Genomic DNA, 57,671 nt, shown 5'->3' with positions numbered 1-57,671 from the left:
AAGGACACAGCGATCGCTTCCGCTCAAGCCAAGGTGAACTCCGCTTCCGCCGCCGTTGTTTCCGCCCAAGCAGCGTACGGCTCCGCTTCCACGGCGGCTTTTGACGCCGCTGCCAAGACTGCCGCCGCTTCCGCTAGTGCCGCTGCTACTTCTTCAGCCGTAGCAAATGCCCAAGCCGCCGCCGACTCTGCTGCCACCGCTAAGTCCACGGCCGATGCTAACCTTGCTAAGGCCCAATCCAACGCCGCCGCAACTAGCCGTGCTAAGTCCATGACTTCGGCAGCCGTTGTTAGCGCCCAATCCGCTGTTGCCTCTGCCTCCGCTAAGGCATCTGACGCTGACAGCGCGGTGGCTTCCGCTGAAGCAGGCCAAACGGTAACCGCCAACCTGATGAATTCCAGTGACCCAACCCAAGCTTCTGCCGCTCAACAATACTTTGCCACTAAGACGGCGATCGTTAAGCTCCTCCCTAGCGGCCAAGTTCAAATCACCATTCCGCTGACCAGCGGGCTGAAGTTCCTAAAAGAAGTTAGCTACAACGGGGTAGACGCCACCTTCACCAAGACTGGCAAAGACTCCGCCAACATCACCTTTACTGCCGACCCGGCCACTTCCTACACCCTGGCCATGACGATAGACATCTCGAGTGTCATGCCATTAATGCCAATCATGCACGAAAAGGCCCTCTTAGACGTTGATACCACCATCTTCAACGGCTTGTTGGCTGCTAAGTCTGACGCCGACGCTGCCCTGACCAGCGCCCAAGCTGCTTTAAGCACGGCTGAAACCAACGCCGCTTCTGCTGCCCAAGTTGCTTCTAACGCCGCTTCTGCTGCCACTGCCGCCGCTACGGTTGCTTCCGACGCCGCCGTTGTTGCCACGAGCGCTGCTACCAACCTGACCAGCGCCCAAGCTGCTAACAGCACCGCTCAAGCCGCTTTGACTAGCGCTCAAGCTGCCCAATCCGCCGCTGACGCTGTCTTGGCAACTGCTAAGGCTAACTTGGACAGTGCCAACGCCGCTTTAACCAGCGCCCAAGCTGAACTCAAGTCCGCCCAAAACATCGTGGTGGTAACGCCAGCCTCCAGCGCTGCATCTTCCGCTTCCTCTACCGCATCTAGCGCAGGTTCCGCTGCTTCTTCAGCAACTAACTCCGCTTCTAGTGCCGCCACCGCCACTTCCAACGTGGCTTCTAGCGCTTCAACGACCACGGTAACTAGCGCCGTTGTCGCAACTCCGGCTACCACTAAGAAGGCAACGTCTAGCACCCCTGCTTCTTCAACCACTGCTAAGACCCTGCCACAAACTGGTAACGAAAACCAAAGCGCCCTGGTTGCCCTTGGTTTAGCCATCTTAACGCTGGGGATCTACCCAATGATGAAGCGGAAGCACGCTTAATAAAGGAGTGCGGACCAACCTTCTCGACGGGCCGTATAGCTAAGCTAGGGCGAAGGTTGGTGCTTGGGCACCGTTCTTCGCCCGTACTTAGATACTAGGCCCGTGGTTGGGGAGCACGTTGTTGGAAGTGCGGACCAACCATTGGCAGGTCGTGGGCTAAGGATAGGGCACAGGTTAGCGCGGTACGCGGTGTTCTGTGGCCGTTCTGTGGCCGGACTTAGCCACTAGACCTACGGTTGAGGAGCACGTTATTGGAAGTGTGGACCAACCATTAAGCAGGCCGTGGGCTAAGCTAAGGCAAATGGTTGTCGCCCCCGGCGGTGTTCTTTGCCTGTACTTAGCCACTAGGCCTGCAGTTGGGGAGCACGTTATTGGAAGTGCGACCCAACCTCCCCAAATGAAAAACGCCCGTTCCGTCAGTTTTGATGGGGCGGGCGTTTTTTGCTTATTAAGTAACAGAAGGGCACGGTAACTCACCTAACAAGCCGGGCCACAAAAAATGTGGTCGGGACCGTCCCGCCAATCGAATTAGTGTGGGAGCGCTACCTTGTCGCCACCATTGCCCTCATGGCGTTTAATCTCATTAAGCACCAACCCTGGCACTGGGATAAACGAAACGGCGCCCTGATCATTTGGGCGGGCTTGATTGGCAACACCTTGTCGATCGTCACCCAAGAAACGGGGACCCTGCACGCTTCGGCTCAGGCCGCTTCCGTCATCACAGCGGCAACCCCGACTTTTATGGTCATCTTTGCCTGGCTCCTGTTAAAAGAACGGCTCACCAAGGTCAAATTACTTTCCCTAACTCTGGCCACCCTCGGCGTGCTCGCCATCGTCGGCGTTAACGTGCAGGGGAGCGGATTGGGCATGTTACTACTAGTAATTGCGGCCTTAACCTGGGCCTTAATGTCGGTGCTCGTCAAATTAATCAACCCTCACTACAGCGTGCTTCAGGTCACGACCATCGATGCGGACATCGCCGTCGGTTGCTTAACGCCTCACGTGCTTAGCCACTGGGCGACCACCTTTGGCCACTACCGGCTCATCAGCCTGTCGATCGGCGGTTCCTTTTTGTACCTCGGTTTAATTTCGACGGCCCTGGCTTTCGTGTTGTGGAACCGGGGCGTCCAAATGCTTAACGCCGCCACCTCGGGCCTGTACTTCTTATTCCAACCCGTCGTTGGCTCCCTGCTGGGCTGGCTGTGCCTGGGCGAACAAATCACCTGGTCCTTTTTGCTGGGACTGGTCTTGGTCGCCACTAGTATTTGGGTTTCGATTCGCTTTGCAGATTAAATAATTAAAATAGCAACGCCCCGCTGGAGTTCCTTTCCACGGGGCGTTGTTTTAAATTAATTTAAGCAAATGGGTCACCAGCCCCGAGTCGTAAAAGACGTAGAGCCCGACCCCAATGTAGCTCAGCTTCATCAGCCATTCGCCGTAACGGTCAATTAGCTTGGTCACCGTGGCCTGACGTTCAACGGCCTTAACTAAAAAGACCACCAAGATCGTCAGGGCGCCCAGGTATAACAAAGCTCGGCCAAAGACCGCCACTGATTCGCCGGCCACGACCGGCAAGAAAATCGATAGGTTACAGCCCGCACAAACGGCCAGGTAGGTAGCTAAGACCTGCCAGGTGCCGTGGGCGGTCGTTAGTTCGGCCTTGTCGTCATCATCCTCGTCGTGAAGGGCCATGTAGATCGGCAAGACCCCCAGTACCCCGAGCAACCACTCCGGCAAAAACTGGGCTAAGACCTTACCGGCCAAGAAGCTGGCCACCAAGAGCAAGACCACCCCGCTCAAGTAGCCGACCACCACCTGGCGGACCGAGAATTTCTTCAATAAAAACAGCAGTAACACAAAAAAGTCAAGGTTCACCGCTAAAAAGGTGACCGTCAACAGCCAAATATTCAATTCCTTCGCTCCTCTCATTCCCCTTCATTATTCCTGACCAACCGGCAAATGACAAGGGTATAATAATCAGTCAACCACCACTGACTAAAGTCAGTGGCTTGTGAGCCGAATATCATCACGGATTTCGAACCACAATTTGCGTAGATAGGGACAACTTATTTGACCAACTGAAATTGTAATCAAACAGCGGTCGTCTAATTACCAACGCCTTTTATGTCCCCAGGTTGCCATAGGGACAGATAAGCTAGGCTAGTTTAGCTATTCCCTTATCAAGAATGTTTTTAGCTGCGTTCCAGTCACGAATATGGTGAATACCACAATTAGGACAAGTCCAGTTTCTATCATCTAATGTTAGTTTGTCCGTCCCATTAGTGCCCATTACAAAGCCACAATCGCGACATGTTTGGGTAGTATTTCTTGGGTTGATTGTGATAAATTGACGCCCATAAAGCTTTGCTTTATAAGCCAACATGCCAAGAAATGTTCGCCAGCCAACGTCAGAAATACTAAGTGCCAAAGCATGATTTTTAAGCAAATTCTTGCTACGCAACTCCTCGGCTACTACTAAATCGTGGTTCTTGATTAATGCGGTAGAAATTTGTTGGAGAAAATTATGCCTTTGGTTCATTACCTTGGCATGGAGTTTAGCGACTAACAAGCGCTGTTTTTGATAATTTTTACTATCTCGTAAAGAACGATGTTCTTTTTTTGCACGTTGTTGCCGTCTAGATAAAATGCGCTGTTCTTTGGCTAATTTGCCTTTAATAGTGCGGTAATATCGTGGATTAGGAACTATGTTGCCTTCACTGTCGGTTAAGAAGTTATCAGTATTAAGATCAATTCCAACATGTCCATGAGTAGCTTTGGACACTTTAACAAAAGATTCATCTGAAGCTAACTGCATTGATAAAAAGAAGCGATCCGCTGAATCTTTAGTCAACGTCACGGTACCAATTCTAGTCTCGCATATTCTTTTCAAAAGCCGTGCTTGGGAACCGGCAACACGTAACAGTCCTATTTTAGGTACTTTGACATGACTATTATCTAGAAAACAGACTGTACCGTTAGTTAGCAACGCATTTTTTTGCCCCGGGTATTGACAATTGGTTTGATACCGCCAGTGATAACTCTTTCGATGAAATTTGGGAACGCCAGTAGCGTGAACCTTCCGAAAAGCATTCCAAGCTTTTCGATAGTTCTGAATGGCATTAGCTTTCGTCAAACTATCAATTCGTTTATCTTCTAAGAATTGATAGTGATTAGACATTTGCTTAGCGTTTTGGCGCATAGTTAGTTGCTTAATACGATCCTGAACTATGTCAATCGGTAGCTTAACTCTGCGAAGCTGCATCAGTTCCTTATTGATCGCAACCATTTCGTTATAGATAAAGCGACTAGCGTCACTGTTGATTTTAATCAACTGCTTTTTTGTTGGTCACTAGGATAGCAGCGCATTTTTAGGCCATAATGATATTTCATTTTTTGCCATTGACTTCATTTGATTTCACTTCCTTTATTGATATGATAACATTATATCATGATGTCAATGCATTAACAAAGGAGAGCATATTATGACTAAAGAAAAAATCAAAGATGCCATTTATACTCGTCGTTATATCTATAATTTCCATTATCATTTGATCTTGGTAACTAAGTATCGCAATCAGACTTTTACAACCGAGGTCTTAGCTAACGAAATAAAAGCTATCTTGCAGCAAGTTGCAGATGACAATGACATCGTAATCGAAAAGATGGAAGTCATGCCGGATCACATTAATATGCTGATCAGTTTTCCGCCAAGCAAAGCTCCGGCTAGTGCCATTAAGGCGCTCAAAGGACGTAGTGCCTATATTTTTTTACAGAATCATCCAGAAATACGATGTAGCCAATATTGGGGCGGTCATCTTTGGTCGCCGAGTTACTATATGAGTACATTGGGCAATATGAGCAAAGAAGTTGTCGAGAAATATATCAATGACCAAAAATATACAGAAACAAATAAAAAGCCCCATAAAGGGGCTCAATAGTGACCTATCCATCCCATGACTAAAGTCACGGGATTTCCGGCTAATATTAATGGCTCTACACTAAATCTTGTTGATGGATTACCATAGTGGTGATTCGTTGACAGGATTTTTTGGTTTTGAGGGCACAAAAAAAGGCCCCACCAGCCTTAAAATTCTGATCATTAACTACCACGCAAATTCCAGAAAGTAAGAGGTGTGACCTTATGACTGATTATATTAAAAATATCCTTCAAATTAAAGACCCCAATCTTCATTTCACAGACGTTGTCTTTGAAAATAATGACGGATGGGAGACGCAGGTCTTCATTGGGACGGTCTCGCTTAAATTGGATCGGTGCCCACATTGCGGCTTTGCGGATACCTTCATCAAGAATGGCCATTCTTACCAAACCATTAAGTACCTCTCAATTAACGAAAGTTGTCCCACCATGTTGCGGATCGGTAAGCAACGCCTGAGATGTAAGAATTGCCAAGATTCGTTCATGGCGAAGACCAACGTCGTTGATAAATACTGTTCCATTGCCAAAGCAGTTAAACACAAGGCACTTACGATGCTTGAAAGTAATGTCTCTCAAAAGGACGTGTCTAAGTTTACCGGTGTGTCACCTAGTACCATTGGCCGCCTCCTAGACAGTGATCAAGCGCTCCTTCGCTTTAATAGTCGCACTTTACCCACTAATATTGCCATTGATGAGTTCCGTGGTCCGCAGGGGAAGTATTGCTTCATTATCGTTGATAATGATACCTCACAAATCTACCAAATTCTCCCTGATCGGCTTAAGAGTAGTATTACGCATTACTTTGATCGATTCTCGCTAAAAGAGCGCAAACGAGTCAAATCAGTCTCGACAGACTTAAACAGTTACTATCAAGGCCTTGTACGCCGCTACTTCCCAAACGCAAAGCTGGTTGTGGATCGATTCCACATCGTTTCAATGCTTACGCGGGCGTTTAACCAAGTCCGGGTCGCAGTAATGAAGCAATTCGACCCTAATACGCGTGAGTATCGGGCATTGAAGAATTCGTGGCGACTGTACTTACTTAAAAGCACATCGCTTAACTACACTAAGGAGTACTATGATCGCCACTTACGACAAAAGGTAACGATGGCTGAACGGGTGGGAATTGGTCTGGACCTTGATCCCCAGTTAGCGGCCGGTTATGAACTCTTACAGGGCGCCATGACCGCTCTTGAAGAGCACGATGTTGACCAATTAATGGACCTCTTGTTCACCAAATGGGACGTGCCAGCGCCGTTCCAAACGGTTCTTAAGACCCTCCGTAAGAACAGCGAAGGAGTGTACAACGCAACCGTATTACCGTACTCAAACGGTCGGGTTGAGGGGATCAACCGCATGATCAAGTTAATTCAACGGACGGCATATGGCTTTACTAACTTTGGTCATTTCATCGCCCGGATCCGATTGCATCAAATGGGAACGGAAGCTGAAAAAAGGCGGCGCCAGGTGCAAGCACCGGCCGCCGCCTAAAATGACCCATCAACAGGATTTGACAAAGAGCCATATTAATTAAATTGATAGGGGAAATAACCATGGAATACGCAACAATTGGCAACACCGACATTCAAGTCTCTAAACTCTGCCTGGGCTGCATGAGCTTTGGCGACGGCTCCACCCACTCCTAGGCCTTGGATGAACAAGCGAGCGATCGCATCATCCACCACGCCTTCGACGCCGGAATTAACTTCTTTGACACCGCCAACGTCTACTCCTACGGGACCAGCGAAGAATACCTGGGCCGGGCGCTTAAAGACGTCGCCCGCGACCAAGTTGTTTTGGCCTCCAAGGTCTACTTCAACCATCCGTTATCATCAACCTAGCACCTGAAGTTAACTTGAGGTCAAGTAAATTCGGAAATAAAAAAGGCGCCGATGGGGGCGCCCAAGCCGGCTTGCTGGCTAGAAAGCACCAACGCACCGGACTTTTGCTGTATCTGGAGGTAACCCCCTATGACACACTTTTGCATCTTGATAATGCCTTCAGTGTACCACATTCAGCGTCCTTGGTTACCCCTGATTTTTAAGATTACTTATCAAATTTTTCCTTGATGTCCTTAGCGACACCTTCCGCAGTGTCCTTCACGTCTTCTGCGGCTTCTTTTACCTTGCCGACGGTTTTATCTAAGATCCCCTTGGCCTTCAGCTTCTTGTCGTCAGTAACATCGCCTGCGGTCTCTTTTACTGTGCCCTTGATTTTATCTACTTTTCCATTATCTGACATGATAAAATTCCTCCTCAGTTGTGATCCGCTACTTCTTACATCATTTATCCAATTATAACACATTAGTAATCTTCGTCCAAGGTCATGCTGGACGGCCAGCCGGAAAGCGAGAACTTCTCGTCGAGGGCTTGCACCCGGGCGAGGTCGGCTGCGGTTAGGGCAAAGTCAAAGATGTTGATGTTGGCGGCCATGTGGGCCGGATTAGTTGAGCGCGGGATCACCATGATCTGGCGCTGGGTCAAATAACGTAGCATCACCTGGGCGGTGGTGTGGTCGTACTTAGCGGCCAGGTCCTTTAGTACCGGTACCGTTTGGAAGTTGGCCATGATTTCACCTAGTTGCGCGCGGTTAAAGTTGCTAACGCCGATCGAACGGAGCTTACCGGCCTGGTAGGCTTCCTCCAGCGCCCGGTAAGTCCCCAGGTCGTCTTGCATCGGCCAGTGGATCAGCATCAAGTCAAAGTAGTCCAGCCCGGCCTCAGTGAGGGAATTGTCGATCCCAGCTTGGTGGCCCGGTAGCCGGTCGTCATCGCCTTAGTGGTGATGAATAACTCTTCGCGGGGAAGGCCGCTTTCTTTAACCGCCGCCCCGACCCCGGCTTCGTTGCGGTAGTACTGGGCGGTGTCGATGCTGCGGTAGCCCAGCTTAAGGGCCTCAGCCACGGCGGCCTTGGTTTGGCTAGGGCTAATCTGGTAGGTCCCAAAGCCCAAGATCGGCGCCGTTATCCCGTTATTTAACCTTACGTTTTCCATTTTAAACGCCCCCTTTGTTGGCCTTATGATAGCACCTGAACCTAACTTGAGGTCAAGCAACATCATGGGGGCGCCGGCCGGTTAATTAAGCCTGGTTGGTCGGGTAAATTATCACTTCGCTGATGTCGACTTCGGCGGGCTGATCGACGGCGATGTTAACCACCCGGGCGATCGCTTCCGGGCTCAGGGCGTGCTGCTTGTAAAAGGCCTTCATATTTGCGGCCGTCGTTTCAAAGCCGATGTGATCAAGAAGCTCGGTATCAATGGCGGCCGGGCACAGGGTCGTGCAGCGGATGTTGGTGCCTTCGTTGGCGCTCTCCATCCGGGTGACCTCCATGGCGTTGCGCACGCCCCACTTGGCGGCCCCGTAGACCCCGGAACCGACGTAATTCTTCACCCCGGCCACGGAGGAGGTGGCGATGATGTGGCCGTGCTTTTGGGCCTTAAAGACCGGCAAGACCGCCGCAATCCCGTTTAAGACCCCCTTTAAATCGATCTCAATCATGGCGTTCCACTCGTCAACCCAGACCTCGCTCATCGGCGAGTTCGGCATGATCCCGGCGTTATTGTAGATGACGTCGAGGCCACCAAATTCTGCTTGGGCGGCCGCCACCAAGTCCTTGACGCTTTGCAAGTCGGTGACGTCAACAGTCCGGTAGCTAGCTTGGCCCCCGGCGGCCTTGATTTCATCCACCACCGCCTGGAGCTTGGCCCACAGGAGCGTTTCTTCGCCAGCCCCCTTTAGGACTAACGGCGCCAACACCGAAATGTCGCCGGCGCTTTCAATATGGACCTTGTTGACTTGTTGGCCACTGGCCAGCACCTGCGCCGCCTGCTGGGCCATTAGCGCTTTGGTAGCGGCCTTAAGTTGCTTTTTGAGGGCCTTGTTTTTGGCCAGCAGGTCGCTAGCGGCGGCGACCACCTCTTCCGGGGTCGTGCTCAACGCCGTGGCGACCTCCTTCAGCTGCTGATGGGCGGCCTTTAAACGTGCCATGGCGGCCAGGCCGGTCGCAATTAAGACCTTGGTGCCCCCGGGTAGATAAAAGAGGGGTCGTTTTTGCCCCAAGCCGCCAGGTTTTCCGGCTGGTACTGGCGGACATAGTCTTGAAACTGCGGGTACAAGGCGACGTTGGTCTGGTAATCGAAGATCAGGTCGTCTTGGCGCTCGGCGTAACCCGGCTCCGTGGTGTGGGCGATGTCTAAGGAATAGCCATCCGGGCCGACCGTACCGGGCTTTTCGCCGGTCAAATACTGGCCCTTAATCGTCTCCGGGGCAAAGGCGCTTTCGTATTGCGCCCGCGGTTCCGGGGTTGGATTGGCCCAGTACTTAGCCCGTTCTGCCCACTTCGGCCCCAGCCCTTCTTGATAGATATTGCCGTTTTGGCTGACGATGCCCAGCACCCGCTCTGGCTGGCGCATCGCCAGGCGAAACCCGATCGGGGCTCCGTAATCAAAGACATACAAAAAGTATTGGTCGACCTTGAGCGCGGCTAAGAAGCCGGCCACGTTCTTGGTCAGGTTCTCAAAGGTATACTCAAACGATTCGCGACTGGGCGCTGCCGAGTTACCAAAACCGATCAAATCCGGCGCCAGCACGTGGAAATCACGGGCCAACAGCGGCATTAGATTGCGAAACATACTCGATGACGACGGGAAGCCGTGCAAGAGGACAAAGGCCGGCTTACTTGGGTCGCCCGCTTCACGGTAAAAGACGTCGAGGCCGTCGACGTTAACGGTTTTGTATTGGATGATAGTAATCGCCCCTATTCTGAAATTTCTAAAACATCACTGAGGTCCGGGCGCTGGGCCCGAAAGGCATTGACCTTGGCCGAGCTTTCGTAGCCGAGCTCGACCCCGACCAGGAGCCGCTCTGTTTCCGGGATCCCCAGTACTTGGCGGACCACCTGCGGGTAGCGGACGCTGTTGTAGGTTGGAATCGACCCCAACCCCTTGGCCGTCGCCGCCAGCAAGAGGCTTTGCATGAAGGCCCCGGCGTCTAGGATCGCCCAGTCCGGCGTTTGCTTAGGGATCGTGACGAAGAGAATCGCCGGGGCGTTATTCAAGGCGTCGCTGGCCCCGGTCATCACCGTGTGGGCCTCGTCAAAGTCGGTAAAGGAATGCACCAGGTCGTGACCCCAGTCCTTCATCAGTTTTTGCGGCCGGGCGTCCCAGTCGTCCCGGCTCATCGTTTTAAGGTCCGGGTTGGTTGCCACCTTTTGGGCGGCCAGGTCTAAACACCCCTGGCGAATTTGGGTCAGCGACTGGCCGGTCGCCGCGTACACCCGCCAGGGCTCGGAGTTGACCCAGGACGGCGTTTGCTGAGCTAAGCGCACGATTTCTTGGATCGTTTCTTTTGCAACGGGTTGGTCGGTAAAATCCCGTACCGCATGGCGGGATTTAAGGGCGTCTTCAACTTGCATAATCCACCTCCGAAATGCTTTACTTCTTTACGTTATCAGGTTATTCTAAGCCCAATTTGCTTTATCCATAATTGGCGAGAATACCCCCACTTCGACAAGTGGGGGATGAATCGCCTCCTTAAAGCACGATAGTGCTTTTTCTTTTGCGCTATGGTATATTTAGTATATGTTAAAGGATCGTGGTGATAACAATAGAATTAGATAGAAATCAGCACTCAGTATATCTACTCAATTATCATTTAGTAATGGTTGTTAAATATCGGCGTAAAGTCATTAACGATGAAATATCTGAGTATCTGAAACATCGTTTTGTAGTAGTTGGTCAGTCTTATGGTATTAATCTTCAAGAGTGGAACCATGATATTGACCATGTTCATGTCTTGTTCCGCGCAACACCGCATACGGAGATGGCTAAGTTCCTGAACGCTTATAAATCATCAAGTTCTCGAATGGTTAAGAAACTATTTCCAGAAATTAAGCGTCAGTTGTGGGAATCCGCTTTTTGGACCCAAAGCTATTGTTTAATTAGTACTGGTGGTGCACCGTTAGAAGTAGTAAAAAAGTACATTAAAAGTCAAGGGAGAAAGTAATGGTTCTTAAAGCCGTGAAAATGCGTATATATCCTAATTCCGAGCAACGTGACCGTTTAATGCAAACCTTCGGTTGCGCTCGTTTTGTGTGGAATCAGATGCTTAATATGCAAATTGAGCGGCGAAAGAACAATCCAGACGCCAAGTTTGTCAATGCCTTTGGCATGAACAATCTTCTAAAACGATTAAAAGAAGAATATCCCTGGTTGAAGCAAGCAGAATCAACATCCTTGCAAAGCGCTAATTGCAATCTAGCCGACGCCTTTCAGCGTTTTTTTAAAGGGCAAAATAAGTTTCCACACTTTAAGTCACGAAAGTATGCACAGAGCTATAACTCGAAATGTGTTAACCACAACATTAAAGTGATTGACAATCACCATATTAAGTTGCCTAAATTAGGGGTAGTTTACTTTCGATCAGGACGTTTGCCAGGCGAATTGTCAAACTAAGTGCAACGGTTTGTCAAAAAATACTTCATATGGGGTTTCATAGTTTAACACTTTGCGAGGACGTTGATTTAACTGCTTTTGGCAGTGTTCAACGTCCTGTTCTGTATAATTATCAATATCTGTTCGCTTGGGAAAATATTCCCGGATTAATCCATTTGTATTCTCATTTGTTCCACGCTGTTCAGGCGAATATGGATCGGGCCAATAGGCAGTAACACCTAACCTTTCGCTGATTTCATCAAGATGAAGAAATTCGATCCCATGATCTGGTGTAATAGAATGAACAAATTCTTTAGGAATGGCCCCTAACAGTTCAACTAAGCCTTTATTTATCTCCTGCGAGTCCTTTTGCACAACCTTTTTGATAAGCGTAAGCCGACTAAGCCGATCGACAACCGTTAAAAGGATGGAGTGACCCGTTCGACCAATCACAGTATCAATTTCCCAGTCACCTATACGTTGACGCTGGTTGATAAAACCAGGGCGCTCATGGATCGAGATATAGTCGGTCTGTACTTCTCGATGTCGTCTAGTATTCTTTGAATGCCGGGTCCGATGTTTATGTCTGAGATGGCGCTGAATACCGGTATCACCACGTGAGGAGTACTTTTCACCTAAATTGTGTTGATAGATATGACGGTAAATTGTGTTGTAGCTAACACACCATTGATGTTCCTTATTAAAGCGAGCGGTAATCTGCTCTGGTGACCAGTGCAGATCTAAGATGTAATGAACAATTTGAGTAATTGTGGATGGCTGTCTAATAGCCGCTTCTTGTGACAATTCTGCCGCTTTTGATGATAGTCATTATCTGCTTTGCTTGGGGAATAATTACCTGCACAACGTTTTAACTCCCGTGAAATAGTGCTTGGATTTCGCCCCAGCCGTAACGCAACAGCCCGGATAGATAACCCCTTAGCTCGTAAAAACATAAGTATTTCACGTTCTTTTATAGTAAGATGTTTATAGCTCATACCGGATACCTCAAATTGTTTGATTTGGTCGTTAAACATATTCTACCCGGTATGGGTTTATTTTTTTACTTTGTGTTGCATTTCAATTGTAAATTCGCCCCACTTAAATGTTCAACTTAAATTTTACAATCTGCCAGAATTAAAAAGGGCTGGGGGATTCCCTCAGCCCTTTTATTTCACACTCTACAATTATTTACTAAATTTATTTTCCCGTCAGTTTACTAAATCGGCCTGTAACCTATGCTAAGATGAATGGAAATATGTCAGAGGAGGTGGCGAAATGGTCGCCATTAAAGACATTGCCAAGGCAGCCGGGTATTCCCAGTCAACGGTTTCCCGCCTGCTATCGGATGACACAAGTTTATCGATTTCGACCGAGGCCAAGGATAAGATCCTCCAGGTCGCAAATGAAATGGGCTACTGGAAGAATAACCCCAACGTCCGGATCTCCGCTAAGATTGCCCTCCTGATCCTGATTAACCCCACCGAGCACCTCCACGACCGCTACTATGAGCAACTGGTGGACCTGATTGGGAAGGCCTTAGACGAGTCCGACTTCCACGTTTCAACCTTCCACAACCTTACCGATCTGTTAGCGGACCGGTCGACTTACCAGGGCTTCATCGCGGTCGGCTACGAAAAATCAACGGATGCCCAACTGGAAAAGCTACACCAAAAGATTCCGGCCGGCGTCTTCATTGACGTCAACCCGGCCCCGCAATCCTTTGATTCCGTCCAGCCCAACCTCCGCTTAGCAATCGATGACGCCTATCAGCGTTTACGGGAGCGGGGCTATTACCGAATCGCCTTCGTCGGGGCAATCGGGTCGAAGGGTCAGCCGGACCCGCGCCAGTTAGAATACGAGCTGCTGGTTAACCGGGATCACCTGGAGAAGCTGAGCTACGTGGGCGAAAACTTCACGATTCAAACTGGCCATCAGCTAGGTCAGGCGGTTTTGCAGGAAGAAAAGTTGCCGATTGCCTTCATTGTTGCTTCTGACACCCTCAGTGTGGGTCTCCTCCAAGCCTTTAATGAGGCCCGGGTTAACGTCCCCGCCGACACGGTCTTAATTTCAATCAACGACTCCGACATCGCTTCCTACCTGTCGCCACCGTTGACCACTTACCGGATCGACCAGGCGACGGTGGTCCGCTTAACGATTCAAACCCTGCAGGATGCCATTAACCACCCGCACCGGTCCCATATCCATCAGTTTGTCGACCTAGAACTGGTCTTTCGCAAGTCCTTTCCCAAGCAGGTAAATTAATTTAGCAAGAATATTTCTGGCCTCAGCGCGGGTTATGCCATCCTAATTTGTTATGATAAATGTAACCGGTTACAAATCTAACGAAGAGGTGGATAACATTGAACGCAAAACCGAAAAATAATTGGTACCCCAAGTTTGCCTTTGGAATGGGAAACTTGGGCCACGCCGCCTTTTACGGGGCCCTATCAAATTACTTTATTGTCTTCGTGACCTCAGTGATGTTCACGGGGGTCTCCAGCCAAATTGCCGATCGCTTAATCGGGATGATCACCAGCCTAATCGTGATCATTCGGATTGCCGAAATTTTCGTTAACCCCCTGCTGGGGAACGTGGTTGATAACACCAAGAGCCGCTGGGGAAAGTTTAAACCCTGGCTCTTAGCCGGGACCCTGATTTCATCGGTCCTGTTCGTGACCCTCTTTACGGGTTTCTTTGGCTTAATCAAGGTTAACTGGCTCCTGTACGCGATTGTCTTTGCCCTGATCTTCATCATCATGGACGTCTTTTACGCCTTTGCTGACGTCTCCTACTGGGGGATGGTACCAGCCTTAAGTGAAGACAGCCATGAACGGTCGGTCTACACCTCGATGGGGACCTTCGCCGGCTCCATCGGCTGGAACGGACTGACGATCATCGTGGTGCCGGTCGTGACCTACTTCACCTTCCTCACTACCGGTAAGCACACCCAGGGGGGACCGGGCTGGTTCGCCTTCGCCACCATCATCGGCCTGTTGGCAATTATCTGTGCGATCTTCGTCATCACGGGGACCACGGAAAAGGACGACTTGATTCGGTCTTCAGCCAACCGAAAGACGACCATTAAGGACGTTGCCCGGGCCCTGGCCCACAATGATCAACTGCTTTGGACCTGCTTGGCTTACTTTATGTACTCACTGGCCAACACCATCACCACCGGGGTTCTCTACTACTTCTTTAAGTTTGTCCTGAACCGGCCGGGTACTTACTGGGTAGTGGGGATGGCCGCAATGATCATTTCTTTTTTGACCTCGCCCCTTTACCCCGTCCTTAACAAGTTCATCCCCCGCAAGGTTCTGTACACGGTCGGGATGGTCTGCATGATGGTGGCTTATTTGATCTTTATCTTTGCCCACGATAACATGACCCTCTTAATCATCGGCCTGGTCCTTTACTACTTCACCTTTGCCCAGCTGGTGGCTATTTTAACCATGACTGACGCAATTGAATACGGCCAGTTAAAGAACGGGGAGCGGAACGAAGCGGTGATCTTGTCCATTCGGCCCTTAATTGATAACCTGACCGGGGCCTTCTCCAACGGACTGGTCGGCTACATTGTGATTGCCGCTGGGATGACGGGCGCCGCCACAGCTGCCGACATGACGGCCAAGAAGATCGCCACCTTTAACAGCTTAGCCTTTTACATTCCACTGGCCCTGGCTGTCTTGTCAGTTGTGATTTTCCTGTGGAAGGTTAAGCTATCCGAAAAGGCCCACGCCGAGATTGTGGACGAACTAACCTCTAAGTTGGCGGAGGGTGAATCGGACTTTACCCCGGTTGAAGCCGAACCAGCAACAACGGGAACGACAACGGTACTGGCGCCGGTTGATGGGAATCTGATATCTTTAGATCAAGTTCAGGTCGAGGGGCACCCCTTTAAGGGCCTTGGCTTTGCCATTCAACCAGCGAGTGGTCACGTCTACGCACCTTTCGATGGGACGGTCGTCTTTCTCTTCTCAACCAAGCACTTAATCGGTCTGATTTCTGATCAGGGGTTAAAGACAATCATTCACATTGGGGTTGGTACGGTTAACATGCGGGGTGAAGGCTTCGTTACCCACTGCAGCGAGGGTGAACGAGTCCACACCGGTCAATTATTAATGGACTTTAACCGGGATTTAATTAAAGACCAAGGTTATGAAGATTCTGTGGTCGTTTTCTACACCGAACCACAGGAATTAGAACCCCTGGCCCCCGTTGATCAGCGGAGTGTTAAACTTGGGGATTCGATCATGAAGGTAACGCTTAAAAAAGATAAGTCCTAAATTGCAAGATTAAGTGAACCACCCGGCCACGGGAGTGGCCGAGGTTTATACTGCTAATGTTTCAGGGCCAATTATCTTAAGTATTTCCTCTTCAAATCTGTCTAGAGAAGACTTACCACCAAGAATCTTTCTTGGGTAGGAGTTGAGCCTCAGGTTTGCTTGTTCAACGTCAAATTCACTGAACAATTGTAAACTGGTACCTTTGGTACTATCCCCTGTCAAGTTGACACTTATAAAAACGAAAACACAATTTTTCTTATCCGACCAAATCGTGGTAATATTCCGCCACGGTTTGGTCATTTCTTTTAGCGGAAATGAACTGATTCGTGAAGTACATTATTCCAGCACGAACCTGTTCCTGTAACTCTGCTAGAGTTTGCGCCTTTGGACGATACTCGAGCCAGATGCTTTTAAAATCTGCCCACCAGTGTTCCATTACGGCGTTATCCGCTGGTGTCCCAGGCGCCGATAGGCTATGCCTTACCTTCTCCTGACGGAGAGCTTCGTTGTAATTGGCGGACGTATATGCCGCTCCACGATCCGTATGGATCATTTCTGGAGTGGTTCCACTAGCCTTAGCGGCTTGGTTAAAGACTTTGATTGCGGCTTCACTGGTCTCCGTTGGTGAGATTAACCATGCTGCTGGCCTTTGTCCATATAGATCTAAGATGGCGTGTAGACGGACTTTATTAGCGGCCCCGTAAGTCAGTTCTGTTGTATCTGTTACCCAAACCTGATTCGTCTTTTCTTGCTTAAATTGCCGATTTAGTAGGTTTTCATCTTGATAGGTTTGTTTTGCTCCCTGGCGGTCCTTTTTTGGCTGCCGGTAATCCGCCCGAATTCCATTAATTTTCATAATCCTGCTAACCCGCTTAATTCCCACTCTGTAACTTAATCGGCCCTCTTTATTCAATAGACGAACCATCTTATCGTATCCAACACTATCTTGATGCCGTTTTTCGATTCGCTTGATCTCCTCCAGTACTTCCCCTTCCTGCTGTTCGCGTAGCGATAATCTACGATTTAACCATTTGTAATACGCTTGCCGACTGATTCCCGCAGCTCGGGCCGTTTCACTAACTGTGTACTCGCCACTGCTGGTCATTTCTTGAACCGCTTGATATCGTTTGGCCGCTTCACCTCCCGGTTGCTTATTTCGATCAATTTTTTTGAGAAGGCAATCTGAACCTCTCTTTCACGTAATTTAGCTTTGAGGTCCCGAATCTCTTTGAGTAACTGTTCCTCACGGTCGGCTGGTTGCCTACCCCTGGTCTTGCCACGCCGGTCCTTTAGGGCCGTCCAATCGTTTGCTTGCTCGTATTTCTGCGTCCAGGCATACGCTCTGGAATAGGTAATATCAAACTTTTGCGCTGCTTGCTTGTAGTCATGATTATGCTTCAAGACCCATTTAACGATTTCGATTTTCTCGTCATACGAGACCTTTCGTCCCATCTTCCGCACCCGCTTTCTTACTGGTTCTTTACCATTATTGTAAAGGATGACCCAGTTACGAAGTTGGGATAATCCACAGATATCATACTTTAATAGGATTTCTTTGGTAGGAAGACGGTGATTTCGATAATCACGGACGGCACGAAGCTTAAGCTTCTTAGGGTACCGGCGATTGTGTACTGGGCGCTCTAAATTAGCCAATCCGCCAGTTAGATACTGCTGGATCCAACGCTTTAAACTCCCTGCACCTACATTGTGATAATCAGCGAAAACCTTGAGTGACTCGTTAACGTTTTGAAATTGACTTAATAAGCGAAGCTTGGTAGTCGTTGAATAGGTGATTTTCATAAAAATAGCCTCAAAAGTCATCACTTTTTATTGGCGAATTGTAGAATGAGGTTAGCCAGTCATTGGCAAAATAAAAAACGTCATTGTGACGTATCGTGTATCATTTTAAGTGACCAAACCAAAATGAGGAGATACGTACAATGACGCACTTAAATGATATCACGACAGACACTAATGTTTCTACTAGATCTAAAGGTTCTCACCTGACGATCGATGATCGTGTTAAGATCTCTGTGCTTAAAGAGCTTGAATACTCTAACCGAATGATTGCCCAGTATATAGGTGTTGCTCACGGGACCATTGATCGTGAGATTAAGCGAGGAATGGTCACCAAAATGTCCAAACAGTCGAATAACGGTAAGGTTTACTGCTACTACAAGGAGTACTATGACCCTTATACGGCTCAAGAACGTTATGAAAAAAGCAGGTCTAACTGTGGCAGAACACCAATTTATCAATCATCTCCTGAAATCATTAATTTGCTTGATGATCTTATGTTGGGCGAATTTGACTTTAAGGATCATGACAAGTTTGAATCATTAGAGTCGCAAAAATGCTCACCTTACGCTGCGCTCAAGATTGCAGAATCGCTTGTTAATGACGACGTAAAGCTTCCCGCATCGGAAAGGTCCATTTACAACTGGATTGATAAGGGACTCCTAAGAACGAAGAATATTGACCTTCTAGAGAAAACTCGGCGTACTAAGGCCAAACATGGTCGAACTCCAAAGCGTGAACAGCCAGGTAAGAACATTTCCCAACGACCAAAAGAGGTGGAAACTCGCACCACTTTCGGTCATTGGGAAATGGATACCGTTCAAGGTAAAAAGTCAGCTGAAGATCCAGTAATTCTCGTTCTCGCAGAGAGACTTACCAGGTATAACCTTGCTTTTAAGATCACATCAAAAACGCCTAATGCGGTTTCTAGAGTTATTACCAAGCTCAAAGAGCTTACAGGTGACTACTTTGACGAGATCTTTAAAACAATCACTCCAGACAATGGTAGTGAGTTCTTTGAGGTCGCTAATGAAGTTGACCAAGTATACTATGCTGATGCTTACTCGCCATGGCAACGAGGGACCAACGAGAACAACAATCGGCTCCTTCGTAGAAGTATCACTAAAGGTACCAGTTTACAATTGTTCAGTGAATTTGACGTTGAACAAGCAAACCTGAGGCTCAACTCCTACCCAAGAAAGATTCTTGGTGGTAAGTCTTCTCTAGACAGATTTGAAGAGGAAATACTTAAGATAATTGGCCCTGAAACATTAGCAGTATAAACCTCGGCCACTCCCGTGGCCGGGTGGTTCACTTAATCTTGCAATTTAGGAATACCATTCAATATCAATTTCAAACATAATTTTGCACACAAAAAACCAGGCGTGGAGCCTATTATATCAGTATATACAGCTCTCTTTCGATGCATTTAATTACACACACTTTTTCTGTGTGCACAGCCGTGTGCATTATATTCCTAATTAAACAAAATTAAACCTTGATATTATCTAGCTAAATGCTGATATATCAAGGTTTGTTGAGCTTTATAAAGCTTACTAGTGCTGACTAAAGGATTCGAACCTTCGACCTACGCATTACTAGTGCGTTGCTCTGCCAACTGAGCTAAGTCAGCATATCAATATCTTTTAATATTCTATCAAAAGACACCGAGAAAGGAAAGACTTTCTTTCCAAAGTTTGCGTGGCAACGTCCTATCCTCGCAGGGGGCGATCCCCCAACTACTTTTGGCGTGCTGAAGCTTAACTTCTGTGTTCGGCATGGGAACAGGTGTATCCTTCAGGCCATCATCACCACACTTTGAAAGCTTGTGCTTTCAAAACTAAACAATATCTTTTCTTATCAAGAATCCTCACACCTGACTTGGTTAAGTCCTCGACCGATTAGTAATGGTCCGCTCCATGCGTCACCGCACTTCCACTTCCATCCTATCTACCACATCATCTCTGTGGGGTCTTACTTCCAAAGGAATGGGAAATCTCATCTTGAGGCGAGTTTCACACTTAGATGCTTTCAGCGTTTATCTCATCCATACATAGCTACCCAGCGATGCTCCTGGCGGAACAACTGGTACACCAGCGGTATGTCCATCCCGGTCCTCTCGTACTAAGGACAGGTCCTCTCAAATTTCCTACGCCCGCGACGGATAGGGACCGAACTGTCTCACGACGTTCTGAACCCAGCTCGCGTACCGCTTTAATGGGCGAACAGCCCAACCCTTGGGACCGACTACAGCCCCAGGATGCGATGAGCCGACATCGAGGTGCCAAACCTCCCCGTCGATGTGGACTCTTGGGGGAGATAAGCCTGTATCCCCAGGGTAGCTTTTATCCGTTGAGCGATGGCCCTTCCATGCGGAACCACCGGATCACTAAGCCCGACTTTCGTCCCTGCTCGACCTGTCTGTCTCGCAGTCAAGCTCGCTTGTGCCTTTACATCTGCGAATGATTTCCAACCATTCTGAGCGAACCTTTGGGCGCCTCCGTTACCTTTGGGAGGCGACCGCCCCAGTCAAACTGCCCACCTGACACTGTCTCCCCACACCGATCAGTGGGGCGGGTTAGAGTGGTCATAATACAAGGGTAGTATCCCACCACGGCCTCCACCGCGAAACTAGCGTCCCGGTGTTTCTACGGCTCATACCTATCCTGTACAAGTAGTACAAACACTCAATATCAAGCTACAGTAAAGCTCCATTGGGGTCTTTCCGTCCTGTCGCGGGTAGCCTGCATCTTCACAGGCAATTCAATTTCCACCGAGTCTCTCGTTGAGACAGTGCCCAGATCGTTACGCCTTTCGTGCGGGTCGGAACTTACCCGACAAGGATTTCGCTACCTTAGGACCGTTATAGTTACGCCGCCGTTTACTGGGGCTTCAATTCAGGGCTTCGCCGAAGCTAACTCTTCCTTTTAAACCTTCCAGCACCGGGCAGGCGTCAGCCCCTATACTTCATCTTACGATTTTGCAGAAACCTGTGTTTTTGATAAACAGTCGCCTGGGCCTTTTCACTGCGGCTGGTCTTGCGACCAGCACCCCTTCTCCCGAAGTTACGGGGTCATTTTGCCGAGTTCCTTAACGAGAGTTCACTCGCTCACCTTAGGATTCTCTCCTCGACTACCTGTGTCGGTTTGCGGTACGGGCAGTTAAATACTCACTAGAAGCTTTTCTCGGCAGTGTGACATCGGCAACTTCGCTACTTTAATTTCGCTCCCCATCACAGCTTGTCAACCCGGCTTAAAGCATTTGACTCTAAACCTGACTTACTGCTTGGCCAGACACTTCCAATCGTCTGGTTTGCTTAGCCTCCTGCGTCCCTCCATCATTCAAACGCATTTAACTGGTACAGGAATCTCAACCTGTTATCCATCGACTACGCCTCTCGGCCTCGCCTTAGGTCCCGACTTACCCTGGGAGGACGAGCCTTCCCCAGGAAACCTTAGTCATTCGGTGGACAGGATTCTTACCTGTCTTTCGCTACTCATACCGGCATTCTCACTTCTAAGCGCTCCACTAGTCCTCACGGTCTAACTTCGTCGCCCTTAGAACGCTCTCCTATCACGTGTCAAAAAGGACACATCCACAGTTTCGGTAATATGCTTAGCCCCGGTACATTTTCGGCGCAGAATCACTCGACTAGTGAGCTATTACGCACTCTTTAAATGATGGCTGCTTCTGAGCCAACATCCTAGTTGTCTATGCAACTCCACATCCTTTTCCACTTAGCATATATTTAGGGACCTTAACTGGTGATCTGGGCTGTTCCCCTTTCGACGGTGGATCTTATCACTCATCGTCTGACTCCCGGACATAAATCATTGGCATTCGGAGTTTATCTGAAGTCGGTAACCCATGACGGGCCCCTCGTCCAAACAGTGCTCTACCTCCAAGATTCTCGATTCCGAGGCTCCCCCTAAAGAGATTTCGGAGAGAACCAGCTATCTCCAAGTTCGTTTGGAATTTCACCGCTACCCACACCTCATCCCAGCCTTTTTCAACAGACACGGGTTCGGGCCTCCAGTGCGTTTTACCGCACCTTCACCCTGGACATGGGTAGGTCACCTGGTTTCGGGTACATAACTACGTACTTCATACGCCCATTTCAGACTCGCTTTCGCTGCGGCTCCGGTTTTTCCACCTTAACCTTGCACGTAATCATGACTCGCCGGTTCATTCTGCAAGAGGCACGCCGTCACCCATTAACGGGCTCCGACAGCTTGTAGGCACATGGTTTCAGGAACTATTTCACTCCCCTCCCGGGGTGCTTTTCACCTTTCCCTCACGGTACTGGTTCACTATCGGTCACTAGGGAGTATTTAGCCTTGCGAGATGGTCCTCGCGGATTCCGACGGGGTTTCACGTGTCCCGCCGTACTCAGGATCCTGAACGGAGAGAACCAGGTTTCGTCTACTGGACTATCACCATCTCTGGTGTGGCTTCCCAGCCACTTCGACTACCTGATTCTTTGGTAACTCCAAAGTTCAGTCCTACAACCCCACTGAGCAAGCTCAGTGGTTTGGGCTCTTCCCGTTTCGCTCGCCGCTACTCAGGGAATCGAATTTTCTTTCTCTTCCTGCAGCTACTAAGATGTTTCAGTTCACTGCGTCTACCTCTTGGCAGCTATGAATTCACTGCTCAAGTAATCATCGACTAAGATGATTGGGTTTCCCCATTCGGAAATCTCCGGATCAAAGCGTACTTACCGCTCCCCGAAGCATATCGGTGTTAGTCCCGTCCTTCATCGGCTCCTAGTACCAAGGCATTCACCATGCGCCCTTCATAACTTAACCTTACTGATCGTAGATCAGTCAAGTTAGTTGAGTATGCGATTATAATTCGTTAAAAACTCAAATAACGCGGTGTTCTCGGTTTTCTTGATTTTATTAGAAATTGATATTATTTAGTTTTCAAAGTACAAACTCGCTAACCTTGCGGCTAGCAATGGAGAATATCGGGATCGAACCGATGACCTCCTGCTTGCAAAGCAGGTGCTCTCCCAGCTGAGCTAATTCCCCATGATGGGCCTAAGTGGACTCGAACCACCGACCTCACGCTTATCAGGCGTGCGCTCTAACCAACTGAGCTATAGGCCCAACAAGCGATGATAAATCATCTTGAGAAGTAAACCTCTCAAAACTGAACACTGTTTCGACAATGTGTAGGTTTCCGATTAATTCCTTAGAAAGGAGGTGATCCAGCCGCAGGTTCTCCTACGGCTACCTTGTTACGACTTCACCCTAATCATCTGTCCCACCTTAGGCGGCTGGCTCCTAAAAGGTTACCCCACCGACTTTGGGTGTTACAAACTCTCATGGTGTGACGGGCGGTGTGTACAAGGCCCGGGAACGTATTCACCGCGGCATGCTGATCCGCGATTACTAGCGATTCCGACTTCGTGCAGGCGAGTTGCAGCCTGCAGTCCGAACTGAGAACGGTTTTAAGAGATTTGCTTGCCCTCGCGAGTTCGCGACTCGTTGTACCGTCCATTGTAGCACGTGTGTAGCCCAGGTCATAAGGGGCATGATGATCTGACGTCGTCCCCACCTTCCTCCGGTTTGTCACCGGCAGTCTCACTAGAGTGCCCAACTTAATGCTGGCAACTAGTAACAAGGGTTGCGCTCGTTGCGGGACTTAACCCAACATCTCACGACACGAGCTGACGACGACCATGCACCACCTGTCATTGCGTTCCCGAAGGAAACGCCCTATCTCTAGGGTTGGCGCAAGATGTCAAGACCTGGTAAGGTTCTTCGCGTAGCTTCGAATTAAACCACATGCTCCACCGCTTGTGCGGGCCCCCGTCAATTCCTTTGAGTTTCAACCTTGCGGTCGTACTCCCCAGGCGGAGTGCTTAATGCGTTAGCTCCGGCACTGAAGGGCGGAAACCCTCCAACACCTAGCACTCATCGTTTACGGCATGGACTACCAGGGTATCTAATCCTGTTCGCTACCCATGCTTTCGAGTCTCAGCGTCAGTTGCAGACCAGGTAGCCGCCTTCGCCACTGGTGTTCTTCCATATATCTACGCATTCCACCGCTACACATGGAGTTCCACTACCCTCTTCTGCACTCAAGTTATCCAGTTTCCGATGCACTTCTCCGGTTAAGCCGAAGGCTTTCACATCAGACTTAGAAAACCGCCTGCACTCTCTTTACGCCCAATAAATCCGGATAACGCTTGCCACCTACGTATTACCGCGGCTGCTGGCACGTAGTTAGCCGTGACTTTCTGGTTAAATACCGTCAACGTATGAACAGTTACTCTCATACGTGTTCTTCTTTAACAACAGAGCTTTACGAGCCGAAACCCTTCTTCACTCACGCGGTGTTGCTCCATCAGGCTTGCGCCCATTGTGGAAGATTCCCTACTGCTGCCTCCCGTAGGAGTATGGGCCGTGTCTCAGTCCCATTGTGGCCGATCAGTCTCTCAACTCGGCTATGCATCATCGCCTTGGTAGGCCGTTACCCCACCAACAAGCTAATGCACCGCAGGTCCATCCAGAAGTGATAGCGAGAAGCCATCTTTTAAGCGTTGTTCATGCGAACAACGTTGTTATGCGGTATTAGCATCTGTTTCCAAATGTTGTCCCCCGCTTCTGGGCAGGTTACCTACGTGTTACTCACCCGTCCGCCACTCGTTGGCGACCAAAATCAATCAGGTGCAAGCACCATCAATCAATTGGGCCAACGCGTTCGACTTGCATGTATTAGGCACACCGCCGGCGTTCATCCTGAGCCAGGATCAAACTCTCATATAAAATAAGAAGCTTGAATAGCTCTTTTTAATAAATTAAGCGAATTGACTTCGCAAATGTTTTTTTGCCTCGATCATCAGATCAAGGACCCTACACATTTGATTCGTCGAAACATTATTCAGTTTTCAAAGGTCTACCGTTGATTAACTCACAAGGTGTATAATCAACTTATTTAGTATATCAGTTAACATTTTAACTGTCAAGAGTTAATTTGAATTAACTTTTTGAGCAACTTTCGTTAACCTGTTGCATCAGCAACTCTTGTACTATACCAGAGTTACCAACTGATGTCAACTGTTATTTTTAACAACCGCATCAGCACCGCGTTGTTTCGCGGTGACAACGGTATATAACTATACAGACCCTCACCCCAAATTGCAAGGGTAATTCCCAACTTTTCGCAAAAAACTTTCTGTCCCCCTTTTTAGTCGGGGCGCTCCCGTTTCACCCAACCGCCCCTTCTAATTATGCATAAAACCAAATTGGTCTACCCATTCTTTCCTGCATTTTGTACCCACTTATTCTATAATAGAACTACTAAGATCAGAAAGGACGTCTCCCATGTACCAAAACAAAGTTTACCTCGCTAGCCCCTTCTTCTCACCGGAGCAAAAGGAACGGATTGACATCGTAATGGCAGCCCTCAAGAAGAACCCAACCATCGATCCGGAGGGCATTTACAACCCCCAAGAACACCAAGCGGAGGGCTTAGAGTTTGGCTCCCGCGACTGGCAGGACACGGTCTTTGCCACCGACATGCGCCAGGTCAAGCGTGCCGACGTGGTGGTGGCCATCACCGACTACAAGTACGAAGAGGGCAACCCCGAACCAGACGCCGGCACCATCTTTGAGGTCGGGGCCGCTTGGGCTTGGAACATCCCGGTCGTCATGGCCCAGTTCCACCCCGATAACGAACTCAACTTGATGTTGGCCCGCTCCCACACCGCCATGTTTACCGGCGATCAGATTGAAGAGGGCCTAGCCACTTACGACTTCAACAACCTCCCGACCCACTGGACCGACATGAAGGTCTTTTAAAGAAAACGGGCACCCCTGACGCAAGCCAGGACGGTGCCCGTTTTTTATTTAACAACTTTAAAGTAGCTAAACCAAATGACAGTGGCAAAGACCGTCAACATGATAAAGGCGTTTTGGGTCCCCACGGCGGTTGTATAGGCCTGGCTGCCCGCCAAGTAAGTTTGGCTCTGGGCCACCACCACCGCACTTAAGGAAGTTCCCACCGCCCCGGCAAACTGCTGGAGGGTGTTCAAAATCGCGTTACCTTCCGTTTGTTGGTTGTCGGCAAGGGTCCGCAAGGCACTGGTCATTACCGAACCCATGCAAGTCCCCATCCCGGCCATGTATAAGACGTAGACGGTGGCAATGAAGGGGTTAGCCAGGTGACGGGCCGCTAAGGTAAAGATCAGCAGGGCTACCCAGCGGCAGGGTGGAAGTGCAAGCCAACCTTCTCGACGGGCCGTATGGCTAAGATAGGCTGAAGGTTGATGCCTTGGCATCGTTCTTCAGCCGTACTTAGACACTAGGCCCGTGGTTGGGAGCACGTTATCTGTGTAACAGAAAAAAGACCAGAAGGGACCTCCTTTCCAGTCTTTTCCCAATCCTTGTTATTACACTTTCCTTTGCACTCCCGCAATCCTGGTTCGATTGAGCAAGAGTGACGAGGAAACCACCGAGACCGAAGAGAAGGCCATCGCGAGGGCGGCCACCTCCGGGCTCAGGTGCAGCCCCAGGGCCACGAAGACCCCGGCGGCAATCGGAATCCCGATCAGGTTGTAGATCAGGGCCCAAAAGAGGTTCAGCTTGATTCGGTTGAAGGTCTTTTGTGACATATCCAGCGCCCTGACCACGCCGTTTAAATCGTTTTGGACGAGGACGATCGAACCAGATTCAATCGCCACGTCGGTCCCGCTGCCCATCGCAATCCCAACGGTGGCACTGGTCAAGGCCGGGGCGTCATTGATCCCGTCCCCAACAAAGGCCACCGGGCCACCTTGCTCCAGCGCCCGAACGTGATCGGCCTTTTCGTTTGGTAAAACGCCCGCGATGACCTGGTCGATCCCGACTTGGTCACCAATCGCTTGGGCCACCCGCTGATTGTCCCCGGTTAGCATAACCGTCTTCAAGCCGCGGGCCTTGAGCTCTTCAATCGCACGCTTGGAGCTCGGCTTGGGAACGTCTTGAATGGCGAGCAAGCCAATCACGGCGTCGCCCCTGGCCACCAAGACGACCGTTTTGGCCTCATCCTGGAGGGCCCGTTCCCTTGCTTGCAGTTCGGCTGGGTAGGCCAGGCCCGCCATTAAGCGGGCGCTGCCGACCCGGATAACTTGGCCGGCCAATCTGGCCGTTACCCCTTCGCCGGCGACGTTATTAAAGTCTGTCACCGGTTCGACTGGCAGCCCCGCTTCCCTAGCCTTTTGGACGATCGCCAGTGCCAAGGGGTGCTCGGAGGCGTCTTCTAAGGCCGCCGCTACCGCCAGGGTGTCTTCTGCACCAACCACGTCGGTCACCTGGGGCTTACCAACCGTGATCGTCCCGGTCTTATCAAAGACGACCGTCTTAATCCCATTGACCGCCTCCAGGGCCTCCCCGTTCTTGATCAGGACGCCAAGCTTAGCGGCCCGGCCGGTTCCGACCATTAGGGCCGTTGGCGTCGCCAGCCCCAACGCACACGGACAGGCGATCACGATCACCGCCACGGCGAAGAGCATTGCGGAAACGGCGCTCGCCTTTAACCAACTAAACCAGACGACGAAGGTGACGATCGCAATGATCAAGACCGCCGGCACGAAGACCTGGGCGATCCGGTCAGTTAACTTTTGGATCGGGGCGTGGCTGGTTTGGGCCTTTTTAACTAGCTCGACAATTTGGGAGAGCATCGTATCGGCGCCAACCTTTTGGGCTTCAAACTGGAATGTCCCGGCTTGGTTGATCGTTGAACCAATCACGGGATCGCCGACCCCCTTTTGAACCGGCATACTTTCACCGGTGACCATCGATTCGTCAACCGTCGTCACCCCGCTGGTGATCACACCATCAACCGGCACCTTTTGACCGGGGCGCACCCGGACCAAGTCGCCAACCACCACTTGGTCTAGTGGCACCTTAACGTAATTGCCATCACGCAAGACCTCGGCCTCTTTAACCTGTAAGTCGAGCAGTTTTTTGAGGGCACCGTTGGCGTTTTGGTGCATCCGTTCCTCCATCGCGTCGCCCAAGAGGACGAAGGTGGTGATAAAGGCGGCCGATTCAAAGTAGACCTCCCGCCCGGTTAGCATGGCAAAGAGGCTGTAGAAGTAGGCCACCGCCGTCCCGATCGCCACTAGGGTGTTCATGTTGGCGTTGTGCTGTAAAAAGGCTGCCCAGGCGCTCTTCCAGTAGGGCCAGGCCCCGACCACGATGATCAAAGTGGTGGTGACCAGGGCGACCCAGTTGTAGCCCGGCATCATCCAGCCCCACGGCATCGCCACCATTTGCACCAGCATTGGCAGCGTCAGAATCAAACAGACCCAGAACCGTTTCAAGCTGGTTAAATGCTTCATTATTTTACAACGACCTTTCCCTTAAACATGTCCATCCCGCAGGCAAAACCATATTCGCCACGCTGGTCGGTCTTAACGTCGAAGCTAACTTCTTGGTTAAGGGGTAGTTCGGCTTCAAAGCCCAGTTCCGGTGAGTGCACCACTTCCAAGCAGCCCTTGTCGCTAACCCGTTCAAAGACCAGCTTGGCCGGGACCCCCTTAGCCAAGCGAACGGTTTCTGGTTGGTAGCCCCCGTCAACGGTCACCTTAAAAACTTGTTGGCCGTCTTCGTTGACGGCCGGCTTCTTAAAACGATCAAATAATCCCATGGTTAGTTCCTCCTTATTTAACGATTACCTTGCCGTGGAACATATCCATTCCACAGGCGAAATTAAATTCCCCCGCTTGGTCGGTGGGAATTTCAACGGTGGTGGTGGGCTGCTTGGTTAAATCCTTATTGAGCCCTAACTGTTCAAAAACAATGTGCGACAGGCAGGCGGTCGAATCGCGCATCTCAAATTTGACTGACCCGCTAACGCCCTTCTTTAACACCACGGTACTGGGGGAATACCCCCCGTTGACCACCACGGTCGCCACCTGGTGATCCCCTTCCATCACGGCCTTGCCCGCTTGTGCTTGGTGCTTACCAAAGAACCACCAGACGATCAGGGCGATCAACACTAGGCCCACAATGGCGACGAGTACTTCTGCCATTTCGGCTCCCCTCCTTCGTTTACAAATGTAAATCTTAACGTTGGCTTTAGTATAGGAGCACCGTTTACGATTGTCAACGAGGGGAAGCCCTGATTTTAAGAGAAGTGCGACTAACCTCCTCGACGAGCCGTATGGCTAAGCTAGGGTAAAGGTTATCGCAGAATGCGATGTTCTTTGCCCGTACTTAGACACTAGGCTCGTGGTTAGGAGCACGTTAAAAGAAGTGTGGACCAGCCTATCAGGCAGGCCGTGGGCTAAGGCCTAGACACAGGTTAGCGCGTCAGCGGTGTTCTGTGGCTGGACTTAGCCACTAGGCCTGCGGCTGGGGAGCACGTTAAAAGAAGTGTGGACCAGCCTATCAAGCAGGCCGTGGGCTAAGCTAGAGCAAAGCACTAAAAAAATCCCGCACCAAATCAATCAGTACATGGTTGATCCAGTTCGGGATTTCGTTCAATTCAATTAAACAGTGGTGGGTGGCCACTCACCTAAATTATTTTGCCGTTTGGGCCTTGCCCTTCTTGGCCTTTTTAGTTGGTTTTTCTTCGACCACCGGTTCGTGACCGTATTGGAAGGCTTCCCCGGTCAACACTTCAACCGGCTTGAAGAGGCCGATAAAGTCGGCGTCAACCTTGATGTGCTTCTTAGCTTCCTCGTAGAAAAGAGCACTGATTGCGTAAATCACCGGCAGGTAAGCCGTAATTCCCAAGGCGATCAGGGCGTAACCTAAGTACATGAAGAAGTAGGTCGCCGTGTAGATCCCGTAGTAAGCAACCCCGCCAAAGATGGCTGACCAAACTACGATCGGCAACAGCACCAAGACGATTTGCAACAAGAGGAAGTTAAACTTCAGCCCTCCCATGAAGCGGCGGCTGGCCGTCAGGGCGTGGCGCATCGATTGCCCCAGGAAGTCTGGTTGCTTTTCCCGGTACAAAAGCGTTGCTTGCGAGTATTCGTAGGACTTCCAGATGATGATCAGGTAGTTTAAGATCCGGATCGTGTAAACCGCCCAGGTATACTTGGAAACGAAGCTACCGACGATCGTCAGCGGCAGGGTCCACAAGAAGATGAACAGGCCAGTGTAGAGGCTGATCCGCCACAATTGGTTCTTACGCAGGTGCTTGAAGTTCTTCCAAATCGTGCTAGGGCTCACCACCACGTCCGGGTGTTGAAGCCGGTCTTGGTAGGTGAAGACCACCGCCGTGGAAATGAAGTTAAACCAAAAGCCTAACGCCAAGATCAAAGCGAAGACCCCGAGCAGTTCCAGCAGGGCTAACAAAATCCCCGACGTGCTAGCCATCCCGTACATCAGCATCATCAAGTTCATGTACAAGGTGCTGACAAAGGACAGGTCCACGTAAACCAAAAGCGCCGTTAATGCGATGTAGATTAAAAAGAACCCACCCGTTGGCCACATTGCCTTGGTGTACCCCGGCTTGACCAGGTCCTTTAGTTTAGCCGTAAATGCCTTGAGCGGTACCCGCGAAAGTATATTCATTATTGCAATCTCTCCCCTGTTAAAAAATTATTACTTTCTATGATAACAGAACAGGGACGGGCGGTCAGGTCTTTTACACTTTCCTAACTAAATTACTATAAAAGGTTCATTTTTACCGGCGGGCGGCGCAATATTTTTGCAAACGGTCCAGCGCCGTTTTGATGACGTTTAAATCGGTGGCGTAAGAGAAGCGGACGTACCCTTCCCCACCGGCGCCAAAGTAAGAGCCTGGCGTGACGGCGACCTTCGCCTTTTCGGCCAGGTCGTAAGCGAACTTCTCGTCGTCTTGTTCCAGGTAGTCCGGAATCTTGGCAAAGATGTAAAAGGCACCCTCCGGATTGGTGGTTTCCCAGCCCAACTCCTGGAGCCCTTGATACAAGACGTTGCGGCGTTCCCGGTACTGGGCCCGCATAGCTGCCGGGTCCTCTTGGCCGTTGCGTAGCGCTTCTTCGGCGGCGTCTTGCACGAAGGTTGCCACGTCGGTCACGGCAAAGCCATGGACCTTAAAGAGTTCATCGGTGATCGGCTTTGGCGCACACATGTAGGCGACCCGCCAACCGGTCATGGCGTAGGACTTGGAGAAGCCGTTCAACAAGATCGTTTGTTCCGGCAAGGACTTAACGATCGACGGGTACTGATCCGCTCCTTCCGTGTAGGCGAGCTGGTCGTAAATTTCGTCGGCAATTACGAAGATCGGCTTGTCGCGCACCACGTCAGCGATCGCATCTAGTTCATCCTGGTTCATGGCAATCCCGGTCGGGTTAGTGGGGTTAACCACGACTAAGCCCTTGACCCGGTCGCCGTATTCATCGAGGTAGGACTGGATCAATTCGGGCGTCAGGCGGAAGTTGGTCTTGGAAGTATCAACTTCAACCGCCGTTCCCCCGGCAATGGCGGCGTCGGCCATGTAAATCGAGAAGGTCGGCGTTGGGACCAGGATCACGTCGCCCGGGTTGGTGATCGCCGTCACCGCCGCGTAAGCACCCTCGGTTACCCCGTTGGTTACCAAGATCTCGGTCGCCGGGTCGTACACCTTGCCAACCTTTTTAGCCACGTCATCACTAATCGCCGACAGCAACCCCGCCGTGCCCCGCTGCGGGGCGTAGTGAGTCCGGTTGTTGGCGATCGCGGCCATCCCGGCCTCCTTAACGTGTTCCGGCGTGTTAAAGTCCGGTTCGCCGATGGTCAATTCAACGATCCCTTCGATTGACTTCGTGAAAAAGGCAAAGTCGAAGATCTTCATCGTTGGGACCCGCTTGAGGTCGGTGCGCATGTGCTCTTCCATTTTCATTAATCAGTCCTCCTTTATTGATTAGAGTTTCATTATAATTAAAAAATTCACAAAAAGCGATAAATTTATCAAAAAAGACCGCCCCTATTAAAGGAGCGGCCTCGTTTCCGTTGATTAAAAAAGCTTAATCAATGTCGTACTTTTCCTTGCTGAGCACGTTCAGCTTTTCATCGAAGTCGTAAACGACCGGTTGACCAGTAGCCATTTCCAAGCCCATGATGTCTTCGTCGGAGATGTTTTCGATGTACTTGCTCAAGGCACGCAGGGAGTTACCGTGGGCGGCGATGATCACGTTCTTGCCGTCCAAGAGCTTTGGTGCGATTTCGTCTTGCCAAAGTGGGATTACCCGTTCCAGGGTGACCTTCAAGTTTTCCCCACCCGGAATGGCGCGTGGGTCCAAGTCAGCGTAACGACGGTCCTTTGCGGCAGAACCTTCGTCATCAGCACTCAGCAGCGGCGGCAGCACGTCGTAAGAACGGCGCCAAATGTGCACTTGTTCGTCACCGTACTTTTCAGCGGCGTCGGCCTTGTTCTTGCCTTGCAATGCCCCGTAGTGACGTTCGTTCAAGCGCCAAGTCTTGAATTCTGGGATCCACATTTGGTCGGATTCTTCCAGTGCGTAGTGGAGGGTCTTGATTGCCCGCTTCAAAACAGAAGTGTAGGCGTAATCAAATTCCAGCCCGTGTTCCTTGATCGCCTTACCGGCGGCTTTTGCTTGTTCAACACCCTTTTCGCTCAGGTCGACGTCAACCCAGCCAGTAAACAGGTTGGACAGGTTCCATTCGCTTTGCCCGTGACGAATCAGTACTAATTTAGCCATGTTCGTTTGACCTCTTTCTTCTTATAAACTTTGCATACAGCATACTTCTATATTTTAAATCAGTTCGTCCTAAATGAAAAGTGAATTGTAGAACATGGTTAAGCAACCGTTTTTGAAAGCGGGCAAGGAAACACGTTCTTTTAAGGACGTGATGAATTGCCTTTTTTGTGCCCTTAGGGCACATGATCGAACCGTAATGTAATATAATTATTGGTATGAAAGATACAAAAAGAATTACATATGGTAGAACGTCAGTCTACAATCTTAATTATCATTTAATTTGGGGAACTAGATATCGTAATAAAGTGTTGAAAGGACACGTAGAAGAAGTCTTGAAGCAATCATTATATGATATAGCTTCAAAATATGGATTTACGATTGCTCATATGGAGATTGGTAAAGATGACCATATCCACTTACTAGTGAGCGCTCCGCCAAAACTGTCTGTAACTAACATCATGCGCTGGCTTAAAGGCATTTCTGCACGGCACCTCTTCCGAGAATGTCCAGAACTACAAACTAGCTACTGGAAAAAGCAAGGTCGTCACCTATGGTCACCAAGTTATTATGTTGAAAGCATTGGGAGCGTTAATGAACAAGCAGTAGCCAAGTATATTGATGATCAACGCAAAAAGGAGGTGAAATTAGAATGACCAAATTAATTAAAGGGGTCAAGCTACGCTTGTACCCTAACAAGCAACAACAAGCTCAACTATGGCAAATGTTCGGCAATGACCGTAGAGTGTGGAATCTCATGCTAGATATGGCTAAGCAACGCTATCAAAACAATCCTAGCAGTCATTTTGTAAATGAATATGGAATGAATTACTTGCTTAAACAGTTGAAACAAGAATATCCCTATCTTAAAGACAGCGATGCGACTAGTTTCCTTGTGGTGAACCATAATCTAGTCCAAGCTTTTAAGATGCTGTTTAAACATCGTGGTGGCTATCCACGCTTTAAAAGCAGGCACGCCGCCAAACAGTCATATACTGGTCGGTCGGTCTGCACAGTGATTGCCAAGAGAAGAATGAAGCTACCTAAGTTAGGAAGCATTCGAACTAGTAAGACCTCTCAAGCTGTAAATGGCAAAATTAAGCGTTATACCGTCAGCTATGGTCCAACTGGTCGCTACTACTTATCTTTGCAGGTCGAGACTGTTGCTCCAGAAGCATTGCCAAAAACAGGCAAGACCGTTGGCCTGGATGTTGGGATCGCTGACTTAGCGATTAGTTCTGACGGTGAAAAGTTTGGTACTTTCAATGCTAAGTGGTTGGAAAAGCAAGCCACAAAGTGGCAAAGCAAGTATAGTCGCCGAAAATATCAAGCAACCGTAGCTGTTCGCCAATGGAACCATAATCATAAAGACGTAAAAATGGATCTCAATGATTATCAGAATTGGCAACGGGCTCAAAAACAAAAGGCTCGCTACCAACAACGGATAGCGAACCAACGTCAAGATTACTTACACAAACTAACAACAGCCTTAGTTAAAAAATACGATGTGATTGTCATTGAAGATTTGAAAGCCAAGAATCTACAAAAGAATCACCATTTAGCTAAAGCTATTGCGAATGCCAGTTGGTACCAATTTAGAACCATGCTGGAATACAAGTGTGATTGGTACGGTAAACAGTTAATTACTGTTAATCCTAATTACACCAGTCAGATCTGTAGCACGTGTGGTTACCATAGTGGGAAGAAACCACTTGAAATTAGAGAATGGACTTGTCCTAAATGTGGTACTCATCACGATCGAGATATTAATGCGGCAGTTAATATACTCCATAGAGGATTAAAAGCCGTTGGCTAGGGACTAGCCGTGGTAAAAGAACGGAGTTCTGTAAGTTAGGTATTCTGAATACAGAAGCAACATCCTAAATACTACTTCGTGTTCCCAGAAGCTCGGTCATTTATGGCCGAGTAGTTCACTACACCGTCACTAATCCTTGCTAGAAATGCCGTAACAGAATTGGAGGGCTGAGAACAGTGCGTGCCGCACTAACCCCCGCCCTAGCTTAGCCCAACGGCCTGTCAAGGAGGTTGGTCCGCACTTCCTTAATTAAACGCCTTTTCTCCAATGTCTTGGCGCCAGAAGCACTCCGGTTCCTCCAGTTGGTCGAGGTAAGCGTAGACGTCTTGTTGGGCCTGCTTTAAATCACTAGCCGTGGCAATCACCATCAACAGCCGGCCCCCCGCCCCGTGTAAGTCGCCTAAACTACCGGCCACGTTAGCGTAATCAACCGTGATGTTGCCGGCCACCGGGAACTTGCCCAACGCTTGGTTTTTGACCGGCTTTTGCGGGTAACCCTTTGAGGCCACCACCACCCCTAAAACGGCGCCCTCTTTTTCAACCACTTCCGGCAGGGGCTGGTCGTTGACACAAGCGTCAACCAGGTCAAATAAATCGGTTGCCAGCCGCGGCAAGATCACTTGGGTCTCCGGGTCACCCAGGCGAACGTTATATTCAATCACCTTGGGTCCATCTTCAGTCAGCATCAAGCCGATGTAGAGGATCCCGTGGTAGTCGTACTCCCCGTCCACGAGTCCCTTGACGCTTGGTTCCACCACTTCTTCGACCATCCGTTGGCGGTCGAACTCACTCAACTGGGGCAGCGGGCTGTAGGCGCCCATCCCGCCGGTGTTGGGACCCTTATCGCCATCGTAGGCCCGCTTGTGGTCCTGGGCCATCGGTAAGATTTGGTAGTCGCCGTTTTCGATCAGGACAAACATCGAATATTCCGGTCCCACCAAACACTCTTCAATCACCAGCCGGCCGGTGTGGTCCGCAAACATTTCCTTAATCGTCGCTTCGGCATCAGCCTGGTCGCTCGCAATCACGACCCCCTTCCCGCCGGCAAGGCCGTCTAACTTCAAGACGACCGGGAAGCCGAAGTCGGCCACGTGCGTCAGGGCTTCGGCCTCGTTTTCAAAGGCCAGGTGCTTGGCGGTTGGAACCCCGTACTTGTTCATAAAGGAGAGGGCGTATTCCTTAGAACCTTCCAGCTGGGCCGCCCGGGCGTTAGGGCCAAAGATCTTTAGCCCCGCCGTTTGAAATTCGTCGACGATCCCAGCCACCAGGGCGTCTTCCGGGCCAACGAAGGTCCAGGCTACCTGGTGCTCCTGGGCAAACTTAATCAACCCAGCAAAGTCCAGTTCTTCGATCGCCACCGGTTCAACCCCAACCGTTGGCATCCCAACGTTGCCCGGTGCGCAGTAGACGTGGTCGACCTTGGGGCTTTGCTTTAGTTTCTTAGCGATCGCAAACTCGCGGCCCCCGTTACCGATCACCAACACGTTTTGTAATGTCATGATTTTCCTCCTGATTTTCCATGAACAGGCACAGGGGTTGGAAAAAGCTTCCCTTCTCCCAACCCCTGTTTAATTTTAAATTGACCATGTACGCACGACCAAAGGATGCCAGACCTTAGCCCACGGCCTGCCAAAGGCTGGATCGCACTTCTTTTTAGTGCCTAAAGTGGCGCACCCCGGTCGTCACCATGGCGATCCCGAGCTTGTTGGCCATGTCAATCGAGTCTTGGTCGCGTACCGAGCCCCCTGGTTGAACGATCGCCTTGACGCCGTGTTCGCCGGCGTACTTAACGCAGTCGTCAAACGGGAAGAAGGCATCGGAGGCCAAGACGCTGCCTTCGACCAAGTCGCCGGCGTGCTTGACGGCGATCTTCAGGGAGTCGATCCGGTTTGGTTGACCTTCCCCCACGCCTAGCGTCCGTTCGTTGTTGGCCACCACGATTGCGTTGGACTTAGCGTGCTTAACGGCCTTCCAAGCAAACATCATTGCCTTCAATTGGTCTTCGGTTGGCTTAACGTCGGTCACCACTTCCCAGTCGTGGCAGTCCTCTTTAAGCGTGTCTTGGTCTTGCATCAAGAGTCCCCCCATCACGGAAACCACTTCTTCCTTGGTTGGTTCGTCCTTTTGGTCAAAGTCGACTTGCAAGAGGCGGATGTTCTTCTTCTTGGCCAAGACCGCAAAGGCATCGTCATCAAAGCCCGGCGCCACGATGATTTCCAAGAAGATCTTCCGCATCTTTTCAGCGGTCGCCAGGTCGACCTTGCGGTTCAGGGCGATCACGCCACCGAAGATCGAAACGGAATCAGCCTCGTAGGCCCGGTCCCAAGCGACTTCCAGGCTGTCGCCGCGGCCAATCCCACACGGGTTCATGTGCTTCATGGCCACCACGGTTGGTTCGTCGAATTCGCGCACACAACGCAGGGCTTCGTCGGCGTCCTTAATGTTGTTGTAGGACAGCTTCTTGCCGTGGAGTTGTTCGGCCTCCAAAATCGAGAAGCTCTTTGGTAGGGCGTCTTCATAGAGCCAAGCGCGTTGGTGGGAGTTTTCCCCGTAGCGCATCGTTTCCTTTAAGTCGTAAGTCAGGGTCAGCTTTTCCGGGTCTTCCAGGCCCACTTGAGCGGTCAGGTACTGGGAGATCAATGCGTCATAAGCGGCGGTGATCCGGAAGGCCTTGGCCCCTAACTTGCCCTTGGTTTCGTCGGTCGTATCGCCGTTTTCTTCGATTTCGGTCAGGACCTGGTCATAATCGTTGATGTCGGTAACGATCGTGACGCTTTGGTAGTTCTTAGCGGCCGAACGGACCATCGACGGGCCACCAATATCAATGTTTTCGATCGCATCGGCCAGTTCAACGCCCGGCTTTAAGATCGTTTCCTTGAAGGGGTAGAGGTTGACGCACACCAGGTCAATCGGGGTGATCGACAGGTCCTCTAAGGTCTTCATGTGCTCCGGCAAGTCGCGCCGGGCTAACAGGCCCCCGTGAACGTAAGGGTTGAGGGTTTTCACCCGCCCGTCCAAGATTTCCGGGAAGTGGGTGACGTCTTCAATCGAGATCGTCTTAATGCCGGCCTCATCCAGGACCTTCTTAGTCCCCCCGGTGGAGACGATTTCGTAGCCGTGCTCTTCCAGCCCCTTTACAAAGGGCACCAAGTTGGTTTTGTCCGATACAGAAACTAATGCGCGCTTCATGCTATTCTCCTTTTTCAATTCGCTTGGTTAAGACTTCTTTTAGGACCGCTGGGTAGAGGCGGTGTTCCGTTTCGTGAACCCGTTCTTCTAAGCTCTCGATCGTATCATCGGGCTTGATTACCACGTGCTCTTGGGCGATGATTGGGCCCGAGTCCAGCCCGGAGTCGATGTAGTGGATGGTGACCCCGGTTTGTGTTTGGTGATCGGCAAAGGCCCGTTCGATTGAATGCAACCCCGGGTAGGCCGGCAAGTAGGCCGGGTGGAGGTTGACGATCGAACCCCCAAAGTGATCCAAAATCGTCGGGCCGACCACCCGCATGTAGCCGGCCAGGGCGATAAAGTCGATTTGGTAGTCTTGTAAGACCTTCAAAATTCTCTTCTCATACGCAGGCTTGCCACCGCATTCCTTAACGGTGAAGGTTTCATAAGGGACCTTCAGGCGCTTGGCCCGGTCAATTACGTGGGCCGTGGGGTGGTCGCAAAATAACAGCACTAAGTCGCCCGGTAAGTCGTGGTTTTGAAATTGCTGGGCCAAGATTTCAAAGTTGGTCCCGTTTCCTGACGCAAAAATCGCTACTCTCATGCTCTTCCTCACTTAATCACAATCTTCTCTTCGCCGGCCGGCCGGTTGACCAGTTGCCCCACTTGGTAGCACGCCTCGCCCGCTTGGTTCAGCCGACTCTTAACTTGGTCCACTAGGTCCGGTTGCACCGCTAGGATCATCCCTAACCCCATGTTAAAGGTTTGCCAGCAATCGTCATCACTCAACCCACCTAGTTCCTTGAGGTAGTCAAAAACGGGTAGGCTTGGCCAGGCACTGCTGTCAACTTGGGCCTGGAGGTCGTCGCCAAACATCCGCGGTAGGTTTTCGATCAACCCGCCCCCGGTGATGTGGGCGACCCCTTCGACCAGGTGGTCCTTTAACAGCGGCAAGACCGGTTTGACGTAGATCTTAGTCGGCGCCAAGACGGCTTGGCCGACCGTTTGCCCGCCCAATTTGGCCGGCGTTGCGGCTAGGTCAACCTGGTGGTCCTTAAAGAGGATTTGGCGAACCAGCGAAAAACCGTTGGAGTGAATCCCGCTGGAAGCCAACCCCAACAAAATGGCGCCCGCCTGTGGTTGGTCGCTAGTCAAGAGGTCGTCTTTTTCGACCACCCCGGTGACCGTGCCGGCCAGGTCGTATTCATCCTGATCGTACATGTCCGGCATCTCGGCGGTTTCGCCCCCAATCAAAGCGGCGCCGGCCTGGCGGCACCCTTCCGCCACCCCCGCCACGATGTCGGCCATCTTGGCTGGGTCGTTGTGGCCGGTAGCGATGTAATCGAGGAAGTAGAGCGGTTCGGCGCCCTGGGCTAAGACGTCGTTAACGCACATTGCCACCACGTCGATCCCGATCGTGTCGTGTTGATCCATGGCCTTGGCGATCAAAAGCTTCGTGCCGACCCCGTCGGTGCCAGACACCAGCACCGGGTGCTTAACCTTCAGTTCGCCCAAGTCAAAGAGTCCGCCAAAGGCCCCGATGCCGCCGAGCGCCCCCGGCCGGTTAGTCAATTTGACGTTTTCCTTGATCCGTTTGACCAGTTCGTAACCCGCGTTAACGTCGACGCCGGCTTCTTGGTATCGATTCATTAGACCGTGACTTCCTTTCTGGCCAGTTTCTCTTGTTCGCTCAGTGACTTGCGGTAGCCCTCCTCGTAATCGTAGAGCGGCGTTGGGTAATTACCGGTAAAGTAGGCGACCGTCAGGCCACCATTGGGCGCCCCGTTGACGTTGGGCAGGTTGATGGCTTCGATCAGGCTGCCAACCGACAAGAAGCCGAGGCTGTCGACGCCAATCAAATCCCGCATCTCTTCGACCGTGTGGTGGGCGGCCATTAGTTCGGCCCGCGTCGACACGTCGATACCGTAAAAGCACGGGAACCGAAACGGCGGGGAGGCGATCAGCAGGTGGACCTCCTTGGCCCCGGCCCGCCGTAACATTTGGACGATCTGCTTGGAAGTCGTCCCCCGCACGATCGAGTCGTCGACCACGATCACCCGCTTGCCTTCCACGACCCCGCGGACGGCCGACAACTTCATTTGCACCGCCCGTTCACGCAGTTCCTGGGTCGGTTGGATGAAGGTCCGGGCAACGTATTGGCTCTTGATCAGACCCATTTCGTACGGGAGCCCCGCCTCTTCGGCGTAACCCGAGGCCGCCGACAGCGAGGAGTTCGGCACCCCAATTACCATGTCGGCGTCAACCGGGTGTTCGCGGGCGAGCAGGCGGCCCATTTGCTTACGGGCGTTGTGGACCGTTACCCCGTGGATGATCGAGTCCGGCCGGGCAAAGTAGATGAATTCCATCGAGCAAATTGCCAGCTGGGTGTTGGTGGTGTAGTGATCGACGTGGAGCCCGTCTCGGTCAATGATGATCAACTCGCCGGGTTCGACGTCGCGGACGAACTTGGCCCCGACGATGTCTAAGGCGCAGGTTTCACTGGTGACGACGTAGGCGCCGTTCTCCAGTTGGCCGATGCACAGCGGCCGGAAACCGTTCGGGTCCAAAGCGGCGATCAAGCGGTCCTTTTGCAAAAGCAGGTAGGCAAAGCCCCCCTTGACTTCGTTTAAGCTCTGCTTGAGGGCGTTAATGAAGCCGGACTGGATGTGCTTGCGAATCAGGTGGATCAGGATTTCGGTATCGGAATCGGATTGAAAGACCGCCCCTTCATCCTCTAATTGGCGCCGGAGGGTGACGGCGTTGGTCAGGTTCCCGTTGTGGGCCAGGGCGATGTCGCCATCGTGGAAGCGGTAGAGGAACGGTTGCACGTTTTGAATCGAGTTGTGCCCCGAAGTCCCGTAACGGACGTGGCCAATCGCCCCGTCACCGACTAGGCGTTCCAGTTCGGCCGGGTCGGCAAAGACCTCGGATAAAAGGCCACGATCCCGGTGTTGGTAAAGGGTTTGGTAGTCGGTGGAGACGATTCCGGCCCCCTCTTGGCCCCGGTGTTGTAAGGTGTGCAGGCCCATGTAGGTCAGGCTGGCGGCGTGTTCGGCGCCAAAGACCCCAAAGACCCCACACTCTTCATTTAATCCCTTGATTTCAGCTGGCACGGAATGGCCTCCTTCCACAATTGTTCTAAGTCGGCAACGTTTTTGTTCAGGTTGCCGTCCGCCAGGCGTACCTGGAGCCAGTGGCTGTTGGTAACTTCCCCAATCAGCGTGGCGTCGTCGCCCAGGGCCGCCTCAAAGGCCGCAGCGTCTTCTTTTTTGACGGTCACCACAAAGCGTCCGGCGGTTTCACTAAAGAGTTGGTTCTTGGTTAAGTCGAGCTTGAGGTTCATCCCCAGGTCGGTCTTGAAGAGCGTTTCGGCTAGGGCGACCCCCAGGCCCCCTTCGGCCAGGTCGTGCGCGGACGCTACCTTGCCGTCTTCCATTAGGGACAGCAGGGTTTTCATCATGGCGTGGACGTGGTTTAAGTCGAAGTCGGCCACCGTCCCGGCGATGTCGCCGGTCAGCATCTTTTGCAGTTCGCTACCGGCGTAGTCGTCACCGGTTTGGCCCAGCAGGTAGACTTGGTCGCCGGCTGCTTGGGCCGCCATCTTAACCAGGTCCTTTAAGTCCTTGATCAGGCCGACCATCCCGACCATTGGGGTGGGGTGAATGGCCTGGCCGTTATTTTCGTTGTACAAGGAAACGTTCCCGGAAATGACCGGGGTGTCAAAGACCCGGCAGGCTTCGGCCATCCCGGACACTGATTGGTGGAGCTCCCAGAAGATTTCTGGGTCGTTGGGGTCCCCGTAGTTCAAGCAGTCGGTGATCGCCAGTGGCAGGGCCCCAGTGGCGACAATGTTAGCCGCCGCTTCGGCCAGGGCCATCTTGCCCCCAACTTCCGGGTTGAGGTACACGAAGCGGCCGTTGCCGTCGGTCGTCATCGCCAGGCCCTTCTTGGTGCCGCGGACCCGCAGGACCCCGGCGTCAGACCCGGGGCCGACCACCGTCGAGGTCCGAACCATCGAGTCGTATTGTTCAAAGAAGATTGACTTGTCGGCGATCGTCGACTGTTGGAGCAGTTGTTCCAGGGTCGCCCCGGCGTCTGTTACTTCCGGTTGCCAGTTAGCCTCTTGTTCGGCCTGCAAAATCCGGGCCGGCTTTTGTTCTTCGGAGGTTTCTTCTAAGACGTCGTCGGTTAAGCTGGAAACCGGGATGTCACAAACGACTTGCCCGTCGTGGTGCAAGACGTACTGGCGCCCCTCCGTGATCCGGCCGATCGTGACGGCTTCCAGGCCGTAGAAGTCAAAGATCTTTTTGACGTCGTCTTCGTGGCCCTTGTTGACGCACAGCAGCATCCGTTCTTGGGACTCGGACAGCATGATTTCGTAGGCCGACATGTTCGGTTCGCGTTGCGGAACGAGGTCGAGGTCGAGGTCCATCCCCGCATCCCCTTCGCTCGCCATTTCGGCGGACGAGGACACGATCCCGGCCGCCCCCATGTCCTGGATCCCCACTAACCAGTCGGGGTGGTTTTGAATCAATTCCAAGCAGGCTTCCAAGAGCAGCTTTTCCATGAAGGGGTCCCCGACTTGCACGGCGGACCGCTGGGTGGCGTTTTCGTCGGAGAAGTCGGCCGAGGCAAAGGTTGCCCCGTGGATCCCGTCACGACCAGTCTTGGCCCCGACGTACATCACGGCGTTGCCGATCCCGGCGGCCTTCCCCTTTTGGATGTCCTTTTGGTCCATCAAGCCGACGCTCATGGCGTTGACTAAGAGGTTGCCCGAGTAGCACGGGTCAAAGGTCGTTTCCCCGGCCACGGTTGGGATCCCCATGCAGTTACCGTAATCCCCAATCCCCTTAACGGTACCGGCGACCTTCATTTGCATCTTCGGGTCGTCGAGTTCGCCGAAGTGCAGGGAATCGAGGCTGGCAATTGGCCGTGCCCCCATCGAGAAGATATCACGCAAGATCCCCCCGACCCCGGTTGCGGCCCCCTGGTAAGGTTCGACCGTCGACGGGTGGTTGTGGCTTTCGGCCTTGAAGACCACCGCTTGGCCGTCATCGATGTCAACGACCCCGGCCCCTTCACCAGGCCCCTGGAGGACCCGGTCGTTTTGGTTGGGGAACAAGCGCAAGACCGGCTTGGACTTCTTGTAGGAACAGTGTTCACTCCACATGGCGGAGAAGAGCCCGGTTTCGGTGAAGTTAGGCAACCGGCCCAGGAGTTTTTCTGAAATGTAGTCGTATTCGCGCTCGCTTAGGCTCCAGTCCAAGTAAGGCTTTTGTTCCTTAATTTGTTCTGGCGTTAATGCTTGCTTCATTTCCTATCCCTCCGCAATGACCGTGCCGTTTTCCAACAGTGACTTAAAGACCCGCAGGCCATCGGTGTTGCCCAAGATTGCTTCGACCGCCCGTTCCGGGTGCGGCATCATCCCCAAGACGTTGCCGGCCCGGTTGCAGATCCCGGCGATGTTGTTTAAGGATCCGTTGGGGTTTTCCTCGGCGTAACGAAAGACCACCTGGTGGTTAGCTTCCAGCTCGTCCAAGGTGGCTTGGTCGGCAAAGTAGGAACCATCGGCGTGGGCGATCGGCAGGTTAATCCGTTCGTGTTCTTGGTACTGGCTGGTGAAGATCGTTTGGTTATTGACGACTTCTAGTGGCGTCGTCTTGCAGACGAAGTTTTGGCTGTCGTTTTTCTTTAGCGCCCCCGGTAATAGGCCGGCCTCGGTTAAAATCTGAAAACCGTTGCAAGTCCCAAAGACCGGCTTGCCTTCGTCGGCCAGGCGCTTAACTTCCGGCATGATCTTAGCGAAGCGGGCAATCGCCCCGGCCCGCAGGTAGTCACCGTACGAAAAGCCCCCCGGCAGCATCACGGCGTCGTAGCCGGCCAGGCTGGTTTGCTGGTGGTCGACGTAGTCCACGTCGGCGCCGCAAACCGTCTTCAACGCTTCGTAGAGGTCGATGTCACAGTTCGACCCCGGAAAGACAATCACCGCAATCTTCATTTACTTCTCCTCCAGTACTTGGTAGGTGTAGGTTTCCATGTTGAAGTTAACCAAGAGTTCCTCGGCAATTTGCTTAACCGTCGCTCCAACTTGGTCACCGTCAACCGTTACGTCAAAGAACTTGCCGACGGTGACGCTCTTCACGTCTTGGTGGCCGAGGGCGTGAATCGAGTTGGTAATCGTTTCCCCCTGGGGGTCAAAAACGGATGGCTTGTAGGTCACGTAAATCCGAACGGTGGTCATAATTAGTCCTCCTTTAGGGCTGCTTGTAAACGGGCGTACACTTCTTGGTAGGTGGTCGTCAGGTCGGCGAGGTTGCGCCGGAAGACGTCTTTATCCAGGTGGTGGTGGGTAGTCGTGTCCCACAGGCGGCAGTTATCCGGGGAGAATTCGTCGGCCAAGATAATCTGGTTATCCCGGCTCCGGCGGCCAAATTCGAGCTTGAAGTCCACCAGTTGCATGCCGGCCTTTTCAAAGAGCGGCGTTAGCAGTTGGTTAACCTGGCGGCAAATCGCCCAGCACCGGTCAAATTCTGCCGGGGTCACCATCTTTAAGGCGACGGCGGCCGATTCGTTAATGAAGGGGTCGTCTAATTCGTCGTCCTTGTAGAAGTTTTCTTCGACCGGTTGCGGCAAGGCCGTTCCTTCCTCCAGGCCAAAGCGGGAAGCGAAGTGGCCGGCGACGGTGTTACGGGTCACAAACTCCAGCGGTACCATGGCGCACTTTTCAACTAGGTCCTCGGTCGCCGACAGCTTCTTGATGAAGTGGGTTTCAATTCCGTGGTCAATCAAGTAGTGGAAGACCAGGTCGGAAATGGCGTGGGCCGCGGCCCCCTTGCCAGCAAAGTGTTCCTTTTGTTTCCCGTTCAACTGGGTGGCTTGATCTAAGTACACCACCCGCAGTTGGTCCTCATCTTCGGTGGTCCACATTTCCTTTGCCTTCCCGGCGTACAACAGCTTCTCTTCCATTTTCGCGGTGACTCCCTTTCAGTAAAACACGAACAATAATTATTATTTTCGGCGATAAATTCGCTAAATCGTGACCATAGAATAACAAGTTTTATCATCGCTCGTCAACAAATCGACGCCATTTTAATGTAATTATCACTTTAATGTTCGTGTTTAATCGCAAGGATGGGGTAAAACGGTTTAAGATAACGGTTTCTAGTTCGTTAATCATCTATTTAACGGTTTTTAAAAAAGAGGCTGGGAGAAAACACGATTTTCTCCCAGCCTCTTGTTGTATTCACGAATGTTAGACAGATAACGTGCTCCCCAACCACGGGGCTAGTGTCTAAGCTGGCCGAAGAACGATGCGTACCGCATCAACCGTTCGTCCCAGCTTATCCATACGCCCCGTCGAGGAGGTTGGTCCGCACTTCCAAAGATAACGTGCTCCCAACCGCAGACCTAGTGCCTAAGCAGGCCGAGTAGGTTATTTCCCACTCACTCTCTCATTCGGCTTCTAGTGGTGAATCATTTCCTGGTAGTGGTAGTCAAACTCAATTGGGGTGCCCGCCTTGGCCAGGTGCGGGGCCTATTCCTCGCCCAACTTGGTCATTTCAACTAGGAACTGGTGCAGGCGGCTCCCGTACGGCGTCAGGGAATAGACCACCTTAGGCGGCACCGTGTTATAGCTGGTTCGGGTGACGATCAAGTCCTCTTCCAGTTGACGAAGCTGTTCGGTTAAGACCTTTTGGCTGATGGGGTGGGCATTATGTTGGTTGAGTTGCTCGTGCAATTCGTTGTAACGGCACGCCCCTTCATCCAGCTCACAAATAATCGACGGTTTCCACTTGCCACTAATGATCGAGAGGACCAGGCTGGCCCCAAAATGATAGCGTACTTCTTCCACGTGAATCCCCCATTTCCTACTTATAGGTACCTTGCGCAATTCAAAGTGCCTACTTACCAACTTAAGCGTTCTCAATTAACATCATACCTATAAACTATTGTGAATGATTGAATTTGATTGGAGGAATCATCATGACTAAAACTGCACTCGTCACCGGTGGGACCAGCGGGATCGGCTTGGCCACCGTCAAGAAGTTTTTGAACGAAGGCTTTGCCGTGACCGCCCTTAATTTTAAGGATGGTGGCCACACCGCGGAACTGCAGGCGCTCGGTGATTACACCTTTAAGGAAGGCGACGTCACCGACGCCAAGCGGGTGGAAGAAATCATCGCCCAACTGGTGGACCAATACGGCTAGCTAGACGTGGTGGCCAACGTGGCCGGGATCTTGGGTAACCACACCCCCTTTGTCGAAGCCGACCTTGATAACATCCACAAGGCCTTAGACGTCAACTTGATGGGGACGATCATCGTTGATCAAAAGGCCGGCGCCGATAGCATCTTGGTTTCTCACATCACAATGACGGCCGTCGACCCGAATGCGCCGGCCTCACTGTCCAAGCCGGTACACCAGCTACTGCGGCGCGACCTCCACTTCAAGGGGGTTATCATCACCGACGACCTGGCGATGGACGCCATCAAAGAATACGCTAAGCAGACTAACCAAAACGTTGCTGTCTTAGCCGTCGAAGCGGGCAACGACATGCTCTTGACCAATGACTACCGTACCGACATCCCCGCCATTAAGCAGGTGGTGGCTAACGGCACGATTTCGGTCCACCAACTCAATCAATCTGTCACCCGGATCTTAAGGTTGAAGGCGAAATTAGGGTTAATTAAATAGATAAAAGGGGTTACGGGAAAACGTCTTCGTTTTCCCGTAACCCCTTTTTGGTATTTACAACGGTTAGCCCCAACCACAGGTCTAGTGCCTAAGTACGGATGAAGAACGATGCATGTCGCATCAACCACTCATCCTAGCTTAGTCATACGGCCCGTCGAGGAGGTTGGTCCGCACTTCCAAAGATAACGTGCTCCTCAACCGCAGGTCTAGTGGCTAAGTCTGGCCACAGAACACCGCTGACGCGCTAACCTGTACCCTATCCTTACCCCACGGCCTGCTTTATGGTTGGTCCGCACTTCCTTATTCCGTCTTCTCACTCACCTTCTTGGCGTCCCCCAGTGAAACGACCTTGTAGTCGCTGCCGTCCTTGACGATGGTCCCGTTGTAGCGGAAGACCTGGGTCTTGGTGCTGCCGTCTTCAAAGTCGAAGGTGTAAGTGACGTCGTAGTTAACGGTGGTTTGGTTATCGCCGGCCGGGGCGACCGAGTTAACCCGGGCCTCGTAATCGTAGCTATCAATCGAATCGTTGCCGCTGTGACCATTGGCCATCTTGATTAACTGCTGGTAGTACTCGTTGCTGGCACCGTCCTTGAAGTAATCGGCCAGGGTACTATCATCGGTGCTGTCACGGACGGTCAGGGCCTCTGAGTAGACGTCCTTCATCAGGGTGTCGGCGTCATCCTTAGAAATCATCCCGGTGAAGGTCGGGGCGATCTGGTTGTCGTAATCGAGGTCCTTGCCAATCGTGGCGTGCTTGGATTCGTAGGTCTTGCCACTGGCGTTGACGGTCAAGTAAACGCTGGTGTTGCCGCTCACTGGGTAGTCTTTGAGTTCCAGGCTACCACTGTCGCCAATCGTGCCGGCCTTATCGCCGCCAACGTAAACCGTCGCCCCGCTCGGTCCGACCACGGTGAAGGTCAAAGTCGACAGCCCGACGTCGACGGTGGTCGTGCTCCCCGGCGTCAGGGTGGCGTTGGCCTTAGCCGTGATCTTGCGACCGTTCACCGTCCCGCTGGCCGTAAAGGAGTAGTCCCCCGGCACGTATGGCCCAACCTTGTGGGTGTAGGCGGTCTGGGCGTCGTTGCTGAAGCTGGAGTAATAAGAACGGCTGGACTGATCGTTGGCGCTAAGCGTGGCAACCTGCTTACCACCCATCTTCACCGTGACTCCCTCGTGGTTAGTCATTAACTCGGCGTAGGCCGGTTCAAAGGAAATTTGGTAGCGCGGGAAGATCAGCCAGTGACTGCCCGAACGCACGTAGCGGTAATTGCCGTAGGTGTCGCTAGTCAAGAAGGTCTGCTTCAGGGAGCTGAGTTCGCTGGCGTGACCGGTAAAGTAGCGTTGCAACGGCTTTGCGTTGTCCTTGGTGACCTTCAGGCTGGTGTTGGCGCTGACCAGGTAGGGTGAGGCGTCCTCTTTGGTTGACGAAAGGGCGCTGATCGCCCGGTTGAGCTGGTTTTGCCGGGAGTAGTAGCTACTCCCGACGGCGTAACCCCCGATCAAGACGACCGCCGCCACCCCAACGCCGATCCACAGCGGCTTGCGGGACTTACCCTGGGGGCGCTGCCGGCGCTGAGCCCGGGCTGGCGTTGGTGCCTCATCCGCTGCTTGCTTAGCCGCCGGGGCGGTTGATTGCGGCGCCGCACTTGGTTGGCTGGACCGCGTGGAAGCTACGGGGTTGGCCGAAGCAACTTCAGTTGGGCGCTGCTCAGGGACCTTAGACTCCGGTGCTTGACTAGCTGAGCCCGGTGCCGGTTCCGTGGCCGTCCGCAGCCGGTAGCCACAGTTCGGACAAAAACGGGCGCCGGGCTTTAATTCGTGCCCACAATTGGGGCAAAAATTTGATGCCATGATCCAACCTCCTAAAATAGACTATCCATAAAGTCGCCGAACGATTTCAAAGCGGAGGCCACCAGTTCTTGCCCCACCAAGAAGGAGAACAGCATGTAAATCAGGCCAATTGCCACCGCTAAAATTAGACCGGCGTACACCGGATCGAGGCTGCCGGCCCCGTGATCGCTACGCAAGACCGCCCGGTACAGCGAGACCGTCAGCAAACTCAGGTCCAAGCTGAACAAGATCACCATGAAGATAACCACCGTGGTGTAGGCAAACAGGAGCGCGATCACTAACAGGGCCAGGTTAAAGAAGGCGATCAGGTTTGTTTCGTGCACCACCTGGTTGGTAAAGACCCAAAAATCGTTTTCCGGCTCCCGTTGGCTGACCCGTTGCAAGAGGTAGGCGCAGGCGATCATCAACAGTGCGGCGACGATCGCAAACAGCCAGCCCCGGAACAAAAGGCCAGTTGCGGACGGCGTGGTCGAGGCTGCTCCAGTGCCCGTGTGCCCGTTGATTATGGCAAGGGTGTCAAACCAGGAACCCCCAAACGCCGAGGTGGCCGCGTGAAGTGCCCGCGTTAGAACGGCGAGGATCGCTAACATTGCCAACAACGTTTCGCCGACAATCGTTAAGACCCCGGTGTACTTAAACTTCGGTTGCACCACCTTGGTTGGCGCCTTCACCGACCCCCACAGCCAGCTCCAGTAGCCCACCGCCCCGGCCTTGAGCCGGTCGGTATCGACATTTTTAACGGCGGTACTAGCGGCGTTCATCGCGCTCGCCGCCACCCCCGGTTCCTTTTTCTCCGCGGTCAGCGGTTGACCACAGTTAGTACAGAACTTGGTCCCCTCCTCGTAGGGCTCGCCACAGATTGGGCAGACGTTCGGCGTCGCTTGTGGCGCCTCTTCTTTCGTCGTTGGGGCGGTTGATTGCGGCGCCGCTGCCGGTTTGGCTTCGGCCACCGCTAGCTGAGCGCCGCAGTTGGTACAGGACTTAGTGTCGGCAGGCATTTGGGCCCCGCAGTTTGGACATGTTTGCATGATCTCTACCCCTTGATTAATCATTCAATGTAACTTTAAACGTTACATTTATTATACGATCAGCCGCGGGGTGGAACAATCATTTCGCTTAAGAAAAATTTATTTTTTTAAAAGGAGTGCGACTAGCCTTCTCGACGAGCCGTATAACTAAGCTAGGGCAAATGGTTGGTGCGCCAGCACCGTTCTTTGCCCGTACTTAGGCACTAGGCTCGTGGCTAGGAGCACGTTATCAGTGCTGCCGTTGCGACCCAGCCATTTGGCAGGCCGTGGGCTAAGCTAGGGAGCGGGTAGGTACGGCAATCAAAAAGCCCCCGCCGCCTAACGTAGACAACGGGGGCTCAATGGGTTGGTCGCACCCACTAATTAGTCCAACCCTACCCGGTGGAAGATGTCATCGACGTGGCGCAGGTGCCAATGGTAGTCGAAGGCGTCATCGAGGTCTTCTTTGGTCAGTTGCTTAGCCACGATTGGGTCGGCTTCCAAGAGCGGGCGGTACGGAACGTGGTCGGCCCAGCACTTGGCGGTGTACTTTTGGATCAGGTCGTAGGCGTCCTCACGGGTCATCCCGGAGTTAACCAGCTTGAGCAGTACCCGTCCGGAGTAAATCAGGCCCAGGGTTTCGTCCATGTTGTGCTTCATCCGGTCCGGGAAGACGTCCAGGTTCTTGATGATCTTGCCGAAGCGGTGGAGCATGTAGTCCAACAGCGCCGTGGAGTCCGGCAGAATCATCCGTTCGGCACTGGAGTGGGAGATGTCGCGTTCGTGCCAGAGGGTCACGTCTTCGTAGGCGGTCACCACGTTGCCCCGCAGGACCCGGGCACAGCCGCAGATGTTTTCGGAGCCAATTGGGTTCCGCTTGTGCGGCATGGCTGACGAGCCCTTTTGGCCCTTAGCAAAGTGTTCTTCGACTTCGTGGATTTCGGTCCGTTGCAGGGAACGAACTTCGGTGGCCATGTTTTCCAGGGCTGTACCGACTAAGGCGATCGCCGCTACGTATTCGGCGTGCAGGTCGCGGGGCAGGACCTGGGTGGAGATTTCTTGGGGACGCAGGCCGAGCTTTTGGCAAACGTAGGCTTCCACTTGCGGGTCGACTTCGGCAAAGGTCCCAACCGCCCCGGAGATCTTACCGGCTTCGACACCCTTAGCGGCGTGCTCGAAGCGTTCCTGGTTCCGTTTCATTTCCGAGTACCAGCGGGCCAGCTTCAAACCAAAGGTGGTTGGTTCGGCGTGGATCCCGTGGGTGCGGCCCATGCAGACGGTGTACTTAAATTCGCGGGCCCGGTCGGCCAGGATGTCCATGAAGTCCTGGATGTCTTGGCGCAGGATGTCGTTAACCTTCTTTAACTGCAGGCCCTGGGCGGTGTCGACGACGTCCGTGGAGGTCAGCCCGTAGTGGACCCACTTGCGTTCCGGCCCCAAGGACTTGGAAACATCGCGGGTAAAGGCAATCACATCGTGGTGGGTGACGGCTTCAATTTCGTTGATCCCTTCAACGGTGAAGGTGGCGTTTTGGCGAATCTTTTCGACGTCTTCGGCCGGAATGTAGCCCAGCTTGCTCCAGGCTTCGTCGGCGGCAATTTCAACGTCTAACCAGCATTGGTAGCGAGCCTTGTCGCTCCAGATTTCCTTCATTTCCGGGCGGGTGTAACGATCAATCATCAGTTAGTTCCTCTCTTTTTAAGCGTCCCAAACGTGGGTGGCAGCAATTTCTTCTAGGGTGGCGTCTAAGTCGTTGGTTAGGATGGTCACGTGGCCCATCTTACGGTTAACCCGGCTGTCGGCCTTGCCGTAATCGTGGAAGTGCCAGGTGGGCTTGTGGCTGATTAAAGCGGCAACGCCCTTCTGGTGTTGGCCCAAGACGTTCACCATGACGGCGGGCTTTAATAACGTTGGCTGTGGTAGCGGCCAGTTGCAGATCGCCCGGTTGTGGATGGCGAACTGGGAGAAGTCGCAGGCCTCAAGCGAAAAGTGACCCGAATTGTGCGGGCGCGGGGCCAGTTCGTTAATGTAAATGTGGCCGTCGTGGGCGACAAACATCTCCACCCCTAGGATCCCCTTGAGGTCCAGTTGTTCGGCGATTTGCTTAGCCATCTCCTGGGCCCGTTCCTGCAGGGCGGTGCTGATCCGGGCCGGCACGATCGACAGGTGCAGGATCTCGTTTTGGTGGATGTTTTCGCTGACCGGGAAGGTAACGATCTCTTGGTTGGCGTTTCTGGCCACCATCACCGAACACTCGAGGTCAAATTTAACCCAGCCCTCTAAGATGCAGTTACCAGTCGCCAAGACATCCGTGCACTTCGCCAGGTCCGCGGCGCTTTTCAGGACGACTTGACCGTGGCCATCGTAGCCCCCTTCGCAGGTCTTCAAGACGCTCGGGTAGCCGATCTTGGTGACGGCCGCCTCTAATTCGGCCTGGTTAGTGACTGCCGCAAAGGGCGCCGTTGAGAGGCCCGCTTCTTGTAAGAAGGTCTTTTCCCGAATCCGGTCCTTGGTGATCCGCAAGAGTTCGGTCCCCTGCGGGATGGCGACTTGGTCGGCGACCGCTTCTAGGGCCACCAAGTCAACGTTTTCAAACTCGTAAGTCAACACGTCGGCGCGCTTAGCCAGCTCTTCAATCGCTTGTTTGTCCTCGTAGGGCGCCACAATCTGGTCGTCGGCGCACTGGCCGGCCGGGCAGTTGGGCGTCGGGTCCAGGATAATCACCTTCATGCCGGCGTACTTAGCGTCCAATGCCATCATCTGGCCCAGTTGGCCCCCGCCGATGATGCCGATCGTCCCCCCCTGGGGAATGTAGCCCGCCCTAGTCAAGGTTGGCACTGCTTTCCACGGACTGGTCGTGCATTTGCTGACGGTAAGCGACGATCTGTGCTTGGATCGCCGGGTCGGTCGTCCCCAGGATCTCAAGGGCGAGCAGGGCGGCATTCTTAGCCCCGGCCACCCCGATCGCCGTCGTGGCCACCGGAATTCCGGCCGGCATCTGCACGATCGAAAGCAGGGAGTCCATCCCGCCCAGGGCCTTGGTCTGCCCCGGCACCCCGATCACGGGTAGCGGGGTGTTGGCGGCCACCATCCCCGGCAGGTGGGCGGCTCCCCCGGCGCAGGCGATGATTACCTTGGTCCCCTTGCCGGCGGCTTGCTTGGCAAAGTCGAACATTTCTTGGGGCATCCGGTGGGCGGAAATGACCTGCTTGTCGTAGACCACCCCGAACTGATCGAGGATGGCACACCCTTCCTTGACGGTTGGCCAATCGGAGGTGCTCCCCATTACAACGGAAATCTTACTCATGCTTGTTCCCCCTTCTCAAACTGTCTTTAGAATACCAAACCGCCCGGGCGAAAACAAGCAAATTCACGAACCAGATTAGATTAACTTTTTATAATTGTTCGGATTTTAGAGAAGTGCGGACCAACCTCCTCGACAGGCCGTGGGCTAAGCTAGGGGGAAGGTTGATGCGGCACGCATCGTTCTTCGCCCGTACTTAGCCACTAGGCCTGTGGTTGGGGAGCACGTTATCTGTGTAACCGGAAACCAAAAAAGGCTGGGGGAACCATTCCCCCAACCCCATTGTTTACTAAAATAACCCCGTTATCTTCCCCTCGGCATCAATCGTCATCTTAACGGCGGCCGGCACCTTTGGCAGCCCCGGCATCGTCAGCATGTTACCAGCTAAAGCGACGATAAAGCCGGCCCCCAACTTCGGTACGAACTCGCGGATGTGGAAGGTAAAGTCCTCCGGTGCCCCCAGTTGGGTTTGGTCGTCGGTAAAGGAGTACTGGGTCTTGGCGATGCAAATCGGTAGGTCGTTCCAGCCCAGCTTTTCAAACTGCTTGAGCTGGTTTAAGGCCTTCTTGGAAAAGGCAACCCGTCCGGCGCCGTAGACCTTGGTGGCGATCGTTTCAACCTTTTCCTTTGGCGTGGCTTGGTAGTCGTACAGCGGGGTGAAGCTGGCTTCTTGCTCGGCCAGGGCCACCACTTCCTTGGCTAAGTCGAGCGTCCCCGCGCCACCCTTGGCCCAGGCGTCGGCGACCACCACGTTGACCCCGCGGGCCTTGCAGTTGTCTTCGATCAGTTTGATCTCGGCCGGCGTATCGGTGGCAAAGTGGTTGATGGCCACGACCAACGGCAGGCCGTAGCGTTGCATGTTGGCGATGTGGCGGTTGAGGTTTTGCAGGCCGTTTTCTAATTCGGTCAGGTTCTCGTCCTTTAATGCTTGAAGGCTGGCGCCCCCATTGTATTCGAGGGCGCGGACGGTCGCTACGATGACCACGGCGTCCGGGGTCTTGCCCAGGACCGGCCGCTTGATGTCCAAGAACTTTTCGGCCCCCAGGTCGGCACCGAAGCCGGCTTCGGTGACCGTGTAGTCGGCTAATTGCAGCGCCGTTTTGGTGGCCAAGACCGAGTTACAACCGTGGGCGATGTTAGCAAACGGCCCCCCGTGAACGATCGCCGGGGTGTGGCCCAGGGTTTGGACCAGGTTGGGCTTGATGGCGTCCTTTAAGAGGATCGTCACCGCCTCTTCAAAGCCGAGTTGGCCCACCGTGACCGGTTCCTTATCGTAGGTGTAGCCGACCACGATCCGGCTAACCCGGGCCTTTAAGTCGCTCAGGTCGGTGGCCAGGCACAAAATCGCCATCAATTCGGAGGCCGGAGTGATGTCAAAGCCGGTTTGGCGCGGCACCCCCTGCATGATCCCGCCCAAGCCGGTCACCACGTCACGCAGGGCGCGGTCGTTAACGTCTTCGACCCGCTTCCAGATCACCCGCCGCGGGTCCAAACCGAGTTCGTTGCCCCGCATCAGGTAGTTGTCGATCAAAGCGGCCAGGGTGTTGTTGGCGCTGGTTAGGGCGTGGAAGTCCCCGGTAAAGTGGAGGTTAATGTCTTCCATCGGCACGACTTGGGAGTAACCGCCCCCGGTGGCGCCCCCCTTCATGCCAAAGACTGGCCCCATCGAAGGTTCGCGCATGGCGATGACGGTTTGATGGTGCAATAAGGACAGGGCGTCCCCCAAGCCCACCAGGACGGTCGACTTCCCTTCCCCAGCCGGGGTCGGGTTAATTGACGTCACCAAGACCAGCTTGTGCTTCTTTTCCGGCGTCGCTTGCACCGGTAAGTTAATCTTGGCCTTGTACTTGCCGTATTGCTCGATGGCATCTTCATCGAGCCCCAGCTGGGCGGCAATTTCATTAATCGGGGTGAGTTGGGCTTGATCAGCAATTTCAATATCAGTTAACACGGTGGGTCCTCCCGTTAAATCCGAACATTATATAACAATCTAATTTACAAGATTAACAATAATCGAACTAACTCCCGGTTGCAAGTCTTATTTATCCCGGGTCGTCGGTAACTTATGGACCCGAATCTGCTTAACCCCCACGATGTCCAAAAGGAAGGTGAAGATCGGCACCCCGACAATCAACCCCCAGACGCCAAAGAGGTGTTCGGACACCAAGAGGACCACGAAGGTGTAAAAGATCGGCAGCTCGGTCCGGCTGGACATGAACTTGGGGTTTAAAACGTAGGATTCAATCATGTGGATGACCAAGATTACGATGATTAAGTAAACGATGTAACGGATCCCGCCGACCGAATACCCGACCATCGAGAGCGGCACCAAGGAAATGATGACCCCGGCCACCGGCACCAGGGAAAAGATGAAGACCATGAGGCCGAGGGCAAAGATTTGGGGCATCTTCATGAAGAACAGGGCGATCATGGTCAAAGCGGTGTTGGTTAAGGCGATAAAGAACTGGGCCTCTAAAACGACCCCAAAGGTGTTGACGAACTTCTTACCGAAGAAATCGAGGTCCTTGAAAAACCAGCTCAGGTGTTGGCTGGACAAGAAGGTCTTAGAAAACTCGTTCATCTGGCGAAGCTCAATCGTGTAAAAGAAGCTCAAAATTACCGACATCGCCACCGCTACCAGTAAGGTCCCAAAGTTGGTCAAGGTGGTCACGGCTAGGGTAACCCCGTGGCGGGCTTGGGTGGCCAACGTCGAGCTCGACACAAACTGGTTTAGGTACTTAATCAGCCAGTGCATGTCGGCACTTTGGTAGAAGGTAATCAGCGAATTGGTCATCTTAACCAGCTGGTTGACCAACATCGGCACGTAATCGGTGACCACGTAAAAGAGGCCTAGGATCAAAAGCAAGTAGCTCAACAAGACCACCAGGGTGACTGGCACCCGGGGGATCCAACGTTGGACCAAGCGGACCCAGTGGACGATTAAGTAGGTGAAAATAAAGGTCAACAAAATCGTGTTCATCAGCGAGCGAGCCTCGTATAAGACCAACACGATCACCAAGAGGACCACCAAGCGGCGGAGCTCCTGTTTTTTAGTAAATTTGTTCCAAAAGTCTGTCATGGCAAAGATCCCTTCCCAGTTGATAACCCTATCTTAGCAAAGAACCCGCCATAACGTGAAAGGTCTTTTTATTGATTCGGGCGCGGCGGGCCAGTTCGGCCACCGTAATCTTTTCGTAATCGGTGGTCAAAATCAGCTCCTCAAAGGCCTGATCAATCGCGGTGATCGTTTTTTGGACCCGCAGGTCCTCGGTTCCGTTTGAGTTCATTGTCGACCTCCGTTTGATTGACGGTATGCACCCCGACTGAAACGATTCATGCAAGGGTGAGCACTTTTAATAAAAATTTGACACCCGGGGTGTATAATTAACAAATATAATTGTGAAAGAAGGATGATGGACAGATGTTAGAAAAGACGTTCTATAAAACGTTACTGAGCCGCTCTTTTAAGAACGTCCCGGTGAAAGTGGTTTTTTGGGATCACTCCACGGCAACCTACGGGGATGGGGATCCGGAAATTACAATTACCTTTAACGAGAAGATCCCGGTCGCTGACGTAACGCGCAACGCCTCACTAGCCCTGGGGGAAGCCTTTATGGATAAAAAGATCGAGCTCTCGGGTCCGGCCAACGTGATCGAGATCCTGATCAACGCGGCCTACCAAAGCGCCGAAAGCTTCATGCGTGACTCCAAGCTGCGCCGCTTCATGCCTAAGCAAAACCACAGCAAGAAGAGTTCCATGTCCGACGTGCAAAGCCACTACGACGTCGGCAACGACTTCTACGCCCTGTGGCTAGACAAGACGATGACTTACTCCTGTGCCTACTTTGAAGAGGGCAACCAAGACGACTTGGAACAAGCTCAAATCGCCAAGGTTCACCACATTTTGAAAAAACTGCACCCGCAACCGGGTAAGACCCTCTTGGACATTGGCTGTGGCTGGGGGACCTTGATGCTGACGGCGGCCCGCGAGTACGGTCTCAAGGTCACCGGGGTCACCCTGTCCGAAGAGCAATTTAAGCTGGTGCAAAAGAAGATCGATGACGAGGGCTTAAGCGACGTGGCGGAAGTCCACTTGACCGACTACCGTGAATTAGGCGATCGCCAGTGGGATTACATCACCTCGGTGGGGATGTTTGAACACGTCGGCGCCGAAAACCTCGGTCTCTACTTCAAGGACGTGGCCAACTACCTGGTTGACGACGGAGTCGCCCTGATTCACGGGATTACCCGCCAACAAGGGGGCGCCTTTAACGCCTGGGTCAACAAATACATCTTCCCGGGTGGCTACATTCCGGGCTTGACCGAAATCATCGGCCACATCGAAGACGCCGGCTTGCAAATCGACGACGTGGAAATGCTGCGCCGCCACTACCAACGAACCCTGGAGCTTTGGAACCAAAACTTCCAGGCCCAAACCGCTAAGGTCACCGAAATGATGGGCGAACGCTTCGTGCGGATGTGGGAACTTTACCTGCAGGCCTGCGCGGCGTCCTTTGAGTCCGGCAACATCGACGTCATCCAGTACCTGATCACCAAGGGAGCGTCGGGTAAGAACTTGCCGATGACACGGGATTACATGATCAAATAAAAGAAGTGCGGACCCAACCATTGGCAGGCCGTGGTAAGGTTTGGCTACAGGTTAGCGCGCCAGCGGTGTTCTGTGGCCAGACTTAGCCACTAGGCCTGCGGTTGGGGAGCACGTTATTTGGAAGTGCGACCGGGAGAAAAATTTCTCTCGGTCTTTTTTTGATTATTACACAGATAATGCGCTCCTAACCACGGGTCTAGCTTAGTCCAACGGTCTACTTGACAGGTTGGGTCACACTTTCCTTTTTAACACAGGACAAATATTTAGATTTGTGCAAAACAGAAGCGCGGACCAACTATCTAGCCACTAGATTTGCGCAAATTTGCAGATTTGTCCTGTCCCCTAGCCCATCACCCGGCCCACTTCTTTTAAATCCAGTTCGCCGGCCATGTAAGCATCGAGGCTCGGGTAAGTCGGCAGCGGGTCAACGAAGGCGCCCACCAAGACCAGGTTGGCACCCTTGATTTCCGGGTGGCGGGCTAAATAGCGCAGCGCCGTTACGCACCCGAGGCTGTAGGCCACTAGGGTCAGTCCGTCTGCTGGTTTGATTTGATCCTCCAGGGCGCTGTCCCAGGCCGCCTGCATCGGCGCAAACGGGTTGGGAAGCCAAAGCCGCTCGAGTTTAACGGCCGGGGCCAGGGCCTCCTCTAGCCAGGGAAACCAGTCGTCATCGCGCGTTGAGGTGCCGTGAATTAAGTAAGCAGTGGTCATCATTGAACTACTCCCACTTAGCTAAGCCTACGGCTTGACA

At 52.3% G+C, this 57,671-nt stretch carries 47 protein-coding genes, 3 tRNA genes, 3 rRNA genes and 6 pseudogenes (1 of these 59 running past the window's edge); 16 read left to right on the top strand and 43 right to left on the bottom strand.

Features of this window, described 5'->3' with window-relative positions; genetic code table 11:
• Together FG166_RS01160 and FG166_RS01155 are read left to right on the top strand one after the other, a co-directional pair.
• Nucleotides 1–1,398, top strand: partial view of an LPXTG cell wall anchor domain-containing protein gene (locus FG166_RS01160; protein ID WP_003684287.1) — the 3' portion only. The gene continues 141 nt to the left of window position 1, outside the view; 1,398 of the gene's 1,539 nt are visible here — the last part of the coding sequence; its start codon lies beyond the left edge, outside the window; the stop codon is at nucleotides 1,396–1,398.
• Between the two features lie 501 nt (nucleotides 1,399–1,899).
• Nucleotides 1,900–2,691 carry a DMT family transporter gene (locus FG166_RS01155; protein WP_003684301.1) on the top strand — a complete coding sequence of 264 codons (792 nt, stop codon included), beginning with the start codon at nucleotides 1,900–1,902 and terminating at the stop codon, nucleotides 2,689–2,691.
• Nucleotides 2,692–2,742: 51 nt separating this feature from the next.
• Here the strand turns inward: FG166_RS01155 and FG166_RS01150 are convergent, their stop codons facing one another.
• Nucleotides 2,743–3,309: a cadmium resistance transporter gene (locus FG166_RS01150; RefSeq protein WP_035431319.1), complete on the bottom strand. Its 567-nt coding sequence runs from the start codon at nucleotides 3,307–3,309 to the stop codon at nucleotides 2,743–2,745.
• A gap of 244 nt (nucleotides 3,310–3,553) precedes the next feature.
• Nucleotides 3,554–4,807, bottom strand: a pseudogene (locus tag FG166_RS01145) (RNA-guided endonuclease InsQ/TnpB family protein).
• 73 nt (nucleotides 4,808–4,880) lie between these two features.
• On the opposite strand from FG166_RS01145, the gene tnpA (FG166_RS01140) reads away from it, so the two are divergent.
• The 3 genes and pseudogenes from tnpA (FG166_RS01140) to FG166_RS09490 all read left to right on the top strand — a co-directional run.
• Nucleotides 4,881–5,336 (top strand): IS200/IS605 family transposase, encoded by a 456-nt coding sequence (gene tnpA, locus FG166_RS01140; RefSeq protein WP_178958852.1) that lies wholly within the window; start codon nucleotides 4,881–4,883, stop codon nucleotides 5,334–5,336.
• 203 nt (nucleotides 5,337–5,539) lie between these two features.
• Complete coding sequence (locus FG166_RS01135) at nucleotides 5,540–6,826, top strand: ISL3 family transposase (protein WP_042513914.1); 1,287 nt, start codon at nucleotides 5,540–5,542, stop codon at nucleotides 6,824–6,826.
• Nucleotides 6,827–6,888: 62 nt separating this feature from the next.
• A pseudogene (locus FG166_RS09490) lies at nucleotides 6,889–7,155 on the top strand (aldo/keto reductase); the annotation flags it as partial.
• Nucleotides 7,156–7,381: 226 nt separating this feature from the next.
• Here the strand turns inward: FG166_RS09490 and FG166_RS01125 are convergent.
• The 5 genes and pseudogenes from FG166_RS01125 to FG166_RS01105 all read right to left on the bottom strand — a co-directional run bounded on the left by FG166_RS01125 (nucleotide 7,382) and on the right by FG166_RS01105 (nucleotide 10,747).
• A complete protein-coding gene (locus tag FG166_RS01125) occupies nucleotides 7,382–7,576 on the bottom strand; it encodes a CsbD family protein (protein WP_035431276.1) in 195 nt (64 codons plus the stop codon).
• 62 nt (nucleotides 7,577–7,638) lie between these two features.
• A pseudogene (locus FG166_RS01120) lies at nucleotides 7,639–8,327 on the bottom strand (aldo/keto reductase).
• An 85-nt stretch (nucleotides 8,328–8,412) separates the two neighbouring features.
• On the bottom strand, nucleotides 8,413–9,321 hold the full coding sequence (locus tag FG166_RS01115; RefSeq protein WP_241008374.1) for an SDR family oxidoreductase: 909 nt from the start codon (nucleotides 9,319–9,321) through the stop codon (nucleotides 8,413–8,415).
• 20 nt (nucleotides 9,322–9,341) lie between these two features.
• A complete protein-coding gene (locus FG166_RS01110) occupies nucleotides 9,342–10,076 on the bottom strand; it encodes an alpha/beta fold hydrolase (protein ID WP_226557738.1) in 735 nt (244 codons plus the stop codon).
• 14 nt (nucleotides 10,077–10,090) lie between these two features.
• Complete coding sequence (locus tag FG166_RS01105) at nucleotides 10,091–10,747, bottom strand: nitroreductase (protein ID WP_003684234.1); 657 nt, start codon at nucleotides 10,745–10,747, stop codon at nucleotides 10,091–10,093.
• Nucleotides 10,748–10,938: 191 nt separating this feature from the next.
• Here FG166_RS01105 and tnpA (FG166_RS01100) point away from each other — a divergent pair, with 191 nt between their 5' ends.
• On the top strand, nucleotides 10,939–11,337 hold the full coding sequence (gene tnpA, locus FG166_RS01100) for an IS200/IS605 family transposase (RefSeq protein ID WP_178958879.1): 399 nt from the start codon (nucleotides 10,939–10,941) through the stop codon (nucleotides 11,335–11,337).
• Nucleotides 11,337–11,783, top strand: a pseudogene (locus FG166_RS01095) (helix-turn-helix domain-containing protein); the annotation flags it as partial. The gene tnpA (FG166_RS01100) and the pseudogene FG166_RS01095, both read left to right, overlap by 1 nt.
• Here FG166_RS01095 and FG166_RS01090 read toward each other — a convergent pair.
• Nucleotides 11,778–12,760, bottom strand: a pseudogene (locus FG166_RS01090) (IS30 family transposase). The pseudogenes FG166_RS01095 and FG166_RS01090 overlap by 6 nt on opposite strands.
• A gap of 280 nt (nucleotides 12,761–13,040) precedes the next feature.
• On the opposite strand from FG166_RS01090, the gene FG166_RS01085 reads away from it, so the two are divergent.
• A complete protein-coding gene (locus FG166_RS01085) occupies nucleotides 13,041–14,027 on the top strand; it encodes a LacI family DNA-binding transcriptional regulator (protein ID WP_003684235.1) in 987 nt (328 codons plus the stop codon).
• 92 nt (nucleotides 14,028–14,119) lie between these two features.
• Entirely contained in the window at nucleotides 14,120–16,048 is a 1,929-nt protein-coding gene (locus FG166_RS01080; RefSeq protein ID WP_370530683.1) for a sugar MFS transporter, read from the top strand.
• Between the two features lie 45 nt (nucleotides 16,049–16,093).
• Here the strand turns inward: FG166_RS01080 and FG166_RS09730 are convergent.
• The 3 genes and pseudogenes from FG166_RS09730 to FG166_RS01070 all read right to left on the bottom strand — a co-directional run.
• Nucleotides 16,094–16,255 (bottom strand): annotated as a pseudogene (locus FG166_RS09730) (IS30 family transposase); the annotation flags it as partial.
• A 49-nt stretch (nucleotides 16,256–16,304) separates the two neighbouring features.
• Nucleotides 16,305–17,213 (bottom strand): IS3 family transposase, encoded by a 909-nt coding sequence (locus FG166_RS01075; protein ID WP_178958877.1) that lies wholly within the window; start codon nucleotides 17,211–17,213, stop codon nucleotides 16,305–16,307.
• Nucleotides 17,150–17,848, bottom strand: coding sequence for a helix-turn-helix domain-containing protein (locus FG166_RS01070; RefSeq protein ID WP_178958850.1), 699 nt, complete (start codon nucleotides 17,846–17,848; stop codon nucleotides 17,150–17,152). The genes FG166_RS01075 and FG166_RS01070 overlap by 64 nt, the downstream gene beginning before the upstream one ends.
• Nucleotides 17,849–17,988: 140 nt before the next feature.
• Here FG166_RS01070 and FG166_RS01065 point away from each other — a divergent pair, with 140 nt between their 5' ends.
• Nucleotides 17,989–19,128 carry an IS30 family transposase gene (locus FG166_RS01065; RefSeq protein ID WP_178958848.1) on the top strand — a complete coding sequence of 380 codons (1,140 nt, stop codon included), beginning with the start codon at nucleotides 17,989–17,991 and terminating at the stop codon, nucleotides 19,126–19,128.
• 277 nt (nucleotides 19,129–19,405) lie between these two features.
• Here FG166_RS01065 and FG166_RS01060 read toward each other — a convergent pair.
• From FG166_RS01060 to FG166_RS01035, 6 genes are all read right to left on the bottom strand, one after another.
• Nucleotides 19,406–19,478: transfer RNA gene (locus FG166_RS01060), tRNA-Thr, on the bottom strand.
• A 66-nt stretch (nucleotides 19,479–19,544) separates the two neighbouring features.
• Nucleotides 19,545–19,661 (bottom strand): 5S ribosomal RNA (rrf, locus tag FG166_RS01055).
• A gap of 65 nt (nucleotides 19,662–19,726) precedes the next feature.
• Nucleotides 19,727–22,650, bottom strand: a 23S ribosomal RNA gene (locus FG166_RS01050).
• A gap of 152 nt (nucleotides 22,651–22,802) precedes the next feature.
• Nucleotides 22,803–22,875 (bottom strand) — tRNA-Ala (locus FG166_RS01045).
• A gap of 4 nt (nucleotides 22,876–22,879) precedes the next feature.
• Nucleotides 22,880–22,953 (bottom strand) — tRNA-Ile (locus FG166_RS01040).
• A gap of 89 nt (nucleotides 22,954–23,042) precedes the next feature.
• A 16S ribosomal RNA gene (locus FG166_RS01035) occupies nucleotides 23,043–24,618 on the bottom strand.
• The 16S, 23S and 5S rRNA genes sit together here with 3 tRNA genes alongside, the layout of an rRNA operon.
• A gap of 558 nt (nucleotides 24,619–25,176) precedes the next feature.
• On the opposite strand from FG166_RS01035, the gene FG166_RS01030 reads away from it, so the two are divergent.
• Nucleotides 25,177–25,653: a nucleoside 2-deoxyribosyltransferase gene (locus FG166_RS01030; protein ID WP_003682515.1), complete on the top strand. Its 477-nt coding sequence runs from the start codon at nucleotides 25,177–25,179 to the stop codon at nucleotides 25,651–25,653.
• A 44-nt stretch (nucleotides 25,654–25,697) separates the two neighbouring features.
• Here FG166_RS01030 and FG166_RS01025 read toward each other — a convergent pair whose 3' ends face one another.
• From FG166_RS01025 to FG166_RS00995, 7 genes are all read right to left on the bottom strand, one after another.
• Complete coding sequence (locus FG166_RS01025; protein ID WP_003682513.1) at nucleotides 25,698–26,132, bottom strand: MFS transporter; 435 nt, start codon at nucleotides 26,130–26,132, stop codon at nucleotides 25,698–25,700.
• 111 nt (nucleotides 26,133–26,243) lie between these two features.
• Nucleotides 26,244–28,175: a copper-translocating P-type ATPase gene (locus FG166_RS01020; protein ID WP_003682512.1), complete on the bottom strand. Its 1,932-nt coding sequence runs from the start codon at nucleotides 28,173–28,175 to the stop codon at nucleotides 26,244–26,246.
• The gene (locus FG166_RS01015; RefSeq protein WP_003682511.1) at nucleotides 28,175–28,483 is read right to left on the bottom strand and encodes a cupredoxin domain-containing protein; all 309 of its coding nucleotides are present in this window, start codon (nucleotides 28,481–28,483) and stop codon (nucleotides 28,175–28,177) included. The genes FG166_RS01020 and FG166_RS01015 overlap by 1 nt, the downstream gene beginning before the upstream one ends.
• Nucleotides 28,484–28,496: 13 nt before the next feature.
• The gene (locus FG166_RS01010) at nucleotides 28,497–28,868 is read right to left on the bottom strand and encodes a cupredoxin domain-containing protein (protein ID WP_003682510.1); all 372 of its coding nucleotides are present in this window, start codon (nucleotides 28,866–28,868) and stop codon (nucleotides 28,497–28,499) included.
• Between the two features lie 490 nt (nucleotides 28,869–29,358).
• Nucleotides 29,359–30,363, bottom strand: a complete 1,005-nt coding sequence (locus FG166_RS01005) for a hypothetical protein (protein WP_003682509.1) — start codon at nucleotides 30,361–30,363, stop codon at nucleotides 29,359–29,361.
• Between the two features lie 112 nt (nucleotides 30,364–30,475).
• Nucleotides 30,476–31,654 carry an aminotransferase class I/II-fold pyridoxal phosphate-dependent enzyme gene (locus FG166_RS01000; RefSeq protein ID WP_003682508.1) on the bottom strand — a complete coding sequence of 393 codons (1,179 nt, stop codon included), beginning with the start codon at nucleotides 31,652–31,654 and terminating at the stop codon, nucleotides 30,476–30,478.
• A gap of 124 nt (nucleotides 31,655–31,778) precedes the next feature.
• Entirely contained in the window at nucleotides 31,779–32,474 is a 696-nt protein-coding gene (locus tag FG166_RS00995; RefSeq protein WP_003682507.1) for a 2,3-diphosphoglycerate-dependent phosphoglycerate mutase, read from the bottom strand.
• Between the two features lie 215 nt (nucleotides 32,475–32,689).
• Between FG166_RS00995 and tnpA (FG166_RS00990) the strand changes: the two genes are divergently transcribed.
• Entirely contained in the window at nucleotides 32,690–33,127 is a 438-nt protein-coding gene (tnpA, locus tag FG166_RS00990; protein WP_012390758.1) for an IS200/IS605 family transposase, read from the top strand.
• On the top strand, nucleotides 33,124–34,287 hold the full coding sequence (locus FG166_RS00985) for an RNA-guided endonuclease TnpB family protein (RefSeq protein ID WP_003684331.1): 1,164 nt from the start codon (nucleotides 33,124–33,126) through the stop codon (nucleotides 34,285–34,287). The genes tnpA (FG166_RS00990) and FG166_RS00985 overlap by 4 nt, the downstream gene beginning before the upstream one ends.
• Nucleotides 34,288–34,532: 245 nt before the next feature.
• Here the strand turns inward: FG166_RS00985 and purD are convergent, their stop codons facing one another.
• The 10 genes from purD to FG166_RS00935 form a co-directional block, all read right to left on the bottom strand.
• Nucleotides 34,533–35,786: a phosphoribosylamine--glycine ligase gene (gene purD, locus FG166_RS00980; RefSeq protein WP_003682505.1), complete on the bottom strand. Its 1,254-nt coding sequence runs from the start codon at nucleotides 35,784–35,786 to the stop codon at nucleotides 34,533–34,535.
• A gap of 154 nt (nucleotides 35,787–35,940) precedes the next feature.
• Nucleotides 35,941–37,476 (bottom strand): bifunctional phosphoribosylaminoimidazolecarboxamide formyltransferase/IMP cyclohydrolase, encoded by a 1,536-nt coding sequence (gene purH, locus FG166_RS00975; protein WP_003682503.1) that lies wholly within the window; start codon nucleotides 37,474–37,476, stop codon nucleotides 35,941–35,943.
• Nucleotide 37,477: 1 nt separating this feature from the next.
• Nucleotides 37,478–38,059, bottom strand: a complete 582-nt coding sequence (purN, locus tag FG166_RS00970) for a phosphoribosylglycinamide formyltransferase (protein ID WP_015638504.1) — start codon at nucleotides 38,057–38,059, stop codon at nucleotides 37,478–37,480.
• Nucleotides 38,060–38,067: 8 nt separating this feature from the next.
• A complete protein-coding gene (purM, locus tag FG166_RS00965) occupies nucleotides 38,068–39,105 on the bottom strand; it encodes a phosphoribosylformylglycinamidine cyclo-ligase (RefSeq protein ID WP_003682500.1) in 1,038 nt (345 codons plus the stop codon).
• The gene (gene purF, locus FG166_RS00960) at nucleotides 39,105–40,568 is read right to left on the bottom strand and encodes an amidophosphoribosyltransferase (protein WP_003682498.1); all 1,464 of its coding nucleotides are present in this window, start codon (nucleotides 40,566–40,568) and stop codon (nucleotides 39,105–39,107) included. The genes purM and purF overlap by 1 nt, the downstream gene beginning before the upstream one ends.
• Nucleotides 40,544–42,769 carry a phosphoribosylformylglycinamidine synthase subunit PurL gene (gene purL / locus FG166_RS00955; protein ID WP_003682496.1) on the bottom strand — a complete coding sequence of 742 codons (2,226 nt, stop codon included), beginning with the start codon at nucleotides 42,767–42,769 and terminating at the stop codon, nucleotides 40,544–40,546. The genes purF and purL overlap by 25 nt, the downstream gene beginning before the upstream one ends.
• Before the next feature lie 3 nt (nucleotides 42,770–42,772).
• Nucleotides 42,773–43,453, bottom strand: coding sequence for a phosphoribosylformylglycinamidine synthase subunit PurQ (gene purQ / locus FG166_RS00950; protein ID WP_003682494.1), 681 nt, complete (start codon nucleotides 43,451–43,453; stop codon nucleotides 42,773–42,775).
• Nucleotides 43,454–43,696, bottom strand: a complete 243-nt coding sequence (purS, locus tag FG166_RS00945; protein ID WP_003682491.1) for a phosphoribosylformylglycinamidine synthase subunit PurS — start codon at nucleotides 43,694–43,696, stop codon at nucleotides 43,454–43,456. It abuts the gene before it with no gap.
• Between the two features lie 2 nt (nucleotides 43,697–43,698).
• The gene (locus FG166_RS00940) at nucleotides 43,699–44,421 is read right to left on the bottom strand and encodes a phosphoribosylaminoimidazolesuccinocarboxamide synthase (RefSeq protein WP_003682490.1); all 723 of its coding nucleotides are present in this window, start codon (nucleotides 44,419–44,421) and stop codon (nucleotides 43,699–43,701) included.
• A 568-nt stretch (nucleotides 44,422–44,989) separates the two neighbouring features.
• On the bottom strand, nucleotides 44,990–45,307 hold the full coding sequence (locus FG166_RS00935) for a winged helix-turn-helix transcriptional regulator (protein WP_050755174.1): 318 nt from the start codon (nucleotides 45,305–45,307) through the stop codon (nucleotides 44,990–44,992).
• A gap of 131 nt (nucleotides 45,308–45,438) precedes the next feature.
• Between FG166_RS00935 and FG166_RS00930 the strand changes: the two genes are divergently transcribed.
• Nucleotides 45,439–45,663 carry an SDR family NAD(P)-dependent oxidoreductase gene (locus tag FG166_RS00930; protein ID WP_003682485.1) on the top strand — a complete coding sequence of 75 codons (225 nt, stop codon included), beginning with the start codon at nucleotides 45,439–45,441 and terminating at the stop codon, nucleotides 45,661–45,663.
• A 6-nt stretch (nucleotides 45,664–45,669) separates the two neighbouring features.
• On the top strand, nucleotides 45,670–46,149 hold the full coding sequence (locus FG166_RS00925) for a glycoside hydrolase family 3 N-terminal domain-containing protein (protein ID WP_003682482.1): 480 nt from the start codon (nucleotides 45,670–45,672) through the stop codon (nucleotides 46,147–46,149).
• A gap of 300 nt (nucleotides 46,150–46,449) precedes the next feature.
• Here FG166_RS00925 and FG166_RS00920 read toward each other — a convergent pair whose 3' ends face one another.
• From FG166_RS00920 to FG166_RS00885, 8 genes are all read right to left on the bottom strand, one after another.
• Nucleotides 46,450–48,000, bottom strand: coding sequence for a zinc ribbon domain-containing protein (locus FG166_RS00920; protein WP_003682481.1), 1,551 nt, complete (start codon nucleotides 47,998–48,000; stop codon nucleotides 46,450–46,452).
• A gap of 11 nt (nucleotides 48,001–48,011) precedes the next feature.
• Entirely contained in the window at nucleotides 48,012–49,028 is a 1,017-nt protein-coding gene (locus tag FG166_RS00915; protein ID WP_225209333.1) for a zinc ribbon domain-containing protein, read from the bottom strand.
• A 363-nt stretch (nucleotides 49,029–49,391) separates the two neighbouring features.
• Nucleotides 49,392–50,687 (bottom strand): adenylosuccinate lyase, encoded by a 1,296-nt coding sequence (gene purB / locus FG166_RS00910; RefSeq protein WP_003682477.1) that lies wholly within the window; start codon nucleotides 50,685–50,687, stop codon nucleotides 49,392–49,394.
• Nucleotides 50,688–50,705: 18 nt separating this feature from the next.
• The gene (gene purK / locus FG166_RS00905) at nucleotides 50,706–51,845 is read right to left on the bottom strand and encodes a 5-(carboxyamino)imidazole ribonucleotide synthase (RefSeq protein WP_035430881.1); all 1,140 of its coding nucleotides are present in this window, start codon (nucleotides 51,843–51,845) and stop codon (nucleotides 50,706–50,708) included.
• On the bottom strand, nucleotides 51,829–52,314 hold the full coding sequence (purE, locus tag FG166_RS00900; RefSeq protein ID WP_003682472.1) for a 5-(carboxyamino)imidazole ribonucleotide mutase: 486 nt from the start codon (nucleotides 52,312–52,314) through the stop codon (nucleotides 51,829–51,831). The genes purK and purE overlap by 17 nt, the downstream gene beginning before the upstream one ends.
• Before the next feature lie 286 nt (nucleotides 52,315–52,600).
• A complete protein-coding gene (locus FG166_RS00895) occupies nucleotides 52,601–54,262 on the bottom strand; it encodes a formate--tetrahydrofolate ligase (RefSeq protein WP_003682469.1) in 1,662 nt (553 codons plus the stop codon).
• Between the two features lie 87 nt (nucleotides 54,263–54,349).
• Entirely contained in the window at nucleotides 54,350–55,390 is a 1,041-nt protein-coding gene (locus tag FG166_RS00890; protein WP_003682468.1) for an AI-2E family transporter, read from the bottom strand.
• Between the two features lie 28 nt (nucleotides 55,391–55,418).
• Nucleotides 55,419–55,598 (bottom strand): hypothetical protein, encoded by a 180-nt coding sequence (locus FG166_RS00885; protein ID WP_003682467.1) that lies wholly within the window; start codon nucleotides 55,596–55,598, stop codon nucleotides 55,419–55,421.
• Nucleotides 55,599–55,732: 134 nt separating this feature from the next.
• Between FG166_RS00885 and FG166_RS00880 the strand changes: the two genes are divergently transcribed.
• Nucleotides 55,733–56,920 (top strand): SAM-dependent methyltransferase, encoded by a 1,188-nt coding sequence (locus FG166_RS00880; RefSeq protein ID WP_003682466.1) that lies wholly within the window; start codon nucleotides 55,733–55,735, stop codon nucleotides 56,918–56,920.
• Between the two features lie 342 nt (nucleotides 56,921–57,262).
• On the opposite strand, the gene FG166_RS00875 is transcribed toward FG166_RS00880, so the two are convergent.
• The gene (locus FG166_RS00875) at nucleotides 57,263–57,634 is read right to left on the bottom strand and encodes an alpha/beta hydrolase (protein ID WP_003682465.1); all 372 of its coding nucleotides are present in this window, start codon (nucleotides 57,632–57,634) and stop codon (nucleotides 57,263–57,265) included.
• Nucleotides 57,635–57,671 lie beyond the last annotated feature (37 nt).

The organism is Limosilactobacillus fermentum (assembly GCF_013394085.1).
GTDB lineage: Bacteria > Bacillota > Bacilli > Lactobacillales > Lactobacillaceae > Limosilactobacillus > Limosilactobacillus fermentum.
Note: the sequence above shows the minus strand (reverse complement) of the source record. Positions and strands in the feature narration are given on the sequence as shown.

Bases quoted from the DNA above. Each gene is read 5' to 3' on its own strand.
- tnpA (WP_178958852.1), top strand. From the start codon at position 4,881: ATGACTAAAGAAAAAATCAAAGATGCCATTTATACTCGTCGTTATATC.
- FG166_RS01135 (WP_042513914.1), top strand. From the start codon at position 5,540: ATGACTGATTATATTAAAAATATCCTTCAAATTAAAGACCCCAATCTT.
- FG166_RS01125 (WP_035431276.1), bottom strand. From the start codon at position 7,576: ATGTCAGATAATGGAAAAGTAGATAAAATCAAGGGCACAGTAAAAGAG.
- FG166_RS01115 (WP_241008374.1), bottom strand. From the start codon at position 9,321: ATGGCACGTTTAAAGGCCGCCCATCAGCAGCTGAAGGAGGTCGCCACG.
- FG166_RS01105 (WP_003684234.1), bottom strand. From the start codon at position 10,747: ATGCAAGTTGAAGACGCCCTTAAATCCCGCCATGCGGTACGGGATTTT.
- FG166_RS01085 (WP_003684235.1), top strand. From the start codon at position 13,041: ATGGTCGCCATTAAAGACATTGCCAAGGCAGCCGGGTATTCCCAGTCA.
- FG166_RS01070 (WP_178958850.1), bottom strand. From the start codon at position 17,848: ATGAAAATCACCTATTCAACGACTACCAAGCTTCGCTTATTAAGTCAA.
- FG166_RS01065 (WP_178958848.1), top strand. From the start codon at position 17,989: ATGACGCACTTAAATGATATCACGACAGACACTAATGTTTCTACTAGA.
- FG166_RS01030 (WP_003682515.1), top strand. From the start codon at position 25,177: ATGTACCAAAACAAAGTTTACCTCGCTAGCCCCTTCTTCTCACCGGAG.
- FG166_RS01025 (WP_003682513.1), bottom strand. From the start codon at position 26,132: ATGCCAAGGCATCAACCTTCAGCCTATCTTAGCCATACGGCCCGTCGA.
- FG166_RS01020 (WP_003682512.1), bottom strand. From the start codon at position 28,175: ATGAAGCATTTAACCAGCTTGAAACGGTTCTGGGTCTGTTTGATTCTG.
- FG166_RS01015 (WP_003682511.1), bottom strand. From the start codon at position 28,483: ATGGGATTATTTGATCGTTTTAAGAAGCCGGCCGTCAACGAAGACGGC.
- FG166_RS01010 (WP_003682510.1), bottom strand. From the start codon at position 28,868: ATGGCAGAAGTACTCGTCGCCATTGTGGGCCTAGTGTTGATCGCCCTG.
- FG166_RS01005 (WP_003682509.1), bottom strand. From the start codon at position 30,363: ATGAATATACTTTCGCGGGTACCGCTCAAGGCATTTACGGCTAAACTA.
- FG166_RS01000 (WP_003682508.1), bottom strand. From the start codon at position 31,654: ATGAAAATGGAAGAGCACATGCGCACCGACCTCAAGCGGGTCCCAACG.
- FG166_RS00995 (WP_003682507.1), bottom strand. From the start codon at position 32,474: ATGGCTAAATTAGTACTGATTCGTCACGGGCAAAGCGAATGGAACCTG.
- tnpA (WP_012390758.1), top strand. From the start codon at position 32,690: ATGAAAGATACAAAAAGAATTACATATGGTAGAACGTCAGTCTACAAT.
- FG166_RS00985 (WP_003684331.1), top strand. From the start codon at position 33,124: ATGACCAAATTAATTAAAGGGGTCAAGCTACGCTTGTACCCTAACAAG.
- purD (WP_003682505.1), bottom strand. From the start codon at position 35,786: ATGACATTACAAAACGTGTTGGTGATCGGTAACGGGGGCCGCGAGTTT.
- purH (WP_003682503.1), bottom strand. From the start codon at position 37,476: ATGAAGCGCGCATTAGTTTCTGTATCGGACAAAACCAACTTGGTGCCC.
- purN (WP_015638504.1), bottom strand. From the start codon at position 38,059: ATGAGAGTAGCGATTTTTGCGTCAGGAAACGGGACCAACTTTGAAATC.
- purM (WP_003682500.1), bottom strand. From the start codon at position 39,105: ATGAATCGATACCAAGAAGCCGGCGTCGACGTTAACGCGGGTTACGAA.
- purL (WP_003682496.1), bottom strand. From the start codon at position 42,769: ATGAAGCAAGCATTAACGCCAGAACAAATTAAGGAACAAAAGCCTTAC.
- purQ (WP_003682494.1), bottom strand. From the start codon at position 43,453: ATGAAGATTGCGGTGATTGTCTTTCCGGGGTCGAACTGTGACATCGAC.
- purS (WP_003682491.1), bottom strand. From the start codon at position 43,696: ATGACCACCGTTCGGATTTACGTGACCTACAAGCCATCCGTTTTTGAC.
- FG166_RS00940 (WP_003682490.1), bottom strand. From the start codon at position 44,421: ATGGAAGAGAAGCTGTTGTACGCCGGGAAGGCAAAGGAAATGTGGACC.
- FG166_RS00930 (WP_003682485.1), top strand. From the start codon at position 45,439: ATGACTAAAACTGCACTCGTCACCGGTGGGACCAGCGGGATCGGCTTG.
- FG166_RS00920 (WP_003682481.1), bottom strand. From the start codon at position 48,000: ATGGCATCAAATTTTTGCCCCAATTGTGGGCACGAATTAAAGCCCGGC.
- FG166_RS00915 (WP_225209333.1), bottom strand. From the start codon at position 49,028: ATGCAAACATGTCCAAACTGCGGGGCCCAAATGCCTGCCGACACTAAG.
- purB (WP_003682477.1), bottom strand. From the start codon at position 50,687: ATGATTGATCGTTACACCCGCCCGGAAATGAAGGAAATCTGGAGCGAC.
- purE (WP_003682472.1), bottom strand. From the start codon at position 52,314: ATGAGTAAGATTTCCGTTGTAATGGGGAGCACCTCCGATTGGCCAACC.
- FG166_RS00890 (WP_003682468.1), bottom strand. From the start codon at position 55,390: ATGACAGACTTTTGGAACAAATTTACTAAAAAACAGGAGCTCCGCCGC.
- FG166_RS00885 (WP_003682467.1), bottom strand. From the start codon at position 55,598: ATGAACTCAAACGGAACCGAGGACCTGCGGGTCCAAAAAACGATCACC.
- FG166_RS00880 (WP_003682466.1), top strand. From the start codon at position 55,733: ATGTTAGAAAAGACGTTCTATAAAACGTTACTGAGCCGCTCTTTTAAG.
- FG166_RS00875 (WP_003682465.1), bottom strand. From the start codon at position 57,634: ATGATGACCACTGCTTACTTAATTCACGGCACCTCAACGCGCGATGAC.